At 70.7% G+C, this 56,800-nt stretch carries 52 protein-coding genes (2 of these 52 running past the window's edge); 26 read left to right on the forward strand and 26 right to left on the reverse strand.

The genetic code is table 11. From position 1 onward, the window contains the following. Together ACFQ2V_RS03725 and ACFQ2V_RS03730 are read right to left on the reverse strand one after the other, a co-directional pair. A protein-coding gene (locus ACFQ2V_RS03725) for a hypothetical protein (RefSeq protein WP_386050825.1) crosses the window boundary here: on the reverse strand, positions 1-168 show its 5' portion. It extends 54 nt beyond the left edge of the window; only the first 168 of its 222 coding nucleotides appear in the window; it begins with the start codon at positions 166-168; its stop codon lies off the left edge, out of view. Between the two features lie 227 nt (positions 169-395). Then, a complete protein-coding gene (locus ACFQ2V_RS03730) occupies positions 396-848 on the reverse strand; it encodes a hypothetical protein (protein ID WP_386050827.1) in 453 nt (150 codons plus the stop codon). A 158-nt stretch (positions 849-1,006) separates the two neighbouring features. Between ACFQ2V_RS03730 and ACFQ2V_RS03735 the strand changes: the two genes are divergently transcribed. The 4 genes from ACFQ2V_RS03735 (at position 1,007) to map (ending at position 6,252) form a co-directional block, all read left to right on the forward strand. Next, positions 1,007-1,582, forward strand: coding sequence for an NADPH-dependent F420 reductase (locus tag ACFQ2V_RS03735; protein WP_386050829.1), 576 nt, complete (start codon positions 1,007-1,009; stop codon positions 1,580-1,582). A 378-nt stretch (positions 1,583-1,960) separates the two neighbouring features. Continuing rightward, positions 1,961-3,901 carry a fibronectin type III domain-containing protein gene (locus ACFQ2V_RS03740; protein WP_386050831.1) on the forward strand — a complete coding sequence of 647 codons (1,941 nt, stop codon included), beginning with the start codon at positions 1,961-1,963 and terminating at the stop codon, positions 3,899-3,901. Positions 3,902-4,132: 231 nt separating this feature from the next. Continuing rightward, entirely contained in the window at positions 4,133-5,176 is a 1,044-nt protein-coding gene (locus tag ACFQ2V_RS03745) for an AfsR/SARP family transcriptional regulator (RefSeq protein ID WP_386050833.1), read from the forward strand. A gap of 302 nt (positions 5,177-5,478) precedes the next feature. Then, positions 5,479-6,252: a type I methionyl aminopeptidase gene (map, locus tag ACFQ2V_RS03750; protein ID WP_386050835.1), complete on the forward strand. Its 774-nt coding sequence runs from the start codon at positions 5,479-5,481 to the stop codon at positions 6,250-6,252. A 153-nt stretch (positions 6,253-6,405) separates the two neighbouring features. Here map and ACFQ2V_RS03755 read toward each other — a convergent pair whose 3' ends face one another. From ACFQ2V_RS03755 to ACFQ2V_RS03765, 3 genes are all read right to left on the reverse strand, one after another. After that, a complete protein-coding gene (locus tag ACFQ2V_RS03755) occupies positions 6,406-7,299 on the reverse strand; it encodes an NAD(P)H-hydrate dehydratase (RefSeq protein ID WP_386050837.1) in 894 nt (297 codons plus the stop codon). A 4-nt stretch (positions 7,300-7,303) separates the two neighbouring features. Further along, positions 7,304-8,062: a histidine phosphatase family protein gene (locus ACFQ2V_RS03760; protein ID WP_386050839.1), complete on the reverse strand. Its 759-nt coding sequence runs from the start codon at positions 8,060-8,062 to the stop codon at positions 7,304-7,306. A 72-nt stretch (positions 8,063-8,134) separates the two neighbouring features. Next, entirely contained in the window at positions 8,135-8,590 is a 456-nt protein-coding gene (locus ACFQ2V_RS03765; protein ID WP_386050841.1) for an ArsI/CadI family heavy metal resistance metalloenzyme, read from the reverse strand. A gap of 102 nt (positions 8,591-8,692) precedes the next feature. Here ACFQ2V_RS03765 and ACFQ2V_RS03770 point away from each other — a divergent pair, with 102 nt between their 5' ends. The 3 genes from ACFQ2V_RS03770 to ACFQ2V_RS03780 are packed head-to-tail and all read left to right on the forward strand — an operon-like array spanning position 8,693 to position 10,199. Then, complete coding sequence (locus ACFQ2V_RS03770; protein WP_386050843.1) at positions 8,693-9,040, forward strand: metalloregulator ArsR/SmtB family transcription factor; 348 nt, start codon at positions 8,693-8,695, stop codon at positions 9,038-9,040. Further along, complete coding sequence (locus ACFQ2V_RS03775; protein WP_386050844.1) at positions 9,037-9,726, forward strand: aquaporin; 690 nt, start codon at positions 9,037-9,039, stop codon at positions 9,724-9,726. The genes ACFQ2V_RS03770 and ACFQ2V_RS03775 overlap by 4 nt, the downstream gene beginning before the upstream one ends. Further along, the gene (locus ACFQ2V_RS03780) at positions 9,723-10,199 is read left to right on the forward strand and encodes an arsenate reductase ArsC (protein ID WP_386050846.1); all 477 of its coding nucleotides are present in this window, start codon (positions 9,723-9,725) and stop codon (positions 10,197-10,199) included. Before ACFQ2V_RS03775 ends, ACFQ2V_RS03780 begins: the two co-directional genes overlap by 4 nt. A 161-nt stretch (positions 10,200-10,360) precedes the next feature. Here ACFQ2V_RS03780 and catC read toward each other — a convergent pair whose 3' ends face one another. The 4 genes from catC to ACFQ2V_RS03800 form a co-directional block, all read right to left on the reverse strand. Continuing rightward, positions 10,361-10,636: a muconolactone Delta-isomerase gene (gene catC / locus ACFQ2V_RS03785; RefSeq protein ID WP_386050848.1), complete on the reverse strand. Its 276-nt coding sequence runs from the start codon at positions 10,634-10,636 to the stop codon at positions 10,361-10,363. Beyond that, positions 10,636-11,508, reverse strand: a complete 873-nt coding sequence (gene catA, locus ACFQ2V_RS03790) for a catechol 1,2-dioxygenase (protein WP_386050850.1) — start codon at positions 11,506-11,508, stop codon at positions 10,636-10,638. Before catA ends, catC begins: the two co-directional genes overlap by 1 nt. Positions 11,509-11,598: 90 nt before the next feature. Then, positions 11,599-12,651 (reverse strand): mandelate racemase/muconate lactonizing enzyme family protein, encoded by a 1,053-nt coding sequence (locus ACFQ2V_RS03795; RefSeq protein ID WP_386050852.1) that lies wholly within the window; start codon positions 12,649-12,651, stop codon positions 11,599-11,601. A gap of 50 nt (positions 12,652-12,701) precedes the next feature. Then, positions 12,702-13,631, reverse strand: a complete 930-nt coding sequence (locus ACFQ2V_RS03800) for a LysR family transcriptional regulator (protein WP_386050854.1) — start codon at positions 13,629-13,631, stop codon at positions 12,702-12,704. Positions 13,632-13,827: 196 nt separating this feature from the next. Between ACFQ2V_RS03800 and benA the strand changes: the two genes are divergently transcribed. From benA to ACFQ2V_RS03825, 5 genes are all read left to right on the forward strand, one after another. After that, positions 13,828-15,228, forward strand: coding sequence for a benzoate 1,2-dioxygenase large subunit (gene benA, locus ACFQ2V_RS03805; protein ID WP_386050856.1), 1,401 nt, complete (start codon positions 13,828-13,830; stop codon positions 15,226-15,228). After that, positions 15,225-15,749, forward strand: a complete 525-nt coding sequence (gene benB / locus ACFQ2V_RS03810; protein WP_386050858.1) for a benzoate 1,2-dioxygenase small subunit — start codon at positions 15,225-15,227, stop codon at positions 15,747-15,749. The genes benA and benB overlap by 4 nt, the downstream gene beginning before the upstream one ends. 10 nt (positions 15,750-15,759) lie before the next feature. Continuing rightward, positions 15,760-18,372, forward strand: a complete 2,613-nt coding sequence (benC, locus tag ACFQ2V_RS03815; protein ID WP_386050860.1) for a benzoate 1,2-dioxygenase electron transfer component BenC — start codon at positions 15,760-15,762, stop codon at positions 18,370-18,372. A gap of 69 nt (positions 18,373-18,441) precedes the next feature. Then, a complete protein-coding gene (locus ACFQ2V_RS03820; protein ID WP_386050862.1) occupies positions 18,442-21,246 on the forward strand; it encodes a helix-turn-helix transcriptional regulator in 2,805 nt (934 codons plus the stop codon). Beyond that, the gene (locus tag ACFQ2V_RS03825; RefSeq protein ID WP_386050864.1) at positions 21,243-22,451 is read left to right on the forward strand and encodes a 4-hydroxybenzoate 3-monooxygenase; all 1,209 of its coding nucleotides are present in this window, start codon (positions 21,243-21,245) and stop codon (positions 22,449-22,451) included. Before ACFQ2V_RS03820 ends, ACFQ2V_RS03825 begins: the two co-directional genes overlap by 4 nt. A 17-nt stretch (positions 22,452-22,468) precedes the next feature. Here ACFQ2V_RS03825 and ACFQ2V_RS03830 read toward each other — a convergent pair whose 3' ends face one another. Together ACFQ2V_RS03830 and ACFQ2V_RS03835 are read right to left on the reverse strand one after the other, a co-directional pair. Next, positions 22,469-23,692, reverse strand: coding sequence for an amidohydrolase (locus tag ACFQ2V_RS03830; protein ID WP_386050866.1), 1,224 nt, complete (start codon positions 23,690-23,692; stop codon positions 22,469-22,471). A gap of 137 nt (positions 23,693-23,829) precedes the next feature. Continuing rightward, positions 23,830-24,003 (reverse strand): hypothetical protein, encoded by a 174-nt coding sequence (locus ACFQ2V_RS03835; protein ID WP_386050868.1) that lies wholly within the window; start codon positions 24,001-24,003, stop codon positions 23,830-23,832. A gap of 193 nt (positions 24,004-24,196) precedes the next feature. Between ACFQ2V_RS03835 and ACFQ2V_RS03840 the strand changes: the two genes are divergently transcribed. From ACFQ2V_RS03840 to ACFQ2V_RS03865, 6 genes are all read left to right on the forward strand, one after another. Next, entirely contained in the window at positions 24,197-24,565 is a 369-nt protein-coding gene (locus ACFQ2V_RS03840) for a YciI family protein (protein WP_386050870.1), read from the forward strand. A 277-nt stretch (positions 24,566-24,842) separates the two neighbouring features. Further along, the gene (locus ACFQ2V_RS03845) at positions 24,843-25,850 is read left to right on the forward strand and encodes a sugar-binding transcriptional regulator (protein WP_386050872.1); all 1,008 of its coding nucleotides are present in this window, start codon (positions 24,843-24,845) and stop codon (positions 25,848-25,850) included. A gap of 307 nt (positions 25,851-26,157) precedes the next feature. Beyond that, the gene (locus ACFQ2V_RS03850) at positions 26,158-27,675 is read left to right on the forward strand and encodes an FGGY family carbohydrate kinase (RefSeq protein WP_386050873.1); all 1,518 of its coding nucleotides are present in this window, start codon (positions 26,158-26,160) and stop codon (positions 27,673-27,675) included. After that, complete coding sequence (locus ACFQ2V_RS03855; protein WP_386050874.1) at positions 27,672-28,664, forward strand: sugar phosphate isomerase/epimerase family protein; 993 nt, start codon at positions 27,672-27,674, stop codon at positions 28,662-28,664. The genes ACFQ2V_RS03850 and ACFQ2V_RS03855 overlap by 4 nt, the downstream gene beginning before the upstream one ends. Then, positions 28,661-29,578, forward strand: coding sequence for a transketolase (locus tag ACFQ2V_RS03860; protein WP_386050876.1), 918 nt, complete (start codon positions 28,661-28,663; stop codon positions 29,576-29,578). Before ACFQ2V_RS03855 ends, ACFQ2V_RS03860 begins: the two co-directional genes overlap by 4 nt. Then, on the forward strand, positions 29,575-30,537 hold the full coding sequence (locus ACFQ2V_RS03865) for a transketolase family protein (RefSeq protein ID WP_386050877.1): 963 nt from the start codon (positions 29,575-29,577) through the stop codon (positions 30,535-30,537). The genes ACFQ2V_RS03860 and ACFQ2V_RS03865 overlap by 4 nt, the downstream gene beginning before the upstream one ends. A gap of 436 nt (positions 30,538-30,973) precedes the next feature. Here the strand turns inward: ACFQ2V_RS03865 and ACFQ2V_RS03870 are convergent, their stop codons facing one another. The 8 genes from ACFQ2V_RS03870 to ACFQ2V_RS03905 form a co-directional block, all read right to left on the reverse strand. Then, positions 30,974-31,990 carry a D-ribose ABC transporter substrate-binding protein gene (locus tag ACFQ2V_RS03870; protein WP_386050879.1) on the reverse strand — a complete coding sequence of 339 codons (1,017 nt, stop codon included), beginning with the start codon at positions 31,988-31,990 and terminating at the stop codon, positions 30,974-30,976. Between the two features lie 121 nt (positions 31,991-32,111). Continuing rightward, on the reverse strand, positions 32,112-33,206 hold the full coding sequence (locus tag ACFQ2V_RS03875; protein ID WP_386050881.1) for an ABC transporter permease: 1,095 nt from the start codon (positions 33,204-33,206) through the stop codon (positions 32,112-32,114). Next, a complete protein-coding gene (locus tag ACFQ2V_RS03880; RefSeq protein WP_386050882.1) occupies positions 33,203-34,810 on the reverse strand; it encodes a sugar ABC transporter ATP-binding protein in 1,608 nt (535 codons plus the stop codon). Before ACFQ2V_RS03880 ends, ACFQ2V_RS03875 begins: the two co-directional genes overlap by 4 nt. Further along, the gene (locus tag ACFQ2V_RS03885) at positions 34,807-35,457 is read right to left on the reverse strand and encodes a DUF2291 family protein (RefSeq protein ID WP_386050884.1); all 651 of its coding nucleotides are present in this window, start codon (positions 35,455-35,457) and stop codon (positions 34,807-34,809) included. The genes ACFQ2V_RS03880 and ACFQ2V_RS03885 overlap by 4 nt, the downstream gene beginning before the upstream one ends. Before the next feature lie 291 nt (positions 35,458-35,748). Then, a complete protein-coding gene (locus ACFQ2V_RS03890) occupies positions 35,749-36,099 on the reverse strand; it encodes a hypothetical protein (RefSeq protein WP_386050886.1) in 351 nt (116 codons plus the stop codon). After that, on the reverse strand, positions 36,096-37,100 hold the full coding sequence (locus ACFQ2V_RS03895) for an SDR family oxidoreductase (protein WP_386050888.1): 1,005 nt from the start codon (positions 37,098-37,100) through the stop codon (positions 36,096-36,098). The genes ACFQ2V_RS03890 and ACFQ2V_RS03895 overlap by 4 nt, the downstream gene beginning before the upstream one ends. Positions 37,101-37,216: 116 nt before the next feature. Next, complete coding sequence (locus ACFQ2V_RS03900) at positions 37,217-37,402, reverse strand: hypothetical protein (protein ID WP_386050889.1); 186 nt, start codon at positions 37,400-37,402, stop codon at positions 37,217-37,219. A 6-nt stretch (positions 37,403-37,408) separates the two neighbouring features. Beyond that, complete coding sequence (locus ACFQ2V_RS03905; protein ID WP_386050891.1) at positions 37,409-38,647, reverse strand: glycoside hydrolase family 32 protein; 1,239 nt, start codon at positions 38,645-38,647, stop codon at positions 37,409-37,411. 93 nt (positions 38,648-38,740) lie between these two features. On the opposite strand from ACFQ2V_RS03905, the gene ACFQ2V_RS03910 reads away from it, so the two are divergent. The 6 genes from ACFQ2V_RS03910 (at position 38,741) to treS (ending at position 46,926) form a co-directional block, all read left to right on the forward strand. After that, positions 38,741-40,171, forward strand: coding sequence for a GH32 C-terminal domain-containing protein (locus tag ACFQ2V_RS03910; RefSeq protein ID WP_386050893.1), 1,431 nt, complete (start codon positions 38,741-38,743; stop codon positions 40,169-40,171). A gap of 93 nt (positions 40,172-40,264) precedes the next feature. Further along, the gene (locus ACFQ2V_RS03915; protein ID WP_386050895.1) at positions 40,265-41,602 is read left to right on the forward strand and encodes an ABC transporter substrate-binding protein; all 1,338 of its coding nucleotides are present in this window, start codon (positions 40,265-40,267) and stop codon (positions 41,600-41,602) included. 71 nt (positions 41,603-41,673) lie between these two features. After that, positions 41,674-42,555: a carbohydrate ABC transporter permease gene (locus ACFQ2V_RS03920; RefSeq protein WP_386050896.1), complete on the forward strand. Its 882-nt coding sequence runs from the start codon at positions 41,674-41,676 to the stop codon at positions 42,553-42,555. Continuing rightward, positions 42,552-43,457 carry a carbohydrate ABC transporter permease gene (locus ACFQ2V_RS03925; RefSeq protein WP_386050897.1) on the forward strand — a complete coding sequence of 302 codons (906 nt, stop codon included), beginning with the start codon at positions 42,552-42,554 and terminating at the stop codon, positions 43,455-43,457. Before ACFQ2V_RS03920 ends, ACFQ2V_RS03925 begins: the two co-directional genes overlap by 4 nt. Positions 43,458-43,459: 2 nt before the next feature. Then, positions 43,460-44,554, forward strand: a complete 1,095-nt coding sequence (locus tag ACFQ2V_RS03930) for a LacI family DNA-binding transcriptional regulator (protein ID WP_386050899.1) — start codon at positions 43,460-43,462, stop codon at positions 44,552-44,554. Positions 44,555-44,658: 104 nt separating this feature from the next. After that, a complete protein-coding gene (gene treS, locus ACFQ2V_RS03935; protein ID WP_386050900.1) occupies positions 44,659-46,926 on the forward strand; it encodes a maltose alpha-D-glucosyltransferase in 2,268 nt (755 codons plus the stop codon). Positions 46,927-47,028: 102 nt separating this feature from the next. On the opposite strand, the gene ACFQ2V_RS03940 is transcribed toward treS, so the two are convergent. From ACFQ2V_RS03940 to ACFQ2V_RS03970, 7 genes are all read right to left on the reverse strand, one after another. Beyond that, entirely contained in the window at positions 47,029-47,223 is a 195-nt protein-coding gene (locus ACFQ2V_RS03940; RefSeq protein ID WP_386050902.1) for a hypothetical protein, read from the reverse strand. A gap of 6 nt (positions 47,224-47,229) precedes the next feature. After that, positions 47,230-47,679: a hemerythrin domain-containing protein gene (locus ACFQ2V_RS03945; protein WP_386050903.1), complete on the reverse strand. Its 450-nt coding sequence runs from the start codon at positions 47,677-47,679 to the stop codon at positions 47,230-47,232. Between the two features lie 207 nt (positions 47,680-47,886). Further along, entirely contained in the window at positions 47,887-50,088 is a 2,202-nt protein-coding gene (locus tag ACFQ2V_RS03950) for a multicopper oxidase family protein (RefSeq protein ID WP_386050905.1), read from the reverse strand. Positions 50,089-50,297: 209 nt separating this feature from the next. Next, positions 50,298-51,269 carry a TerC/Alx family metal homeostasis membrane protein gene (locus ACFQ2V_RS03955; RefSeq protein ID WP_386050907.1) on the reverse strand — a complete coding sequence of 324 codons (972 nt, stop codon included), beginning with the start codon at positions 51,267-51,269 and terminating at the stop codon, positions 50,298-50,300. 294 nt (positions 51,270-51,563) lie between these two features. Further along, complete coding sequence (locus ACFQ2V_RS03960) at positions 51,564-53,021, reverse strand: alkaline phosphatase PhoX (RefSeq protein ID WP_386050909.1); 1,458 nt, start codon at positions 53,019-53,021, stop codon at positions 51,564-51,566. A gap of 127 nt (positions 53,022-53,148) precedes the next feature. Next, positions 53,149-54,084 (reverse strand): hypothetical protein, encoded by a 936-nt coding sequence (locus tag ACFQ2V_RS03965; RefSeq protein WP_386050911.1) that lies wholly within the window; start codon positions 54,082-54,084, stop codon positions 53,149-53,151. 190 nt (positions 54,085-54,274) lie between these two features. Next, a complete protein-coding gene (locus ACFQ2V_RS03970; protein ID WP_386050913.1) occupies positions 54,275-54,961 on the reverse strand; it encodes a haloacid dehalogenase type II in 687 nt (228 codons plus the stop codon). Between the two features lie 281 nt (positions 54,962-55,242). Between ACFQ2V_RS03970 and ACFQ2V_RS03975 the strand changes: the two genes are divergently transcribed. Beyond that, positions 55,243-56,010, forward strand: coding sequence for a hypothetical protein (locus ACFQ2V_RS03975; protein WP_386050914.1), 768 nt, complete (start codon positions 55,243-55,245; stop codon positions 56,008-56,010). Between the two features lie 30 nt (positions 56,011-56,040). Next, on the forward strand, positions 56,041-56,800 hold the 5' portion of the coding sequence (locus ACFQ2V_RS03980) for a sortase domain-containing protein (protein ID WP_386050916.1). The gene runs 17 nt beyond the window's last position; 760 of the gene's 777 nt are visible here — the first part of the coding sequence; the start codon lies at positions 56,041-56,043; its stop codon lies beyond the right edge, outside the window.

Genomic DNA, 56,800 nt, shown 5'->3' on the forward strand with positions numbered 1-56,800 from the left:
CGTGTGCGGGTGTCCCTCGAGGAAGCCGTCGAGCTGCTCCTTGGAGTCAGCGTCGATGACCGAGTAGCCGGACACCTGGACGTCGGCGTCGCCGTCGTTCTCGAGCGGCGAGCCCATGTCGACGAGACGGTCCCCGACCCGCTCGCCCCAGGCCATCCAGCCCTGCATGCCTTCCCCCGCCTGCTCGGGGGGGTCTGCGCCATCTGGTCCCTCATGGCGCTGGTGGTGTTGTAGAAAGCTATGTACTTCGACACGACCACTCCTTTGTCGGGGCGGACCGACAGCGAGTCGCCACCGGCCCACACCGATCCTCCTCCGCGAGTGCGGGATCCACTGCCGAATGGGGTTGATGAGCTGCGCGGCGCCACGCTCTCGGACGTGCGACCCCCGGCGACCTAGAGGCAGCTGCCCCCGGGCAGGTCGACGACGGTCGTTGCACCCGAGCTGACGGTGACGGCTGCGCTCGGCCACGAACCCGCCCGGACGGCATACGTGCCCGGCGGGAGGGCCAGGCGGTACGCATGTGCCGCCGACGTGGCGGGCACCCTGACCGTCGCCGCGGTGCGGCCATGCTGGCTCGCCACGACCACGAGGGTGGGCGTGAGGTTCGTGTCCGGGCCCGGGCCGTGGCAGAGCGGCACCAGACCGGTGACGACACCGGGAACCGCAGGGGTGGCGGGCGAGCGAGCGTCGGACACGCCATGGGTCAGGCCCCAGGCCGTCACCGCGCCCACGGCAAGTGCGACGGTCGCGAAGGCGGTCGGCCGGCGGCGGCGCCGACCAACCGGCCTCGTCTCCGACACCTCGGACGCGGCTGGCCGCTCCACCTGAAGGCGCACCTCCGACATGGGTTCAGCGTAGGCGGGCCGCGCCCAGGGGGTGCTCCTGTCAGCCACACGCGGCCCGGAGGGCGACCCCGTCGTCACACACTTGGTTGACACATCAACCACTGTCTGCAATATTCATTGAAGCATCAACTAACTATCTGCTTTCATGGGAGGACGACGTGGCACGCATCAGCATCATCGGCACCGGCAACATGGGTCAGGCCATCGCGGGAGTCTTCGGCAAGGGCGGGCACTCCGTGCAGCTGCTCGGCCAGAGTGACGCCGCGACCGCGGTCAACGGCGACATCGTCGTACTGGCGGTCCCCTACGCCGCCGTCGCCTCGATCGTCGCCGAGCGTCGCGACAGCCTCGCCGGCAAGACGGTCGTCGACATCACCAACCCGGTGAACTTCGAGACATTCGACTCGCTCGTCGTCCCCGCCGACGGCTCGGCCGCGGCGGAGATCAGCAAGCTGCTGCCCGAGTCCAAGGTCGTCAAGGCCTTCAACACGACCTTCGCCGGCACCCTGGCGTCGGGCGTGGCCGGCCCCAACACGACGACGGTGCTCCTCGCGGGGGATGACGCCGACGCGAAGGCGGAGCTCGCCGGCGCGATCGCAGCCGGCGGCCTCAAGGCCCTCGACGCCGGCTCGCTGGCCCGCGCCCGCGAGCTCGAGGCCCTCGGCTTCCTGCAGATCAGCCTCGCCGCCGGCGAGAAGATCTCGTGGACGGGCGGATTCGGCGTCGTCGCCTGATCACCACACCTGATCCCCCGCCTGACCCCTCGCTCGGCCTGACGGCCGGTCACCGGTTGCCTATCGGTGGCCGGCCGTGAACCGTCGCCACCACGCAAACCATGCGAATTCTCCTGTGCCTCAATGGGATTCAACCAGGACATTCATTCCATACCGAACGGACATTCCTGCGTCGAACCCTCTTTTGCGGCGAAGCGCTACGGATCGGTCGGAGCCCTGGGGTGTCCAAGGAATGCACAAGGTGGTCGGCCGATCTTGTAGATGCTCGAGAAGGAGGGCACCTGGCCCTTCCTCTATGGCTCGCAGGAGGGGATCACAGTGCGACCAACCCGATCAACGTCCAAGCCCACGGCAGCCCGGCGGGGGGTCCGTGCAACCGTGGGTGCAACCGCCGCGCTGGGACTGGCCTTCGGCCCGATCCTGGCCCTCGCCGGCTCGGCCTCTGCGGCCGTGCCGACGTTCCCGAACAACATCGCGGTCTTCCCCGACCGCGACTTCGTCTCGATCGAGGGTTACGCCGAGCACGCCGGCGAGACGGCGACCATCAAGGTCACCCGCCCCGGTGTGGGCGTCGTCGGCTCGGCGACCGGACTCGTCTCCGGCACCGATGTCGCCTTCGAGGTGAACCACCCGGGCGGCGTGTGCTGGGGCAACGGGACAGGCCTCAACGTCACGCCCGACATCATCGCGGGCGACAAGGTGTCGATCACCTTCCCTGACGGCTCCTCCGACGACACGACGACGTCGTCGTCGACCGTCACCCACGACATGGTGCAGAACGGCACCACGATCACAGTGGACGGGACCTTCAACGAGGACCCGACCAGTGCCCTGCCGGTCGTGAACCGCGACTTCCTCGAGCAGCGCATCATCCAGCCCGACCTCGTGCCCATCATCGGCAAGCGGGACATCCGAGCCGTGCCAGGGCCACTCACGCCGGCCCCCAAGGGTGGATACAGCTCGATGCTGCAGTTCCCCTCGACCGGTCATTTCAGGGCCACCTACGTCTTCGACACCCAGGAGGCCGCCGACGTCGCCGCCGCCGCCGACCTCGGCGAGCGCGCCATGAACTGGGAGGTCCAGGACGCTGACGGCAACCGCCAGGGCCTGACCATCGCCGAGTTCGGCGAGCCCGGGGGCCCAGGCATGGGCGGTTGCCCCGCCGGCCCGGCAGACCAGACCGCCCCGGCCGGGACGGCTTCGGTTGTGCGCACGGGCGCGACGGCGCTCGTCAAGTGGACCGCGGTCTCCGCCGTCCCGACGGCCGACCCGGTCACCGGGTACAGCGTCGAGGCGATCACCGCTCCCGACGTGACCACAGGCGCGCAGAGCACCTCTGGCGTGCGACTCGGCGTCAGCGCGACGCAGACGACGCTCACGGGTCTCGACACGACCAAGACGTACAGCTTCGAGGTGCGGTCGATGGCCGGCGCGAAGCTCAGCATCCCGTTCCGGATGGGCGCCACCGACACCGTCGCCCCGACCCTGTCGGTCACGCCCCAGGGTGGGATTCCGACCGCTCCCGTCCAGGCCAACTCGGTCTCCGTCTCCAGCAACGGTCAGGTCTTCTTCACCACCGACGGTTCGCCGGTCGTGTCGGCCGGGCTGCCCTCGGACAGCGCTCAGCTGCTCACGGGCACGTCCATCCCGGTGACGGCTCCGGTCACGCTCCACATCGTCGCGTTCGACCAGGTGGGCAACATCTCCTCGGTGTTCGAGGGCAGCTTCAGCCCGGTCACGGCCGTGGCACCCCCGGTTCCCACCGGTCTGGCCGGAACGCCCACTCAGAACTCGGTGGCCCTGACGTGGAACCCCGCACCCACGGGCGCCACGGTGACCGGGTGGCAGGTCAGCGTCTACAACGGCGCAGGTGCCAAACTGGCGACGCAGCCGCCGGTGACCACGGTTCCCCGCCAGACGATCACGGGTCTCACGGCCAACACGGCATACCAGTTCTCCGTCAAGGCGCTCAACGCCGGCGCGGTGAGCCTCGACACGACCCTCGTCTCGGTGAGGACCCAGGTCGCCACCGACCGCATCACGATCTCCACGGCGAAGTGGAAGGTGGGTGACTTCAAGGTCGTCGGCACCGGTGACCAGGTCGGCGCGACGGTCAGGCTGTACCGCGTGAACGCCGACAGCTCGATCGGCACGGAGATCAGCGGATCCGCGACTGCGGTCGTCGCCGCGGCCCCGCCCGGCATCGGCGACTGGACGGTCCGCATGCGGGCCAACGCGCCGGGAACCAACCCGGGCCGCGTCATCGCCAAGTCGGACCGGGGCGGCCAGACCGCACCGTTCACCGTCTCGAACGGCTGAGCCTCCCCCGGCCACGAGACAGCACGCCACGAGCCCCCGCGCCAGCGGGGGCTCGTGGCGTGTCCGGATCGCCCCGGTTCATACGCCTTTGAATCACGAAATCAGTTGGGCTAGCACGATATTCGCCACTACGTATGGAAAACAGGAGCCCAAAACTAGGGGTCCTCCTTCGCTCCCATTCCGCCTCGGGCCGGCGCGAGCTCCCGCAACATGTGTGCAAGGGGATCAGCAATGGGGGGGATCAGCATGAAGGATGTAGTCGGCGTACCGATGGTGCGGTTGTGTGGCGGGCTCGTGGTGGGACACGGGCCGGGCGCGTTGGGTCCGAGGGACCTGGGGGGTGCGAAGGCGCGGCACGTGTTGCTGGCGCTGCTGCTCGAGGGCGGCGACCCGGTCTCGAAGGGTCGCATCATCGAGTACCTGTGGGGCGACACGCCCCCGGCGGGGGCGCTGGGCACGCTGGAGGCGTACGTGAGCCTGCTGCGCAAGCGGCTCGCCGGAGCGCCGGGCACCGAGGGCGCGGCCGTGGGGGTGGCGCCGATCGTGACCGTTCCGGGCGGCTACCGGTGGGACATGTCGAGCCTGTCGGTCGACGTCATCGAGTTCGCGCGGCTGACGGCGCGGGCGCAGGAGCTGGCGGGTGAGCCGCAGGCTGCGGTCGCGGTGTACGCCCGGGCCTTGGCGTTGGTGGCGCGGCCGCTGGTGCCGGACGAGGCGGACCTTCCGTGGCTGCAGGAGGCGGTGCAGGCGCACGAGGCGCGGGTGCTGCGGGCGCTGGCGGATGGGGCGCGGGCAGCCTTGGAGGCCGGTGACCTGTCCCGGGCGCAGGGCTGGGCGCGGGACGCGATCGAGCGCGACCGGCTGCTGGAGTCGGCGTGGCTGGTGCTGCTGGAGACGTTGGAGCGCCGGGGTGAGCACGCGGATGCGGTGCGCGAATACGAGACGTGCCGCACGGTGTTCGCGGCTGAGCTGGGTTGCGACCCGGGTCCGCGGCTGCGGGCGGTGTTCCGTCGGCTGCTTGCGGCGACCTCGGAGCAGGACGACCGGCTGCGTGACCTGGTGGCCGCGGTCGTCCGCCTGCACCACGTGCTCGACACGTCGACGTCGCAACGGCAGACAGCGGCACAGTCTGACGAGCAGCGTTCTGCCCCAACAGAGCCCGGCGCGCTGCAGGAGGACTGCAGTCGTCTCATGGCCCTGATCAGGGCGGCCGACGCACGAGCACGCGCGTTGGCCGGTCAGGCGACGGCGATGGCCGCCACGGCGACCGGCTGACCGCATCGACGTCCGGAGGGGCCTGCCCGCGGCAGGCCCCTCCGGCGCGCAACGGCCGGAACGCGCGGCGCGCGCATGTCGCGGCGGCGACCGTCGACGGGCCTGGCTGTACGAGCTCACCTGGCCGGCGCCCCGGGACGGGCGGAGCCTTCGGCGCCTGCCACGGCCTCGACGTGCCGCCCGGCGCCCATCCCGAGCGCTGTCGCGGGAGGTCTGGGACCACCCACCCCGGCGTGCTAGACCTGAGCCCGTGAACGTCGGGTCTCCGACGTCGAGAGGCAGATGCCGAGAGAGGCCGCGTCATGATCGAGATCCTCCATCCCGGCACGCTGCCGCGCGCCCGGGCCACCGGCGCCCTGGTGGCCGACATCCTGCAGTCGATGCGCACGCGAGCGGTGCCGGGCACGAACCTGCTCGACATTGACCGGTGGACGAGGACGATGATCGACGAGGCCGGCGCCGAGTCCTGCTACGTCGACTACGCGCCGTCCTTCGGGCGAGGACCGTTCGGCCACCACATCTGCACGTCCGTCAACGACGCCGTGCTGCACGGGCTCCCCCACGACCGCGTCCTCGCCGACGGCGACCTGCTCTCGCTCGACCTCGCGGTGTCGCTCGACGGAGTCGTCGCCGACTCGGCCATCAGCTTCGTCGTGGGCGATGCCCGGCCACCGGAGAGCGTCGCGCTGGTCGAGGCCACCGAGCGTGCGCTGGCTGCGGCCATTGCCGTCGCGGGGCCCGGCACACGCATCGGAGACCTCTCCCACGCCATCGGCACGGTGCTCGAGGGCGCGGGATACGCCGTCAACACCCAGTTCGGAGGCCACGGCGTCGGCTCGACGATGCACCAGGACCCGCACGTGCCCAACAACGGTCGCCCGGGTCGCGGCTACACCCTGCGCCCGGGGCTCCTCCTCGCCCTCGAGCCCTGGGTGATGGCCGACACGGCCGAGCTCGTCAGCGACGCCGACGGTTGGACGCTGCGCAGCGCCACCGGCTGCCGCACGGCCCACAGCGAGCACACGATCGCCGTCACCGAGGAGGGGGTGGAGGTTCTCACCGCTCCCTCGACGTGACGCAGACCGGCACCGGACGAAGGAGTAGGGCGCCAGGGTGCCGTCCCGGGTCCTCTCGCGCTGAACGTCCCGTTCCGAGGATCGATGGCCCATGTCGCTGTGGCCGGCGGGATGCGCCTCGCACCTCGTGCCCAGGTCTCTCGGCCCGCGTGCTCAGGTGTCGGCCGACGACCGCTCCACCGCGGCCAGCTCCTTCGGGATGCGTTGCGAGAGGTCTCGTGCGAGGAATCCGGGCATCTCCTCGTCGAGCACCTCGCCCGCGCGCCCGTGTGTCCAGGTGCCCCAGACGGCGGCCTGCTCGGGTGGCGCGCCGCGGGCCATGAGGCCGGCGACGACGCCGGCCTTGACGTCGCCGGAACCAGCGGTGGCCAGACCCGGCGAGCCGCCCTCGTGGCGCCACGACCGGCCCAGCGGCGTGACGACGCACGACACCTCTGCCCCGCTGAGCACGACGGCACACGTCGCGTCGGCGAGCCTCCGGGCAGCGTCCCCGGGGTCCTCCGCGACCTCGGCCTCGGTCACCTGAAGCGTCTCGGCGAGCTCGGTCGCGTTGGGTGTCAAGAGGACTCGGCCCTCGAGGTGTCGCACGCCGTCGAGGTTGCCGGTGAGGTACGCAGTGCCCAGCGCGTCGATGACGACGGTGGTGTCGAGCCTCGGCACCACCCTCTCGAGGAGCAGCCTCGCGCACTCGGGGTCGCCGAGACCGGGTCCGAGCAGGACCACGTCGACGCCCTCGGCCAGCTGCAGGATGCGGTCGGCCGCAGCCACCGCGAGGTCGCCCGAGCCGAGCACGGGCAGCGCCTCGACGTACGCCTCGGGCACGGCCACCGACAACGCGGGGGCCGCGTCCGCTGCCGTCGCGACCTGCACCTTGCCTGCCCCGACCCGTAGGGCCGACTCGGCGGCGAGGACGACGGCCCCGGGGGTCTGGCGCGAGCCGCCGACGACGAGCACCGTTCCCCGGTCGGTCTTGTCACCGTCGGACGACGGCAGCGGCCACCCTCGCAGCAGGTCGATGTCGACGGCGTGTGGGGCGTCCTGAGACATCCCGTCACCCCGCCTCGGGTCGTGCCGACTCGTGCGTCTCGTCGGCCTCGGAGGCCGCGAGGTGCGAGGTGTCGGCGAAGGAGACGAGCTCGAGTGCGCCTCCGGCGTCGCGGCGGTAGCGCGTCAGGGAGCAGTTCCCCAACGGCTCGTCCCGGTCCAGCTCCAGCAGCCGCTTCTCGTCGAGGCCCTCGACCACGAGCCGGAAGCTCATGATCACGGCCTGGTGGGTGAAGACCCAGACGCGGCGACCGGCGTGCATCGACGCCAGGTCGACGAGGACGTGCCGCACCCTGAGGGCCACGTCGGTCCAGCTCTCCCCGCCCGGAGGGCGGTAGTAGAACTTGCCGAGCCGTGCGCGTCGCTCGGCCTCCTCGGGGTAGGCCTCGCGGATGCCCGCCCCGGTGAGCCCGTCGAACACCCCGAGGTCGCGTTCGCGCAGCCGTTCGTCGAGCGTGACGCCCAGCTCGAGCCGCTGCGTCACCACGTGCGCCGTCTCCGCGGCGCGGGCGTACGGCGAGCTGAGCACCACCTCCGGCTGCTCGTTCGGACCCAGTCCGGCGATGGTCCGGCCCAGCACGTCGGCCTGTTGTCTGCCCTGCTCCGACAGCGGCGTGTCCGGGTCACGGGTCTCGAGCTCGAGGCGACCCAGGCCCCGCCGTCGGGCCTCCGCGTCCGCCACGTTGCCCACGCTCTCGCCGTGTCGCACGAGCACGAGCTCCTCGACGTGGGTGGATGCTGGCTCGCGACTCGGTTCGATCGACACTGGGCCTCCTGCGTTCTCGTCCGTACCGACGCAGATACCCACGGTCGGGCCCGAGCGAACAGGGCTGCCTTGCTAGCAGCACGCGACCGCGGCCGGGAGGGCCTCGGCCGGGGTCGCGCTGCCGCAACAGGAGGGCGCGTCGGTAGAGGCCCTGGAGCTCGCGCTGTCGCCAAGCACCGTGTAGACCTCCCAGCGCTCGCCGTCGGGACTGCCCTCGACCCAGAACTTGTCCTGCTCGGCGTAGCAGCACGTCGTGCCGCGCTCGTCGATCGTTGCCAGACCCCGCTGCGCGAGGCGCGTCTGCTCTGCATCGACCGTGTCGACGTCGCCGACCTCGACACCCAGGTGGTTGAGACTGCCGCCCCGCCCGGGCTGCTCGATGAGGACGAGCTTGAGCGGTGGCTCGGTGACGGCGAAGTTGGCGTAGCCGGGGCGCACCTTCGCGGGTTCGGTGTCGAACACTGCCGAGTAGAAGGCGATCGAGGCCTGCAGGTCGTCGACGTTGAGGGCGAGCTGGATGCGGTTCATGGTGGGTCCTCTCGCAAATATCGATGATGGTCGATGTATGGTGAGGCGAGGTTGCACCCGAACATCGACATCTGTCAATATCGATACGTGTCGAACCCTTCGATGTTGACCCTCACCCCCGTCGAGGCGGTGGCCTGCTGCTCACCCCTGAGCCGCGAGCCGCTGAGCCGGGCGGCAGCAGAGCGGATCGCGCCACTGCTCAAGGCGCTCGCCGACCCCGTACGCCTGCGCCTCCTGTCGCTCGTTGCCTCGCACGAGGGTGGCGAGGCCTGCGTCTGTGACCTCAACGACGCGTTCGAGCTGTCGCAACCGACGATCAGCCACCACCTCAAGGTCCTGCACGAGGCCGGCCTGCTCGAGCGCGAGAAGCGGGGCGTGTGGGTCTACTACCGGTCCAGCCCGGCAGCGATGTCCTCCCTGGCGACGCTCATCTCCGGCACCGCCTCGTGAGGCTGCGCCAGAAGGCCGCAGCCGAGCTCGTCGGGACCGCCTTCCTCGTCGCCACCGTCATCGGCTCCGGCATCGCGGCGAGCCGGCTCTCCGCCGGCAACGTCGGCCTGCAGCTGCTCGAGAGCTCCGTCGCCACCGGCGCCGTCCTGGTGGCGCTCATCCTGGCGCTGCATCCGGTCTCGGCGTCGTTCAACCCGGTCGTCACGGTGCTCGAACGGGTGCTGGGCACGATCAGCACCCGGACGGCTGCCTGGCTCGTCGTGGCCCAGGTCGCCGGCGGCCTGCTGGGCGCAGTGGTCGCCAACCTCATGTTCGACCTGCCGGCCGTCACGGTGTCCCAGCACACCCGCTCCGGCTCCGGACTCTGGCTCGGCGAGGTCGTCGCGACGCTGGGTCTCGTCGTGGTCGTGTTCGGCACGCTGCGCGGTGCCGACGACAGCCGCGTCGCGTACGCCGTCGGTGGCTACATCGCCGCCGCCTACTGGTTCACCAGCTCCACGTCGTTCGCGAACCCGGCCGTCACCGTGGCCCGCACCGTCACCGACACCTTCGCCGGCATCGCGCCCTCCAGCGTCCCGGGTTTCGTGCTCGCCCAGCTGCTCGGTGGCGCGCTCGGACTCGGCGCGGTCGCCCTGCTCCACCCCGTACGCCGCATCGCCCCTCCAGCCCGAAAGGCGCCGTCGTGACCGCCACCGATCCCACCGATGCCACCGATGCCACCGGTCCCACCGCTGCCGCTGGCGAGGACGAGCAGCCGACCGGCCGCCCCACCGTCCTCTTCGTCTGCGTGCACAATGCGGGCCGCTCGCAGATGGCCGCCGGCTACCTCCAGCACCTCGCGGGCGACCGCATCCAGGTGCTCTCCGCCGGCTCCGCCCCAGCCGACCAGGTCAACCCCGTGGCGGTGCAGGCCATGGCCGAGGAGGGCATCGACATCACCGCCGAGGCACCCAAGCAGCTGACCGACGCGGCCGTGCGCGAGGCCGACGTCGTCGTGACGATGGGCTGCGGTGACGCCTGCCCCTTCTACCCCGGAAAGCGTTACGAGGACTGGGTGCTCGACGACCCGGCAGGCCAGGGGCTGGAGCAGGTCCGGCCGATCCGCAACGAGATCCGCGGACGCGTGCAAGCGCTCATCGGCGAGCTCTCGGACCGCTGACCCGGTCGGGCGTGACCGCGCGGGGTCACGTCCACCGCACCTGAGTCGATGACGTCGAGGGCCACCCCGTGCAGCTTCCGGATGGTGCTCTGGCTGGCGATACGCAGCACAGCTCGCCGAGCCGGCGGTCGCCTGGTGCCGGGTGGTCGTCCGGCGGCTGCTCAGGCCTGGGACGGATGCGCCGCGAGCGGCGTCACCTCGATGGTCATGTACGGGAAGAGCGGCAGGCCCCAGAGGATGTCGTGAAGACGCTCGTTCGACGACACGTCGAAGACGCTGATGTTGGAGTACCGGCCGACGACGCGCCAGATGTGTCGCCACTCGCCTGCGCGCTGCAGCTGCTGGGAGTAGGCCTTCTCCCGCGCGACCGTCTCCTCCCGCACGGCGGGGTCGAGGTCGCGCGGGATGTCCACGTCCATGCGGACTGCGAAGAGCATCAGCCGCGCGCCGGGTCCAGCACGAAGCCGTAGTCCACGGCGACCGCACCGTCGCCCTGCGGGCGGGGGTCGAGCACCAGCTCGGGCTTGACCGCCGAGGCGATGTCGTCGTCGTTGTGCTCGTCGCCGGGGAAGTAGAGCTGGGCCGTGAGCTGCTCGTGCCCCGGAGCCGAGACCTTGACGTGCAGGTGGGCGGGACGCCAGGCGTGCCAGCCCGCCGCCGCGATGAGCTTGCCGCACGCCCCGTCGGTCGGGATCTGGTAGGGCGCGGGCTGGATGGTCCGGATCTCGAAGACGCCGTCGGGACCGACCGTGAACGAGCCGCGGAGGTTCCACTCGGGGATGCCCGGGGCGAACTGCGAGTAGAAGCCGTCGTTGTCGGCGTGCCACAGCTCGATGGTGGCTCCGTCGAGCGGGGTCCCGTCGGTGGAGGTGACGGTGCCGGTCCAGGTGAGGGCAGTGCCCTCCTCGCCCTCGCGGGTCGGCACGGAACCGCGGGCCCCCTGCTCGGGTGCCCCGGGCACGTAGTAGGGGCCCTCGATGGTGCCCTTGCTGCCCTCGCGGTGGTCGGTGGCGACCTCCTCCACGACGTGCTCGACCCAGACGTCGAGGAAGAGCGGCCACTCGCCGTCCTTGCCGACCTGGATGAGCCACGCCTTGAGCGCGTTGTACTCGTCGTAGGTCACCTTCTCGCGCCGGATGGTCTCGTGGATCGCGTCGAGAACGGACCGCGCGAGCAGGTCGACCCGCTCCGGAGGCGTGTCCTTGACGGCGGCGTAGGCGGACTTGTCGTTGGCGAAGCGCTCCGTGGCGGCGTTGCCAGAGGCCGCGGCGGTCGCGACCTCGCCGTTGAGGTGCAGATCGGTGGTCATGGTCGGTCCTTCTTCGTGGTGGGTCTCCGGTGATGCTCCGGACTGGTGGTGGCGACGTCGGTCGCGTCGCCTCGCGTCATGACAGTGGTGTCACGACGCGTCGACGCGGTAGCGCCGAAGCTTCTCCTCGTCGATCTCGACGCCGAGACCGGCGCCGGGGCGCACGGCGAGCTCGCCGCCCACGATGCACAGGGGCTCGGTCAGCAGGTCGTCGCTCAGGTCAAGGAAGTTGGACAGCTCGCCCGCCTGCATCGTGGTGCGGCGGTGCGCGGCACCGAACGCCACGGTGCACACCGACCCCAGCTGTCCGTCGATCTGGTTGCCCATGACGACCTCGAGCCCGAGTCCCTCGGCCAGGTGCAGCACCCGCTGCGAGCCGGTGAACCCGGTGCGAGCGGTCTTGATGGAAAGGGCGTTCGCCGATCCACCCAGAACCTCGCGGGTCACCTCGGCGGGAGTCGTGGCCGACTCGTCGGCGATGAACGGGACGTCGAGCTGACCGACGAGCCAGCGGCGGCCGACGACGTCGTCGGCGGGGTTGAGCTCCTCGGCGAAGGCGAGGTCGAGATCCGACATCTGCCGCATGGCTCGCGCCGACTCGGAGGCCGACCAGCCACGGTTGCCATCGACGTAGAGCACGACGTCAGGCCCCATCGCCTCGCGCAGGGCCCGCACGACGTCGACGTCGAGAGAGACCGGCCGGCGGCCCACCTTCACCTTGAAGGTGGTTATGCCGTGCTGGGCGCGCACGCGCTGGGCCTCGTCGACCATCGCCGAGGGTTGGTCGAAGCCGAGCATGTGCGAGACGCGCATGCGGTTGCCGTAGCCGCCGAGCAGCTCGGTCACCGAGAGCCCGACCGTCCTGCCCAGGGCGTCCCAGACGGCCATGTCGAGGGCCGCCTTCGCGGTCGGGTTGCCGACGGTGCGGTCGAGACGGGCCCACATCCGCTCTCGCTCGGTGAGCGAGAGGCCGACGACCTGCGGGGCGAAGATCGTCTCGATCACGGCCACGATCCCGCGCTGGGTCTCCCCGTAGGTGAACGGGCGCGGCGGTGCCTCCGCGATTCCGACGAGGCCGTCGTCCGTGCGGACACGCACGAGCACGTGCTCGGCGTGGTGCACCTCGCCGCTGGCGAACTTCAAGGGCTTGACGTATGGGATCCGAAACGGGATCGCTTCTACGGCAACGATCTTCACGGTGCGTCCTTTGCTGCGGGGGGTGCGGTGGGGAGCGACGCATCGTCGAAGAAGCCATGGGTGCGCAGGACGTCGAGGGCGCTGTCGACGAGCGGGGACGGGTCGAGGGCGAGCCAGGCGAGCGACAGGTCGATGCTGGGTGCGTCGTGCACCTCGCGGAAGACGACACCGGCGAGCTGCATGCTGCGCACCGACTCGGGCACCAGCGCGACACCCAGCCCGGCGGCCACGAGCGCGAGCAGGGCGGCGGTCCCGGGCGCGCGGTGGGCCACGACCGGGGCGAAGCCCGCACGCCGGCAGCTGGCCATCGCCGCCTCGTTGACTGCCGACCCGGCGTCGGCGTAGACGACGAACTCGTCCACCGCGACGTCGGCGACCTCCAGCCCCGGCTCGGGCACGAGCCGGTGGTCGGCCGGCAGCGCCAGCACGAGCTGCTCCTGGAGGAGGTGACGTGTCTCGATGCCGGGTGCGGCGACCGGGCCGCGCAGCACCCCGAGGTCGAGCCGCCCGTCGAGCAGCCGCTCCACCTGGGCCGGCGTCAGCAGGTCGGCCTGGACCTCGAGCGCGACGTCGGGCAGCTCGGTGCGCAGCAGCCTCGACAGCCCGGCCAGCTGGGTGAAGGCGCTGGTGCCGGTGAAGCCGACGCGCAGCAGGCCGCGACGGCCGCCGGCGATGCCCCGCACGGCGGAGACCGCGGAGTCGAGCTCGTGGAGCACGCGGCGTACCTCCTGGTGGAAGAACTCGCCTGCAGCGGTGAGACGGACCTGGCGCGTCGTGCGCTCGAGCAGCACGACCCCGAGCTCTGTCTCGAGGCGGCGCACGGCCTGGGACACGGCCGGCTGGGCGATGTGCAGGCGCTCGGCAGCCTGCCCGAAGTGGCACGTCTGCGCCACGACGTCGAAGTAGCGGAGCTGTCTCAGGTCCATGGTTCACCTCCGTCCGGGGATGCCGTTCACGCTAGAACGACTGGATCCAGAAACACAAAGACCAAGATCTGCCGTACTGATAACGCTCATTGATCAATCATGCCCTCACCCAGCACTAGGCATTTGCCTCGTGCACCCTCCGACGGGGCCGTGGTGGAGTTCCGGGAACCCCAACGCAAGGACGCCTGGAGGAGTCATGACCGAGACGCTCGACCGGGTCGGCGCGAAGCTGGCCGACGCCGTGGTGGAGGAGCCGGACACCGGCACCTACCGCGCCAACCGCCGCATCTTCACCGACGAGGAGCTCTTCGAGCTCGAGATGACGCACATCTTCGAGGGCAACTGGGTCTACCTCGCCCACGAGAGCCAGGTCGCCTCCCCCGGTGACTACCTCACGACGCACATGGGCCGCCAGCCGGTCGTCATCACCCGCGACAAGGACGGCGAGCTGCACCTGCTCGTCAACGCCTGTGCGCACCGCGGGGCGATGATCTGCCGCCGCAAGACCGACAACCGCACGACGCTGACCTGCCCCTTCCACGGCTGGACGTTCCGCAACGACGGCACACTGCTCAAGGTCAAGGACCCCGAGGGGGCCGGCTACCCGGACTCCTTCGGCACCAACGGCTCCCACGACATGACGAAGGTGGCCCGCTTCGACAGCTACCGCGGGTTCCTCTTCGGCAGCCTCAACCCCGACGTCGTGCCCCTGCGCGACCACCTCGGCGACACGACGACCGTCATCGACATGCTCGTCGACCAGTCCCCGGAAGGCCTCGAGGTGCTGCGCGGGTCGTCGACCTACACCTACGACGGCAACTGGAAGGTGCAGGCCGAGAACGGCGCCGACGGCTACCACGTGACGGCCACCCACTGGAACTACGCCGCCACGACGTCGCGACGAGACACCGGTGAGTCGGCGAACAGCACCAAGACGCTTGACGCGGGCAGCTGGGGCAAGTCCGGCGGCGGCTACTGGTCCTACCCCAACGGCCACCTGTGCCTCTGGACCTGGGCCGGCAACCCGCAGGACCGGCCGTTGTGGGATCGCCTCGACGACCTCAAGGAGCGCTTCGGCGACGCCAAGGGCGAGTTCATGGTCAAGGGGTCACGCAACCTCTGCCTCTACCCGAACGTCTACCTGATGGACCAGTTCTCGACGCAGATCCGGCACTTCCGGCCGATCGCGCCCGACCAGACCGAGGTCACCATCTACTGCATCGCGCCCAAGGGTGAGAGCCCCGAGTCGAGGGCGTGGCGGATACGGCAGTACGAGGACTTCTTCAACGCCTCGGGCATGGCCACCCCCGACGACCTCGAGGAGTTCCGCTCCTGCCAGCTGACGTTCCGGGCCACCGCGGCCCCGTGGAACGACATGAGCCGCGGCGCCCAGCACTGGCTCGACGGCCCCGACGAGGTGGCACTGTCGCTGGGCATGACCGACGTCGTCTCCGCCGGCGTCAAGAACGAGGACGAGGGCCTCTACCCGGTGCAGCACCGCTACTGGCGCGACACGATGCGGGCCGCGATGGACAAGGAGCAGACCCGGGCCGAGCAGGACGCGGCCGCCGAGGCGTCGCGGAGGAAGCACTCATGACCGTCACCGAACAGCAAGGCACACGCGAGAAGCTGGTCACGCAGAACCACATCGAACAGTTCCTCTACCGCGAGGCCCGCCACCTCGACGACCGCGAGTTCGAGAAGTGGCTCGGCTGCTACGCCGACGACTGCGTCTACTGGATGCCGGCCTGGACCGACGACGACGACCTCGTCGAGGACCCGCAGCGCGACATCTCGCTCATCTACTACGCCAACAAGGGCGGCCTCGAGGACCGGGTGTTCCGCATCCGCACCGAGCGCAGCTCGGCGACCTCGCTCCCCGAGCCGCGCACCAGCCACAACATCAGCAACGTCGAGGTCATCGAGCGACGTGGCGACCTCGTCGACGTGCGCTTCAACTGGCACACGATGTACTTCCGCTACAAGACGGTCGACCCGTACTACGGCACGTCGTTCTACACGATCGACTTCTCGGGCGACACGCCCCTCATCCGCCGCAAGACCGTGGTGCTGAAGAACGACTACATCCACCACGTGGTCGACATCTACCACTTCTGAGCGGGGAACCATGACTGTCAACGACATCGACGTCGCGAAGCACCAGGTCGCCCTGTCCTTCGAGGACGGCGTGACGCGGTTCGTCACCTGCCGCGAGGACCAGACCGTCGCCGACGCCTCGTACCGCCAGCGCATCAACATCCCGCTCGACTGCCGCGACGGTGCCTGCGGCACCTGCAAGGCCTTCTGCGAGTCGGGACAGTACGACGGCGGGACGTACATCGACGACGCCCTCAGCCAGGACGAGGCCGACCGCGGGTTCGTGCTGCCGTGCAGCATGCGGCCGCGCTCGGACCTCGTGCTGCAGGTGGCGAGCACCTCGGAGGTCGCCAGGACCAGGGCGACGACGTATGCCGGCACCCTCGTCGGTCTCGAACGCCTGTCGCGCACGACGGTGGAGGTCGCCGTCGAGATCGCGAACCGGGGCGAGCTCGCCTTCCTGCCGGGGCAGTACGTCAACATCGCCGTTCCCGGCACCGACGTCAGCCGCTCGTACTCTTTCAGCAACGCCCCGCACGAGGAGCGCCTCACCTTCCTCGTGAAGCTGACGCCGGGCGGCGCGATGTCGACATACCTCGACGAGCGCGCCGCTGTCGGTGACGCGGTCAGCTTCACCGGGCCGCACGGGTCGTTCTTCCTGCGCGAGACCGAGCGGCCGGTGCTGCTGCTCGCAGGCGGCACCGGGCTCGCTCCGGTCCTGTCGATGCTGCGCACCCTGAGCGCGGCCTCGAGCGAACGGCACGCCCACCTCGTCTACGGCGTCAGCACCGACGAGGACCTCGTGGCCCTCGACCAGGTCGAGCGCGCCGCCGAGGGACTGCCCAACCTCACCTGGGACCACTGCGTCTCCGACCCCGACAGCTCGGCGGCGAACAAGGGCTACGTCACGAGCCTCATCGGCCCGGAGCACCTCCACGACGGCGACGTCGCCATCTACCTCTGCGGGCCGCCACCGATGGTCGAGGCGGTGCGCACCCACGTGTTCGAGGGGGGCACCGAGCCGACCGGCTTCTACTACGAGAAGTTCGCCCTCGCCTCCGCGTCCACCCCGGCCCGGGCCGAGCCGTCCGGGGCGCCCGGAAAGAGCCACGCGCAGCCGGGAGAGCAGGAGCCGCACCGCGATCCGGAGGAGCTGCTGCCGACGCGCGAGGCACGAGCCATCGCCGGCCAGGGCGTCCTCCCCGCGGCGGACATCGCCCCGTGGACGGGCCCCTTCCCGACACCGGACGATGGCGCCTCCGTGCGCCGCATCGCCAAGCAGGTCCTCTTCTCGGCAGCGGGCGCCACCGACGCGGTGCCCGACACGTCGTCCGACGCGGCGTCCGACGCGGGGTCCGACACGGCGTCCGACGGCTACCAGATCGGCGAGGAGCACCCGGACGTGCAGTCCTCGGACGCCGTGTTCGAGGCCCGACAGGCGCTCGAGCTCGGCGCGCTGGAGCTGACGATCGGACGGCTCGGCTCGCAGCAGCTCGCCGGCTACCGGCTGCTCGCCGAGTCGACGCTGCCCTACGTGCAGGGCGACCGCTTCGTCGACGCCCACGCGTACACCGAGGCGAACGCCGCCTTCCACGACTACCTCTTCGCGCAGACCCGCAACGCCCACCTGCTGCAGGCGTACCAGGCGCTGGGCGTCAAGGGTCGGATGGAGGAGGCCCTGCGCACCGCCACCTGGTGCCACCCGCGCTGCGCGACCGACCACGTCGAGATCGTCGAAGCCTTCGAGGCCGCCGACCGCGAGCGCGCCCGAGGACTCATCGCGGCGCACGCGGAGCGCTCCAAGCTCACGATGCGTCGCGCGATGGCCGGACCCACCCGCACCACCCGACCGGCACACATCTCCCCCGGACGCTTCGACGACACCGTCGTCGTCGTCACCGGCGCTGCCCAGGGGATCGGCGCGCAGGTGGCCCGTCGCATCGGCGCCGAAGGTGGGCTGCTCGTCCTCGCGGACCGGTCGGAGCTGGTCGCCGAGGTGGCGGACGAGCTGCGGGCCGACGGACACGACGCCCTGGCGGTCACCTGCGACCTCGAGACCTGGGAGGGCAGTGAGGAGCTGACGCGCCGCGCCATCGACCGCTTCGGCCGGGTCGACGTGCTCGTCAACAACGTCGGCGGTGCGATCAACTTCAAGCCGTTCACCGAGTTCACCGAGACCGAGATCCGCGCCGAGCTCGAGCGCTCGCTCGTGACGACGCTCTTCACGACACGGGCCGTCCTGCCGTGGATGGTGGCCGCCCAGCGAGGCGTCATCGTCAACGTCTCGTCGGCGGCGACGCGCGGGATCCACCGCATTCCCTACTCCGCGGCCAAGGGCGCGGTCAACGCCGTGACCGCGTCGCTCGCGATGGAGTACGCCGAGCACGGAATCAGGGTGGTCGCGACGGCGCCCGGTGGCACCGAGGCCCCGCCGCGCCGCATCCTGCGGGGCACTCCCGCGGCCCGCAACGAGCAGGAGCGGGGGTGGTTCGACGCCCACATCGAGCAGACGCTCGGCTCGTCGCTCATGGGTCGCTACGGGACCCTGGACGAGCAGGCCGCGGCGATCACGTTCCTCGCCTCCGACGAGGCGTCCTACATCACCGGGACGGTGCTCCCCGTGGCGGGCGGCGACATGGGCTGAGCGGTGACGCGTCCCGCTCGGCGCTCGCCCACGCCGCCGGGAGCGGCGGACCGGGCCTACCGTGGCCGTGTGACGCCCACAAAGCTGCTGCCGACGCGCCGACGGGAGGTCGATGCGCTCGTCGAACGTGTCGGCGCACCGGCGCCTGCCACTTCGACGCTCGTCGTCGTGACCGCCCCGGCGGGTGGAGGCCTCACCACCTTCCTGCGCGCCTTCACGGACGAGTGCGGAGAGGACAGCCGCGTGCCCGCGTCCAGGGTGCAGCGACTCCTCGGGCTTCCTTGGGAGAGAGCGCAACCGGGTGCAGCATTGCGTTCCCTGCTGCCTGCGCGCGACCGGAGCGAGTCCGTCTTCTCACCGCTCTCTGCAGCAGAGGACATGCTGGCTGAGGTCACGGTCGGGGCCGAAGGCTGGGACCTCGTCGTCGTCCTCGAGGACGCGCACCACACCGACACCTCCTCCGTCCAGTCGCTCGTCAGCCTCACCCGTCGGCCGGGGGCCGCGCGGGTGCTCGTCGTGCTCGGGTGGTGCGACGAGAACGTCGGGGTGCCCGCCCGCGGAGACGACACGGCATACGGCCTCGGCGACGGGCTGCTGCACGACATGGTCCTCGCTGCCGCCGACCACGTCGTCCGGCTCGCTCCACTGGCCTTCGACGACGTCACGCCACTCGCGGAGCGGCGAGGGCTGAACCTGCCTGCGCTGCAGGTGGAGCGGCTGCTGCGCCACTGCGGCGGCCGAGTCCGCAATGTCGTCGAGATGCTCGACGTGGTGGCCCCGAGGGACTGGGAGGCGCCCTTGCTCGTGCTCCCGGCTCCGCCGACGGCGGCCCGGGCGGTCCGGGCCGCCGTGACGTCTCTGGGCGACGACGCACGCCGTCTGGTCCAGTCGGTCGCGGTGCTCGAGCTCGGCGACCGTCAGGCCCACGGCGTGGAGGTGAGCCAGGCCGCCGAGGTGGCAGCCGTGGGCGCGGCCACGCTCGCCGTCCGTGAGTGCGTGCGCGAGGGTCTGCTCCGCCAGCTCGACGAGCTCGGCTGCTCGGTGCGGTTGGAGGACCCGGTCTCGCGCCGCGCCGTCCTCGATGCGATCGAGCCCGGCGACCGCGCCGCGTTGCACCTGCGTGCGGCCGCTGTGGTCCCGGACCCGGCGGTCGCGCTTCGACACACGTGGTTCGCCGACCCCCGGCCCGACGCGGCGTTGGCCACGCGGCTGGAGGTCGAGGCCACGCGCAAGGCGACGGACGGCGCCTGGGCGGCCGCCGCGGACCTGTTGCTCGTCGCGGCTCGCGCGAGCGCCGACCGCGACCTGTCGGGGGCGCGTCTCGTCGCGGCCGTCGACGCCCTCGTCGGGGCCGGCGACGTGCCCCGGGCCGCGCGCTTCCTCGCCGAGGTCGAGACGCTGCGCGAGACCCCGCAGCGCGACGCGGCCCTCGGCTACCTCGCAGTCGTGCGAGGCCGACCGGCGGAGGCGGAGCACAAGCTCCGTCGCGCCTGGGACCTCGTCAACGAGCGGCGCGACCCCACAACGGCGGCCGTCGTGGCCCAGCGCCACGTGCTGCACGCCCTGGCTCGCTGTCGTGCCCTCGACGTCGTCGAGTGGGCTGACCGCGCCGCGGCGGTGGCGCCCGGAACGCCGGCTGCCATGGAGGCGGCGGCGATCCGCGGACTGGGCGTCGCTGCGGGTGGTGACGTGGCCACCGCCCTGGCGGAGTACGAGTACCTGCTCGCTCGCCTGCCCGAGGGGCTGGTGGCACAACGCGTCGTGATGGCCTCGGGGTGGCTCCACCTCGTTGCCGACGACCCCGACTCGGCCGTCGAGGAGCTCGAGAGGGCCGCAGCGAGCGACCCCGGCGGGGGGTCGCTGCGGATCTCGCTGTGGGCCTGGGCCTGGCTCGCCCGGGCCCAGTTCGCCACCGGTGACTGGACGGCCGCCGTAGCCACTGCGTCGAACGGCGCCGACCTGGCCCGTCGCTCCGGCACCCAGCTGCTCGTCCCGCTCATGGAGTGGACCCGCACGCAGGTGTACGCCCTGCGCGGTGACTGGGCTGCTGCCGAGCACAGCGCCTGCGCCGGAGAGGCGGGCACGCGCGGCTACGCGGTCATGCGCGTCCCCGCCGCCCTGGGCTGCGCCGCGCTGAGCGAGGCCCGTGCCGACTACGCGGGCGTCGTACGCGCCCTGACGCCCCTGACCCAGCCGTGGGCCCGGGGCTGGATCGACGCCCCCGGGTTCTGGCCGTGGGCCGACGTCCACGCCAACGCCCTCGTGCTGGTCGGACGGTCCGAGGACGCGGACGCCTTCCTGCGCCTGCACGAGGAACGAGCCGCGGCCGCCGCCCACGACTCGGCCTCGGCACGGCTTGCCTGCGCCCGTGGACGCTGGCACGGCAGCCGGGGCGACCTCGATGCCGCGCGAGAGTGCTTCGAGCGCGCGCTTGCCCTCCTGGCCCCCCTGCCGCTGGCGTACGACCGCGCCCGTGTCCACTTCTCCTACGGGCAGACCCTGCGCCGAGCGGGTCGACGTGCCGAGGCCGACGTGGTTCTCGCGACCGCACGCGAGGAGTACCTCGCCCTCGGCGCCGCGACCTACGTGGCCCGCTGCGACCGCGAGCTCGCTGCCGGCGGCGTCCACGTCGTGCGGCAGCACCGCGAGCACGACGAGCTGACGACGCAGGAGGAGGTCGTCGCATCGCTCGTGGCGAGCGGGCGCACCAACAAGGAGGTGGCCGCCGAGCTGTTCCTGTCGGCCAAGACGGTGCAGTACCACCTGACACGGATCTACGCGAAGCTCGGCGTGCGGTCGCGGTCGGAGCTCGCCGCGCTCCGGTCGCAGCCTGCCCCGCAGACCGAGGCGCGGGAACCAGGACCCTCCACATGAACCGGACCTCGAGGACGCGGTCGACCGTCGGCATCGTCGGCGGCGGCCCCGCCGGTCTGATGCTGTCGCACCTGCTGCACCGGGCCGGGATCGACTCGGTCACCGTCGACAACCGCACGCGCGCCGAGATCGAGCAGACGGTGCGTGCCGGCATCCTCGAGTCGGACAGCGTGCGCCTTCTCGTCGACACGGGTGTGTCCGACCGCGTCCTGCGTGAGGGCCACCCACACGACGGGATCGAGCTGCGCTTCGGGGGCGTCGGTCACCGGATCGACTTCAAGGGGCTCGTCGGCGAGTCGACCTGGCTCTACCCACAGACCGACGTCTTCATCGACCTGGCGGCCGCACGGCAACGCGCCGGCGCGGACGTGCGGTTCGGCGTCAGGGGGACCCGCGTCGAGGACCTCCTCGGCGAGCGGCCCCGCATCTGCTTCACCGACTCCTCCGGTGCGGAGCAGGTCGTCGAGTGCGACTACCTCGTGGGCGCGGACGGCTCGCGCAGCACGTGCCGCCACGAGATCCCGGAGGCCCAACGGCGGCAGTTCTCGCGCGAGTACCCCTTCGCCTGGTTCGGCATCCTCTGCGAGGCGCCGCACAGCGCCCCCGAGCTCGTCTACGCGCACTCCGACCGTGGCTTCGCCCTCATCAGCCAGCGCTCGGAGACCGTGCAGCGGATGTACTTCCAGTGCGACCCCGACGAGGACGTCGATGCGTGGAGCGACGACCGCATCTGGCAGGAGCTGCAGGCCCGGGTGAGCGGGCCCGACGGCTTCAGCCTGAAGGAAGGGGCGATCACCGACAGGACGGTGCTGCGCTTCCGCAGCTTCGTGTGCGAGCCGATGCGCCACGGCAACATGCTGCTCGCCGGCGACGCAGCGCACACGGTGCCGCCCACCGGGGCCAAGGGACTCAACCTCGCTCTCGCCGACGCCACGGTGCTCGCCGAGGTGCTCGAGCGGGCCGTGCGGACGGGCGACAAGGACGTGCTCGACACCTACAGCCCCCGGGCCCAGTCACGGGTCTGGAAGGCCCAGCACTTCTCCTACTGGATGACGAGCATGCTGCACACCATCCCGGGGGCCACGGACTTCGACCGCCGCCGACAGCTCGGCGAGCTGTCCATGGTCACCGGTTCGGAGGCCGGCTCGCGTTTCCTGGCCGAGGCCTACACGGGGTGGCCGCAGACTGCGTCCCGTCGCGGCTGAGGGACATCACCGCGGTCTCACAGAGCCGGCTCTCCCAGTCGGCTCAGGGCGGCGACGACCAGGGCCGAGGTGCCGGTGTCGAGAGTGGGCTGGATGAGCGGCGCGAAGAACGGCGAGTGGTTCGGCGGCGCCTCGACGCCGGGCGCGAATCCGCCGATGCCCCAGTAGCAGTACGGGATCCCGAACGCCTCGGGCACCCGGCTGAAGTCCTCGCTCGCCGTCACCCTCCCGAGGTCGACGACGCGCTCGTCGCCGAAGTGGTCGCGGAACGCTCGGGTGACCGCCTCAGCGACGTCGGCATCGTTGTCGGTCAGCGGGTACTCGTCGTAGTGGTCGAACGTCGGCGGCTGGGGCGAGCCGGCGGCCTCGCACTCGGCCCTGACGATGCGCTCGATCGCAGCCAGCACCTGGCTCCTCACGGCGTCGTCGTAGGTGCGGACGTTGACGAGCAGCACGGCGCGGTCGGCGATGACGTTGCTCTTCGTGCCCGCGACACTGCTGCCCACCGTCACCACGGCGAACTCCCCGGGCTTCGTCTCGCGGGCCACGATCGTCTGCAGCCGCAGCACGACCGACGCTGCCAGCACGACCGGGTCGACGCTGAGGTGCGGCATGGAACCGTGAGATCCCTTGCCGAACAACGTGATCCGGATGCTGTCTCCGGCCGAGAGAACGGGGCCGACCTGGGTGCCGACCGCGCCCGACCGGAGTCCCAGCACGTGCTGCGCGAAGGCGACCTCGGGTCGTGGGATCGCATCGACCAAACCCGCGTCGAGCATCGACTGCGCGCCTGCGGCCGTCTCCTCCGCCGGCTGGAAGACGGCGACGAACGTCCCGCCCCATTCCGACACACCCCGTGCGAGCAGCTCGGCGGCGCCGAGCAGGCACGTGACGTGGACGTCGTGGCCGCAGGCGTGCGAGATGCCCACGACGGCACCGGTCTCGTCGGTGGAGGTCTCGCCGGACGCGTACGGCAGGTCGGTGAGCTCCGTGACGGGAAGGGCGTCCATGTCGGCTCGGGCCAGGACGACGGGTCCGGGACCGTTGTCGAGGACCCCCACGACCGCCCCACCGAGGTGCTGGACGGCATACCCCATCTGGCCGAGGCGCTCGGCGACGTTCGCGGCCGTGCGGACCTCCTGCCCGCTCAGCTCGGGGTGCGCGTGCAGGTCGCGGTAGAAGTCCTCCTGCCACTCCCGCGTCTGCGACAGGCCTTGCAGCACGGTCTCGTCTCGACTCATCGGACCTCCCGGGTCGCTCGGCCCTGCCGTCAGGTGACCTGACTCAGGCTACGCACCGTTGCCGACCGTCGGGGGGCGTGCCGCAGCAGCTCGCCGAGGAGGCTCCGAAGGCGAGCACGGCGAACGGTCGGCTGCGGTCAGCCGCGGCCGAGGAGGCGGGAGAAGAAGGACCGGGCGGCGGGCGCGCGAGTGTCGGCGTGGCCGGGGCAACGGTCGCCGGGCGCGACGCGGGCCATGACCTGGTCGACGTGCTGGCCGCAGCCGGCCCACGTCGTCTTGCCGCAGGTGGAACAGGTGGCGGGACGGCACATGGAGCTCTCCTGAGGGTTGGATACCCCTGCGGGTATCACTGTCGGAGTCGAGGGTACCGGTCGGGGTCACGTCCCGCCGACTCGTCATACGCTCGCCCGGACGACCCTGTCGATCTCGCCTGCCCCCGTTCGTGTAGGAGGTGTCGACGCGGCCGTGGACCAGCCCGGACCGCCAGCAACCGAAGGAGCAGACATGGCCGAGTACCTCCTGTACTTCAACCAGCAGTGGGTGGGCGACCACTCGGAGGAGTGGTTCCGCGGACGAGGGCCCCTGGCCATGGGAGTCGTGAACGACATGAGGGCGGCCGGGGTGTACGTCTTCGCCGGAGGTCTCGAGGAGGAGGACGGCCCGGTCTACGCCGCGGACCCGAACGGCAGCTCCGACGCAGGCGTGATGGTCACCGACGGTCCGTACGTCGAGACCAAGGAGTGGCTGGGCGGGTTCGCCGTCGTGGACGTGCCCGACGACGAGACGGCCAAGATGTGGGCCGCCAGGATCGCCGAGGCCTGCGGCTGGCCACACGAGGTCCGGCGTTTCAAGCCGCAGCCCAGGGTCGGCTAGACCCGCTGCCCGCTCGGGGCAGGCGGGCACGGCGCAGGTGCGTCCCACGGGACGGCGTCGACGGCATGCAGCGGCATACCGCTGAGCGCTACTTCCACGAGCGCGACGAATGTACATTCGTTACTGAATTCCCAAGGCCCAGAGGGACGGTTGGAGGTCGCGCCGTGGCACGAGGCCGTCCCACCCCACTCCGGGCGCCGGCGAACCGCGCGAGCCGTGGGCGAACGCGCCCCACCGTGCGAGAATCTGCCGCGACCCGTCCCGCGACTCCGGAGGCATGATGGTCAACCCGCTGGAGGCCGGCGACGCGGCTGCGACCGCCTTCGCCACGTCCGAGGACACCCGGCTCATGACGAAGATCGCCCGGATGTACCACGAGCAGGGCGTCCGACAGCCGGAGATCGCCAAGCGGCTCAACATCTCGCAGCCGCGGGTCTCCCGCCTGCTCAAGAAGGCCGTCGCCACCGGCATCGTGCGCACGACGGTCGTGGCCCCACGCGGCGTCTTCGCCGAGGTGGAGGACGAGATCGAGCAGCAGTACGGCCTGCTCGAGGTGGTCGTCGCCGACACCGGCGAGGAGGACGACGAGTTCGTCATCGCCCCGGCGCTCGGGGCCGCCGCCGCGTTCTACCTCGAGACGACGCTGGCCGGTGGCGACCGCATCGGCGTCTCCTCGTGGAGCTCCACCCTCCTGGCGACGGTCGACTCCATGCGGCCGCGCACGAGCCACGAGTGCGAGTCGGTGGTGCAGGTGCTCGGCGGCCTCGGCCAGCCCTCCGCCCAGGCCAGGGCGACCCACCTGGTGGGTCGGCTCGTGCAGGTCACGGGCGCCCAGGCGACGTACCTGCCCGCACCCGGGCTCGTCACCTCGGACGCGACCCGTCGCGCCCTGCTCGAGGAGGCCAGCATCGCGCAGGCGATCGAGGCCTTCCCGAACCTCACGGTCCTGCTGGCCGGTATCGGCAGCCTCCTGCCCTCGGCCCTGCTCCGTGCCAGCGGCAACGCAGTCAGCTCGGAGGACGAGGACCTCCTGCGCCGCGCCGGCGCGGTGGGCGACGTCTGCATGCGCTACTTCGACGGCGAGGGCGCCCCGGTGCAGAGCCACCTCGACGACCGCATCCTCGGCATCGACAGTGCGGCCCTGCTGCGGATCCCCCGCCGCATCGGCGTGGCCGGCGGCCGCCGCAAGCACGAGGCGATCCGGGCGGCCCTGCTCGGCGGATGGATCAACACGCTCGTGACCGACAGCGCGACGGCGGACTACCTCCGCAGCGCGTCGCGCTGACCCTGATGGCGTACGCGCGTACGCCCTCGCGCACGACCGAAGCATCAGCCGGTGGCCGGCTCGCACCCCGCGAGCCGGCCACCTGCGTCCTGGCTCCCGCCCGCCGCCGCCCGCCGTCGCCCGCCCCCGCCGCCGCCCGCCCGTCGTACGTCCGGCGCGGCGGCGGACCGTTGACACCCGGCACGCGCGCCCCCTAATCTGAGGACTTCTTCATTCACTAGCGAATGGATATTCGATGACGAGCTCGGAGGCCCCGCGTCCCGTGCGAGGCGGGGCAACGCGAGGCGGGGCAACGCGAGGCGGGGCGGTGCTTGCCATCGACCAGGGCACGACGAACACCAAGGCCATGCTGGTCGACGCGGCGTCCGGCCTGGTCGTCGCGCAGGCCTCGGCACCGACGAGCATCGGCTTCCCCGCACCCGGGTGGGTCGAGCAGGACGCCGAGTGCCTCTGGACCGCGAGTCTCGCCGCCATCGACGCGTGCCTCGCCCAGCAGCCCGACGCGGAGGTGCTCGGCATCGGCGTCTCGAACCAGCGCGAGACCGTCGTGTGCTGGAGTCGCAGCGAGGGCCGCCCATTGGGCCCGGCCCTCGGCTGGCAGGACGCCCGCACCGCGGCCTGGTGCGCCGACCTCGCGCAACGCCAGCCCACAGCGGCCCGGACCGTGCGGGACCGCACCGGCCTGTCGCTCGACCCCATGTTCTCCGCCCCGAAGTTCCGCAACCTCATCGACGCCGCCGTGGCAGGGGGCGCCGACCCGAGCGACGTCGCGGTCGGCACCGTCGACTCGTGGCTGGTCTGGCGTCTGACCGGTCAGCACGTCACCGAGCCGGGCAACGCCTCTCGCACCCTGCTGCTCGACCTCGCCAGCCTGACGTGGCACGACGAGCTGCTCACGCTCTTCGGCATCGACGCCTCCCACCTGCCCGAGCTGCGGCCGTCCGACGCGACCTTCGGTGTCACCTCGACGCTGCACGGACGGCTGGCCGGCGGCGTCCCCGTTCTCGCGGTGCTCGCCGACTCGCACGCCGCCCTCTACCACCACGGATGCACGACCCCCGGCACCGGAAAGGCCACGTACGGCACCGGAACGTCGGTCATGAGCCCGACCAGCGACCCCGAGCCGGGGCCGCACGGCATCGCCACCACGGTCGCCTGGCACGTCGGTGGCCGGGCAACCTACGCCCGGGAGGGCAACATCGTCGCGTCAGGATCTGCGCTCGACTGGATGGCCGCGACGCTCGGCGTCCCCGAGGGCACCGCCGGCGGCGCGCACCTGACAGCCCTCGCTGCCGAGGTCCCCGACAGCGGTGGGGTCAGCTTCGTGCCCGCGTTCTCCGGGCTCGGGGCACCGTACTGGGACCGTTCGGCGGTCGGTGTCCTCGTCGGCGTCTCGGGCGGAACGACCCGCGGCCACCTCGCCCGCGCCGCTCTCGACGCGGTGGCACACCAGGTCGCCGACGTCGTCGAGGCCATGGAGTCCGACGGCTCGGCGCGCATCGAGACCCTGCACGCCGACGGCGGCGCGACGGCGTCGCAGCTGCTGATGCAGGTCCAGGCGGACCTGCTCGCCCGACCGCTCGAGGTGGCGAGCAGCCCCGCAGCATCGGCCCTCGGCGCCGCCCGCCTGGCCGCGGAGCAGCTGGGCGTCGCAACGCCGCCGGCCGAGCCCGGGCGTCGTGTCACCCCGCACTGCACCGACTCCCCCCAATCGCGCGCCGCCCGGCTCGCCTGGGGCCAAGCCATCGCCCGCTCACGCGGAATGACTGTGTCGCAAACGGATTCGACTTCGAGCGACGAGACCATCGAGAGGAACGACCCATGACCGACTACCCACCCTTCGGAGCGGGCCTGTGGCACTTCGCGTCGTACGTCGACCGGTACGCCACCGACGGCTACGCCCCCGAGGTGAGCACCCTGGAGCAGATCGCACGCGCCGGCTCCGTCGGTGACCTGTCCTACGTCGACGTGCCCTACCCCTTCACCGAGGGCGTCACCGTCGACGACGTCAAGCAGGCCCTGGCCGACAACGGGCTGCAGGCCATCGGTGTCACTCCCGAGATCTACATGCGTCGATTCAGCAAGGGCGCCTTCACCAACCCCGACCCCGAGGTGCGCGCGGCGGCGCTCGCCGCCCTCAACGAGGCCGCCGACGTCGTCCGCACGCTCGAGGCCAAGTACCTCAAGGTGTGGCCGGGCCAGGACGGCTGGGACTACCCGCTGCAGGTCAACCACCACGACCAGTGGGAGCTGGCGGTCTCCGGCATGCGCGAGCTCGCCCAGGCCAACCCCGACATCAAGATCGTCATCGAGTACAAGCCGCGCGAGCCCCGCAACAAGATGTTCTGGGACTCCGCGGCCAAGACCGCCCTCGGCATCAAGGCGATGGGTGTCGACAACGTCGGCGTGCTCCTCGACTTCGGGCACGCCCTCTTCGGCGGCGAGTCCCCCGCTGCCGCAGCGCAGCTCCTCATCGACCACGGACTGCTCTGGGCCATGGACGTCAACGACAACCTGCGCAGCTGGGACGACGACATGGTCGTCGGCACGGTGCATCCGATCGAGCTGTTCGAGTACTTCTACACGCTCAAGGTCAACGGGTGGGAGGGCGTCTGGCAGCTCGACCAGTTCCCCTTCCGCGAGGACACCGTCGAGGCGGCGAAGCTCTCCATCCGCTTCCTCAAGGCGATCTACCGCTCCCTCGAGCAGCTCGACATCGAGGCGCTGCGCGAGGCGCAGTCGCGCCAGGACGCCCTCGGCGCCCAGAGGCTCGTCCAGGACGTGCTCTTCGCGAACATCAGGGGCGAGGAATGACGACGACCGAGGACCTCGTCCCCCACGTCGACGCGCAGGCCGTGCCGCACGACACGCTGACCGTTCTCGGGCGTGTGCCCGCCGACGCGACGCGCGAGCAGGCGGTCGCCCACCTCGTCGAGGCCGCCCGCCTCGTCCGGCGGCGCGACATCGAGATGGTGCGCGCCGCAGGGCTCGGACACATCGGCGGCGAGTTCTCGGTCATAGACGTCCTGGTGACCCTCTACCTGCAGGCCATGAACGTCTCACCCGGCCAGCTCGACGACCCCGAGCGCGACCGCTTCATCCTCTCGAAGGGACATGCGGCCGCAGCGCTCTACACGACCCTCGCCATGGCCGGGTTCCTCGAGCCGTCGCAGCTCGAGACCTTCATGCAACCGCAGTCGCAGCTCAACGGGCACCCAGCCCGCACGAAGATCGCGGCTGTGGAGGCGAGCACCGGCCCGCTCGGGCACGGGCTGCCCATCGCGGTCGGCACGGCGTTCGCCGGCAAGCTCGACGGGTCGGCGCGGCGTACGTTCGTCGTCGTCGGCGACGGTGAGCTGCAGGAGGGCTCGAACTGGGAGGCCCTCATGACGGCGGGCAACCACCGCCTGTCGCACCTGTGCGTCGTCGTCGACCGGAACCGCCTGCAGCAGGGCGCGCGGGTCGCCGACACCAACGACCTCGAGCCGCTCGCCGACAAGCTCGCCGCGTTCGGCCTGGAGGTCGTCGAGGTCGACGGTCACGACCACGGGGCGCTGCTCGACGTCTTCGCCAACGTGCCTGCGGCGTCAGGCAAGCCGACGGCAGTCATCGCGCACACCATGAAGGGCCACCCGATCTCGTTCATGTCCGACAACGTCGCCTGGCACCACAAGGTCCCCTCGGCCGACCAGGTGGCCCAGGCCCTCTCCGAGCTGGAGCAGTCATGACCGCCACCACCGCGCCCGCCACCCCCGTCTCTCTGCACGACTGCCGCGACGCGTGGGTCACCGCCCTCATCGAGCTCGCCGAGGCCGACGACCGCATCGTGGCCGTCGTCAACGACTCGGTCGGCTCGAGCAAGCTCGCCCCGTTCCAGGAGCGGTTCCCCGAGCGGCTCGTCAACGTCGGCATCGCCGAGCAGGACATGGTGGGGGTCGGCGCCGGGCTCGCCAACGGCGGCAAGGTGCCGTTCGTCTCGGCCGCGGCCTGCTTCCTCACGGCCCGGGCGATGGAGCAGATCAAGGTCGACGCGGCGTACTCGCAGCACCACATGGTCCTCATCGGACAGAGCCCGGGCATGGCCTACGGCGAGCTCGGCCCGACCCACCACTCGATCGAGGACCTCGCCTGGCTCCGGTCGATCCCCGGTCTCACGGTCATCGTGCCGACCGACCCGACCGAGACGGCCCAGGCCGTCCGCTGGGCCGCCGGCGCGGGCTCCCCCGTCTTCATCCGGGTCAGCCGGATGGGCGTGCCGGACGTCATGCCCGAGGGCTACCGGTTCGAGCCCGGCCGCGCGGTTCAGCTCCGCGAGGGCAACGACGTCACGGTCGTCGCCACTGGCACGGCCGTCGCTCGCGCGCTTGCCGCCGCGAATCTCCTCGAGGCGCAAGGCGCGAGCGCGCGCGTGCTGGCGATGCCGACGATCAAGCCCCTCGACGGCGAATCTCTGCTGGCAGCCGCCGAGGAGACGGCCGGCATCGTGACCGTCGAGGAGGCCCTCACCTCCGGGCTCGGCGGCGCCGTCGCCGAGTACCTCTCGACACGGCGCCCGACGCTGCTCCGCTTCGTCGGTGTGCCGGACACGTTCGCACCGACGGGCCCGGTCGAGTGGCTGCTCGACCACTTCAGCATCAGCGCCGAGGGCATCACCTCTGCGGCCCGGGAGATCCTCGACCGCCGCTGAGCGCATCGGGGTGCACGTGCGCCCCGAGGAGCCGGGCCGGTGTCCTTCGTCGTGGGGGGCGGGACACCGGTCCGGCTTTCGTATGCCGCCGGGTCGGCCGCCGCCTCGAGGCGTGCGCGGCTGCAGCTCAGCCGCGGCCGACACCCGGCGTCCCGTGAAGACCTGCTCGCGTTCGGTCGCCTCGCCGGGCACGGGGCCGTGCACGACCGTTGCGACACAGACAGATTCCCGACCTCGTCGACGCCCCGCACCCCCGGGCCGAGCCGGTCGCGGGTGACCTGCTGCAGCGCCGCCACAGCGGTGGCCGGGGCCGCCGGGTGCGTCTCGCATTCGACACGTCATCGCAGCCGACGAGGACAGGCTCCGGAGGGTCGCAGACAGAAGCAGGGGCCGTCGCGACGTGCGCGACCGCCCCTGCTCCGGGTGAGTGTTGTCGTCAGCTGGCGACAGCGAAGTTGTTCACCTTGTCGGCGTTGTCCTTGTTGACGAGGACGCAGTCGACCGACTGCTTCTCGGGCTGGGAGGCCTTGCCGCCGCCCTTGATGTACTCGTCGGCCTGCTGGACGGCCATCTCGGCGATCTGGCTGGCCGGCTGGAGCACGGTCGCCTTGATCTTGTTGCCGGTGATCGAGCTGACGACGTCGGGGCTGCCGTCGAACCCGACGACGACGACGTCCTTCTTGCCGGCCGCGTCGAGCGCCGCCTGGGCACCGAGGGCCATCGTGTCGTTGCCGGCGATGATGCCCTTGATGTCGGGGTGCGCCTGCAGGATCGTCTGCGTCTTGGCGAGGGCCTCGGCCTGGTCCCAGTTGGCCGTCTGCTGGGCGACCATCTTCAGGCCGGGGATCTGGTCGAGGATGTCGTGGTAGCCCTTGGAACGGACACCGGCGTTGGTGTCGGTCTCCTTGCCGAGCAGCTCTGCGTAGTTGCCGGTGTTCTTCATCAGCTTGGCGAACTCCTGGCCACCGAGCGAGGCGCCCTGGGCGTTGTTGGAGACGATCTGCGCGACGGCCACACCGGTCTGGTTGATCTCGCGGTCGATGAGGAACGACGGGATGCCTGCGTCCTTGGCCTTCTTGACGGCGGTGACGGTGACGTCGGCGCCGGCGTTGTCGAGGATGATCGCGGCCGCCTTGCGGGAGATCGCGGTGTCGAAGGCCTGGCTCTGCTTGGTCGGGTCGTCGTCGTGGCTGATGACGAGCGTCTCGTAGCCGAGCTCCTTGGCCTTGGCCGCGGCGGCGTCCTGCTCCGCCTTGAAGAAGACGTTGTCGGGCGAGGGCGTGATGACGACGACGAGCTTGGAGCCCGAGCCACCCGCAGCGGCCGCAGCCGAGGAGGTGCTGCCGCTGGTCGAGCCACCGGAGCTGCTTCCGCAGGCGGCGGTGCCGAGGACGAGGGCCGCAGCGGCGACGGGCAGCAGCGCCCGGCTCATGCGTGAGGTGTGACGGAACATGAAGGTCCTTTCGGTGTTGCTGAACTGGTTCACTGCTGGATCGGTGGGCGGTGCGAGATCGTCTGGCGGTCAGCGCCTTCCGAGCCGCACCGGTGCGTGGACGCCGAGCGCGCCCACGCGGTCAGGCCGCTCGCTGTGACAGCGCCGTCTGCAGCCGCTGCTGGGCCTGCTCGAGGACGATGGCGAGGATGATGACGGCGCCCTTGACGACGGACTGCCAGAAGGTGGAGACGCCGACCAGGACGAGGCCGTCGGCGAGGAAGCCGATGACGAAGGCGCCCATGACGGTGCCGACGATGGTGCCGCGTCCGCCGCTGAGGGCGGTGCCGCCGAGGACGGCGGCCGCGATGGCGTTGAGCTCGTAGGTCGTCGCGGTGTCGGGGTAGGCCGCCCCGAGCTCGGACGTGAGCAGCATGCCGGCCAGGGCGGCGCAGGCACCGCTGATGACGTAGACGGCGATGGTGATGCGGGGGACCCGGATACCGGCGAGCACGGCCGCGCGGTCGTTGCCGCCGACGGCGTAAATGCGCCGGCCGAACGGCGTCTTCGTCGTGACGATGACGGCGATGACCGCGACCCCGACCATGATCCAGACCGCGACCGGGATGCCGAGCCAGCTGTCGACGCCGATGACGTGGAATCCCTCGTTGCCGTGCGCCTCGCTGCCGGCGAGGTTGGGGAACGTGCCGCCGTTGCTGCGCAGCTGGGCCGCGCCGCGGGCCACGTAGAGCATCCCGAGGGTGGCGATGAACGGTGCCACCCGGAACTTCGTGATGAGGATGCCGTTGACCCACCCGACGAGGCAGCCGACGAGGATGCCGACGAGGATGACCGCGCCGACCGACAGGTAGAGCACTCCCCCGCCGGGCATCGCGAGGCCCGCGAAGAGCAGGCCCCCGACGATCATGCTCGACAGGCCGGCGATCGAGCCGACGGACAGGTCGATGCCGCCGGTGAGGATGACGAAGGTGACCCCGATGGCGAGGATCGCGTTGATGGCCACGTGCTTGGTCATCACGATGAGGTTGCTCGAGGTGAGGTAGTCCTGCGACATCGTGCCGAAGAGGACGATGAGCAGCACGAGGACCACGAGAGTGCGGCCGCGCAGCAGCAGCAGGCCGACTCGCGCCAACGTGTCACCACGGTGCGCGGGCTCGCTCGGCGGCGTCGGGGGCGACTGGGTCGAGGTGGTGGGCGCAACGTCCGTGTCGCTCATGCGGGGTCCTCCGTGGATGGGGTGGAGAGCAGGTCGGCTCCGGCGGCCGCGGCGGCCAGCACGGCGTCGGAGGCGGAGGCGGAGACGAGCGCCTCCTCGGTGAGGGCGTCGCCGGACAGCTCGGCGGTGATGCGTCCCCGTGCCATGACGAGCACCCGGTCGGCCATCGCCATGACCTCGGCGAGCTCGGACGAGATGAACAGGACGCCGTAGCCGGCCTCGGCGAGCTCGCTCATGATCTCGGCGATCTGGCTCTTGGCACCGACGTCCACACCGCGGGTCGGCTCGTCGAGCAGCATCACGACGGGCTCGGTGAGCAGGGCGCGCGCCAGCACGACCTTCTGCTGGTTGCCGCCGCTCAGCGACGTGACGGGCGCCGCGAGCGCGGAGATCTTGATCGAGAGCTCGCGCACCTTCTCGCCCGCGACGCTGCGCTCGGTCTTCTGGGGCACGAGGCCGCGACGAGCCAGCTTGCCGATCGTCGAGAGCAGCACGTTGTCACCGACGCTCATCGTCTGGACGAGGCCGTCGCGCTGGCGGTCCTCAGGCACGAGGGCGAGGCCGGCTGCCTGACGGGCGAGCACGCTGCTCTCCTTCACGGGCTTGCCCCGGACGGCCACGTGACCGGTCGAGGCGCGGGTACCCATCAGGGCCTCGAACAGCTCGGTCCGTCCGGCCCCCATGAGGCCGTAGATGCCGACGACCTCGCCGGCCCGGACCTGGAGCGAGACGTCCGAGACGAGCTCGCGGGGCGATCCTGGCACCGTCAGCCCGGTGACCTCCAGGAGCACGTCACCGATGTCCCCGGCGGACCGCGAGAAGAGCGCCTCGGGATCCTGGCCCACCATCTGCCGCACGATCCAGGCCGTGTCGGTGCCGGTCATCGGCTCATGGGCCACGAGGGACCCGTCGCGCAGCACCGTGACGTAGTCGCCGATGCGGCGGAACTCGTCGAGCTTGTGCGAGATGTAGATGATCGTCACGTCGTCGCGACGCAGGTCGTCCATGACCTTGAAGAGCACGTCGACCTCGTGGTTGGACAGCGCCGACGTCGGCTCGTCCATGATGAGGATGCGGACGTCCTCCAGCAGCACCCGGGCGATCTCGATGAGCTGCTGCTTGCCGATCGGCAGGTCGCCGACGAGCGTGTCGGGGTCGAGCTCCTGCCCCAGGCGCTGCAGGGCCTCGGTGGCGCGGCGGCGCTGCGCCGCGTGGTCGACGAACCGGCCGCCCCGCCGCAGCTCGCGCCCGGCGAAGAGGTTCTCGGCGATCGACATGTTCGGGAAGAGGCTCAGCTCCTGGTGGATGATGCCGATGCCGTTGGCAATCGCGTCGCGCGGGCTGCCGATGCCGACCGGCTCGTCGTCGAGCAGGATGGTGCCCGAGCTGGGCTGTTCCGCGCCCGCGAGGATCTTCATGAGCGTCGACTTGCCGGCGCCGTTCTCACCCACGAGGACGTTGACCTTGCCGCGGTAGGCCTCGAAGGTGACGCCCTTGAGGGCCCGCACCCCGCCGTACGTCTTCGTGATGTCGAGGGCCCGAAGGACGACCTCGTCGCTGCCGGCCGGCGTCGGCCGCGATGGGGCTTCGGACGCGGTCGTCATGAGCCGACCGCCAGCTGCGTCGGGACGACCAGGACGACGCCGGGGGCCACGAGCGAGAAGGCCCCCGCGAAGGTCACCTTCTTGCCGACGAGGTCCTTGGCCTTGACCTTGGCGAGGACGTCGGCCTTGACCTTGTTGTTGAGCTCGGTCGCGGCGTCCGCGTAGTCGAGCTGGTTGGTGAAGTCACCGAACTTGATGAACTTGACGGCGTCGCGCAGGCCGGTGCCTGCGATGACCGGGCCCGTGACCACCTGGATCTCGGCGGTCTTGCCCGAGATGCCGTCGACCTTGACCGTCACCGGGTGCGTCGGCGAGTCGGCGTCGGCCGCCGTCACGGTGCCGGCTCCCTTGACGAGGAACGCGTACGGGCTCCCGGCGCCGGCCTGGTTGCCGTACTTCTTGCTCGCGGCGCCCTGGTCGGCGTCGAGCGCTGGGATCAGCTCGGCGGCCGGGACGGCGTCCTTCTCGACGGTGGGCAGCACCTTCGAGGTCCAGATGCCGTTGACGTAGGCCTTGGCGTCGAAGGCGACGGACCCACCCGCGCCGGCCGACTTCTCCTGGCCGGCCGGGACGTAGGTGTACACGCCGGGCACGCGCGAGCAGGCACCGACGGAACCGCCGACGACGAGGGCGGTCGCGAGGGCCAACGCAGCACGGGCTTTGCTGCCAGATTGAATAGCCATTCGCCATTGAACGAACATACGATGATGATGCCCAGCCGTCGCCGCCGTGTCAACGACTTGGCGAATACCCGGCCCCCATGTCGCAAGCCGTCGGCGCCGACGTGCGCACCTCCGGCCGGCTCATGGCGGCAGGCCTCAGCGGGTCACCGGGTGGGCGGCCGGTCTCTGAAGCGCTCATCCCGGACCGGCGGCACACGTCTTGGCGAGGTACTCGTCGCCGCCCTCGAGCCCACGGCCGCCGCGAGGCGCTGGCGCTCAGCGCCCGCCTCTGCCTCCGCTCGACAGCGCCGCGCCTCCGAGGGCGACAGCCGCGGACGCGAGGGCGGGCGGCGCATACTCCCGTCTCCAGGCCGCAAGGGCGAGCATCGACAGGGCGTGGGCGGCGTCGACGGCGGCGGCCGGGCGCCGCACCGCCCGAGGTGCCACGAGCTCGGCGAGACCCTGTGCCAGGTGACGCAGCCCGAGCACCTGCGTGACGAGCTGCTCGTCCTGGGTGCAGCCGCGGCCTGCAACCCGCTGCCACACGTCGTCGGGGTAGGCGAAGAGCACTGCACCCCAAGCGATCCCGATGGTCCCCGCGAACCGCGCTCGCGCGTGGCCCTTCACCGCCGACGCCTCACGGCCGCAAGGGCCAGTCCGGCGACCGCGACTCCGGCGGCACCGGCGACCTGCGGGTAGCGGTGCGCCAGCCACTGCTGTCGGCTCGTCGGCTTCGAGCGGCTGCCGAAGACCCCGTGGGCCCCGAAGTCACGGCCGTCCGCGCCGTCGGCCGGCTCCCAGAGGTTCACCGGCTGGTCGTCGGGACGCGGCTCGCTCGTCTGCTGGGCGTCGAAGCCGGTTCGCGCCAGGTAGCGGTCGAGCAGCCCGGGCACGACGGCATTGGCCATGAGCGTGGCGACGGTCGTCCCGCCGACCCAGTACTCCCGCCTGCGCGGGTGCTCGGCGGCGAAGACGACGGCCCGGGCCGCGACCTCCGGCTGGTAGATGGGTGGGACCGGCTGCGCGTGACGGGGCAGGCGCGAGAGCACCCAGGAGAACTGCGGCGTGTTGAGCGCCGGCATCTGCACCATGGTGACGTGCACGTTGCTGCGCTCGTGCAGCAGCTCCACCCGCAGCGCCTCGTGGAAGCCCTGGATGGCGTGCTTGGCACCGCAGTAGGCCGTCTGCAGCGGTATGCCGCGGTAGGCGAGCGCGGAGCCGACCTGCACGATCGTCCCGGAGTCCCGCTTCCGCATCTTCTGCAGCACGGCCCGGGTCGCGTAGACGTAACCGAGGTAGCTCACCTCCGTGACGCGGCGGAACTCCTCGGGCGCGATGTCGTCGAACCGGGCGAAGACGGAGGTGAAGGCGTTGTTGACCCACACCTCGATCGGTCCCAGCTGCGACTCGATGCGCTCGACCGCCGACTCGACCGCGCCGGCGTCGGCGACGTCGACCGGCACCACGAGGGCCCGGCGGCCCTCGGCACGCACCTCGGCCGCGGCTGCCTCGAGGCCCTGCTCACCCCGGGCGAGCAGAGCGACGTCGCTCCCGCGTCGCGCGAACTCGCGAGCGACGGCCCGGCCGATGCCTCCGCTCGCCCCGGTGACGGCGACGACCTTCGTCATGTGTCCTCCTCGGCGCCCTGTCCGTGACATCCGCACGAGGCCAGGCGCACTGAGGCACCCGCGGGGTGTTGGTCCGTCGGCGACAAGGGCCCCATACCCCGTTTCCCTCGTCAGGTTCAGCGGTGGCTGAACCTGCCGGTCGCGCTCGACACACACCCGCACGCGGCTGCTGCGCGCCTGGCGGTGTCGGCGGCGAGGTCCTCGACCTGGGTCTGCGACTCCCGCTCGGCCAGCACCCTGTCGCCGTACGCCTGCACCTCCGCGGCGATGGGGGCGTCGTCCCAGCCCAGCAGGGATGCCACGATCGTTCAGCGAGCGAGCGGGTGCACGGTCACGTCGTCGGCCCGGATGTGCAGCCACTCTCCGCTCGGCCGGGACACCAGGCCGAGCAGGCCACTGCTGCAGGAGATCTCGACGGTCTGGGCGTCCAGGATCACGCGGACCTGGCCGCCGTCGAACGGCATCTCGTGGACCTGCCCGGCAGCGCGCGCCCGGAGCACCTCACCACCGGCGCTGACCTCGAGCACCAGCTCGCCCGCGCTCGTCACCATCAGGGTCGCACCCTCGCGCGGTGACCACTCGATGTCTGCCGCCGAGCCCGGCACGACACCATCTGCGACGGCGGGCGCCCGGTAGCGCTCCAGGTCCGGGTGCGGCGCGGCGACGAGCCGGTCACGCTCGACACCCAGGACGTACGGCACGCTGTGCGCACCGGCCCATCCCGCCTCGAGGTCCTCGACGCCGCGCATCCAGAACAACAGACAGGGGCGGCCCTGCCCGTCCCGGAAGAACGAGGGCGCGTAGTAGCTCGGTCCGTAGCTGAGCCGCCCCCACGCCGTGGCGTCGAACCGGCCGCTCGCGTAGCCGCCCAGGGCGTACGCGGCGTAGTGCAGCACGTCCTGGTCCCACACCGAGGACACCATCGCGTGGACGCCGTCGACCTCGATCACCTGCGGGCACTCCCACAGCGACCCGAGCCACACCGGGTCCCGCTCGGCGGTCGACCGCGCCAGGGCGACCCCGTCGTAGGTCCACGTGTCGAGGTCTGCCGAGCGGTAGCCCAGCGCCATCGCCGTGCCGTCCGCGCCGGCCGCCCCGACGAACATCCGCCAGCCCTCGCCCTCGCGCACCACGAACGGGTCGCGGTACGCGAGGAGCTCCAGACCCGCAGGCGCCTCCACGACCACCGGCCCCTTGCGCCACGACACCCACCCGGGGTCCGAGGGCGTCGCGACCCGCACGCGACCGATCGCGAAGTCGGCCGCCGTGGTGGCCGTGTAGAAGGCCCGCGCCTGCCCGTCGTCGCCCTGCACGAGCGAACCCGTCCAGATGCCGTCGTCGCCCTCACCCGGCGCGATCGCCACCGGCAGCTCCGCCAAGGACACCAGGTCCGGACCGGTCGCGTGACCCCAGCGACACCCCGGCGCCCACACCGTGCTGTCGGGCACGAACTGGAAGAACACGTCATAGCCGCCGTCGCGGGCCGTGATGCCGTGCGGGTCGTTGATCCAGCCCTGCCGGGCGGTGAAGTGGAACGCCGGCCTCATCGCTGCTCCTTCTGAGAAATTCTGCTAAACCGCTTGATCAAGCCTAACCGGCTGTGTACCTTCTGCTTAAGCGTTTGAGCAGAGAGGCTCCCCGTGTCGTACTCCGCATTCTTCCAACCGTCGCCCGCCGCCGTCGGCGACGTCATCCCCGTCGAGCTGGACGGCGTGTTCTGGCTCTTCTACCTCCTCGAGCGTCGGGAGGACCCCAAGCCGGGGACGCCGTGGGCGCTCGTGCGCACCAAGGACTTCGTCCGCTTCGACGACGTCGGCGTCGCCTTCGACCATGGCGACGACTCAGCACCGGACTTCAACGTCTACACCGGCAGCGTCGTGCGCGACGACAGCGGCGCCGTCCACCTCTACTACACCGGGCAGAACCCGAACCGGCTCGGCGTCGACGGCCAGCCGCTGCAGGTCGTCCGTCGGGCCTCCAGCGGTGACGGCATGGCCACCTGGGTCCGCGACCAGGAGTGGAAGCTGCCCGCCCCACAGGGGCACGTTCCCGGCGACTGGCGCGACCCCTTCGTCCTGCGCGACCCACGCGACGGCCGGTGGCGGATGCTCGTCGCAGGCCGTCGCGACGACGCCCCCGAGCGCCGCAGCGGCGTGATCGCGCAGCTGACGTCCACCGACCTCGACACCTGGACGCACGCCGAGCCGTTCTGGGCTCCCGAGCGCTACCTCATGATGGAGTGCCCCGACGTCTTCGCGTGGGGCGACTGGTGGTACCTCGTCTACTCCGAGTTCACCGACTCCTTCACGACGCGCTACCGCATGTCCCGCAGCCTCGACGGCCCGTGGCTCGTCCCCGACCACGACACCATCGACGGGCGCGCCTTCTACGCGGCCAAGTCGGCGGACCGCGACGGCCGGCGGTTCTTCTTCGGCTGGATCGCCAGCAAGGAGGATGCCCGGGACGACGGGGCCTGGCTCTGGGCCGGCACCCTGTCGACGCTCGAGGCCCGGCAGCACGACGACGGCACCCTCGCCTTCGGCCTGCCGCGCGAGCTCCTGACGAGCTTCGACCAGGTCGTCGACGCCGGCCTTGACGTCTCGCCCGGCACCCGCCTGCACGCCCCGGACGGGCGTCAGGCCATCGCCTCAGGCGGACACCTGCCGCAGTGCGTCCTCGTGACCGCCGTGTTCGACGTGTCACCGGGAACGACCGAGGTCGGCCTCGTGCTTCGCGCGAGCGACGACGGCGAGGAGGGCTACGTCGTGCGCCTCGAGCCCCGTCGCCACCGCATGGTCCTCGACCGCTGGCCTCGCGCCGTGACCGGCCCTGCCCAGTGGCAGGTCTCCGGCGACGTGCCCTTCGAGCTCGAACGACCGGCTGACCTGCCGCCCGGCGAGCACACCCTCGAGGTCCTGCTCGACGGCGACGCCATGGTGGCCGTCCTCGACGGCGAGGTCGCCCTCAGCGCACGCTGCTACGACCGCCCCTCCGGTGGCCTCGCCGTCTTCGTCGGCGAGGGCAGCACCGAGATCCGTTCCCTGACCGTCCGCGAACGCTCCGACACCTGAGCGTCCGTCGGCCCGCACCATTTCCCCCCTCCACCCAACCCCTCGCCACATCCCTCCGACCCATCCGCTCCGACACCCGAGGAGAGCAGTTCAATGAGGAACTCCATCAAGGCGCTGACGGTGGCCGCCGCCGGCCTCGCCCTCGCGACCGCCGGCTGCGGCGGCGGCTCCGCCGGCAACCCGACGAACGTCAACCCCACCGGTGCGATCAAGCCGCACCCCATCTCGTGGCTGCTGTCGCGACCGGCCAACGGCTCGGTCATCACCACGATGAAGAAGCTGGCCGACGAGTACGCCGCGTCGCACCCCGGCTTCTCGCTCAACCTCATCACGACGCCCGACCGGCCGTCGTACATCCAGAAGTACGAGACGCTCGCGGCGGCGAACAAGCTGCCCGAGCTGTTCGACACCGACGCGACGCCGTTCGCCCAGAAGCTGGCCAAGCAGGGCAAGCTGCTCGACGCCGACAAGCTGCTCAAGGACATCGGGCTCTACGACTCGTTCCGCCCCAACGCCCTGAACTACCAGCGTTTCGACGACGGCTCCCTCTACATGGTGCCGCTGCAGTTCGAGCTCGAGTTCCTCTGGTACAACAAGGCGCTCTTCGACAAGGCGGGAGTCAGCGCCCCCACCTCCCTGGACGACCTTCCCGCCATGTGCACGAAGCTGCGGGCGGCCGGCGTCACGCCCATCGCCCTCAACGGCCAGGACCAGTGGCCGCTCGAGCGGTACGTCTCCTACCAGCCGTTCCGCGTCGCGGGCCCGGACTACGTCAAGAAGCTCAAGGCGGGTGGGGCGAAGTTCTCGGACGCGCCCGGCACCAAGGCAGCCCAGTGGCTCGCCGCTCTCGGCAGCAGCAAGTGCTTCCCCGAGGGCTTCGCGAGCCAGGGCTACGCCGACGCGCAGAACCTCTTCACGTCGGGCAAGGCGGCGATGTACAACATCGGCACCTGGGAGCTCGGCAGCCTCGCGACCGACAAGCTCGATCCCGCGGTCAAGGGCAAGATCGACTTCATGCGCATCCCGGCGGGCAATGGCTCCGCCACCGCGGAGAACGAGTACGTCGCGACGTCCGGCATCGGGATGGCCGTGAGCAGCAAGGGTTTCGACCCGCTCGTCAAGGACTTCCTCAAGTTCGCGCTGACGAAGTACCCGGCGGCATACGCCGCCTCGGGGGCGCTCTCGCCGACGAAGGACGCCACGACGACAGTCCCGGCCGGCGCGACGCCGCTCTACAAGAAGGCGCTCGACGAGGCGTCCGACCTCGGTTCGGCGATCTGCTTCCCCTGGGACACCCAGCTCGACCCGACGACGAACACGAGGCTCCAGCAGGAGCAGACCCTTCTCGTCCAGGGCGACATCACGCCTGACGCGTTCATCAAGACCATGGACGACACCCTCACCAAGAACGCACCGAAGTTCTTCGGCTGACCCACCCGCACCGACCGGGGCGGGGCCCGACACGGACAGTTGTCGCAGCCCCGCCCGAGAGGCGAAAAGCCATGCTTCCCAACCGATCCCGGCTCTCGGTGGCCGTCTTCCTCGTGCCGCCGCTGCTCGTCTACGGCATGGCGGTCCTCTTCCCGATCCTGCAGTCGCTGTTCCTCAGCTTCTTCTCCTGGGACGGCATCTCCGACCTCCAGTTCGTCGGCCTCGACAACTACGCCCACATGTTCACCGGTGACGACGTCTTCTGGAGGGCGCTGACCAACGCGCTCGGCTACCTCGCGATCTGCCTGGTGCTCCAGCTCGGCGGCGCCCTCTTCGTGGCGAGCCTCCTGACGACCCTGACCCGCGGCCGCGAGGTCTTCAAGACCCTCTACCTGCTCCCCGCGGTGATCTCGACGGTGGCCATCGCCTACCTCTTCGCCCGGATCTACTCCGTCGAGCCGGTGGGCCTGCTCAACCAGGTGCTCGACGCCGTCGGTCTCGACTCCTGGGCGCGGTCCTGGACCTCCGACGTGCACACCGTCCTCGCGGCCGTCTCGGTTCCCGAGGGCTGGCGCTTCATGGGCCTCTACACGCTGATCATCTACGCGGCACTGCTGGCCGTGCCCCGCGAGCTCGAGGAGGCGGCCCGCATCGACGGCGCCTCCGCGTGGCGCGTCTTCACCCAGATCCGATTCCCCTACATCCGTCCCGTGTGGACGACGACGACGATCATGGCCACGACCTACGGCCTCCGTGGCTTCGACATCCCGTACATCATGACCAACGGCGGCCCCGGCCAGTCCTCCGAGCTGCTGACCACCTACATGTACAAGACCGCCTTCACGAGCACCGACTACGGCTACGCGAGCGCGATCTCCGTGTTCATCGTGGCGGAGTGCCTGCTGGCCGTCGGTGCCATCGCCCTGCTCTACCGCCGGAGGCTCGACTCATGACGCTGCTGACCCGACCCACCACCCCGGCGCCCGCGTCGCCGCCAGACGCCCCGCCGGCGCGTCGCCGCCCCAGAGGTCCGTTGGCCGCCCGCCGGCTCTCGGTCGCCCTCGCCGTCGCCATCGCCGTCGTGCAGGTCTACCCGCTCGTCTGGGTGTTCCTGACGAGCCTGCGACCCGAGGCGGACTTCGCCTCGGGGAACCCCTTCTCCCTGCCCTCCTCCCTCACCTTCGACAACTTCGCCCGCGCGTTCGAGATGGGAGCGCTGGGCACCTACCTGCGCAACAGCCTCGTCGTCACCGCCTGCGCGGACGTCGCGATCGTGGTCCTCGGGATGATGGCGGCATACGCCTTGCAGGTCCTGGGTTTCCGCGGCTCGCGGGTCGTGCGGGCGCTGTTCCTGCTGGGCATCATCGTGCCGGTGCAGATCGCGCTGGTCCCGTTGTTCATCGACTACTCGCGCGTCGGCCTGCTCGACACCTATCAGTCGATGATCATCCCGCTCGCCGGCTTCTCGCTGCCGATGTCGGTCTACCTCTTCTCCTCGTTCTTCGAGTACATCCCGCGCGAGAACTACGAGGCGGCCTCGCTCGACGGCGCCGGGCCGTACCGGGTGTTCTGGTCGATCACCGCGCCGCTGTCGGTCAACACCATCGTCACGGTCGTGCTCGTCAACAGCATCTTCATCTGGAACGACTTCATCTTCGCCAACACCTTCGTGCTGTCCGAGGACCTCAAGACGGTGCCCCTCGGCCTGCAGAACTACATCGGGTCCATGGGCAAGGTCGACTGGACTGCCACCTTCGCCGCCGTGTGTGTCACGATCACCCCGCTCCTGCTCGTGTTCCTCGTCCTCAACAAGGCGATCATCTACGGGCTGGAGAGCGGCGCGACGAAGGGCTGAGCATGGAAACCGGCAAGGGCAAGGACGCAGGGCGGGACACGGGCGGAGTCGGCCGTCGGCTCGTCACCCTGCGCGACGTCGCCAAGGCGGCAGGCGTCTCGACGGCGACCGTCTCCCTGGTCATCAACGACAAGAAGGGCGCCCGCATCGGCGAGGACACCCGCGAGCGCGTGCGGGCGGCGATCCGCCGGCTGGGCTACCGACCCAACGCCCTGGCCAAGACCCTCTCCAGCGGCACGTCCACGTTCATCGGGCTGGTCGCCGACGGGGTCGCCACGACGCCCTTCGCGGGGCAGATCGTGCACGGCGCGCAGGACGAGGCGTGGAAGCAGGGCTACGTCCTGCTCGTCGCCAACACCGAGGGCGACGAGGGGGTCGAGAAGGACGCGATCGCGATGATGCTCGAGCACCAGGTGCGCGGCATCCTCTACTCGACCTGGTACCACCGCCCCGTCGAGGTGCCGCCCTCGCTCGACGAGACCGACTTCGTGCTGGTCAACTGCTTCGGGAGCGACCGCACGGCGACCGCGGTCGTGCCGGACGAGGTGCAGGGCGCGTTCACCGCCACCGAGATGCTGCTGCGCCGGGGGCACGAACGCATCGCGTTCATCAACACGACCACGCCGTCGCCGGCCCGCACCGGCCGGCTCCGCGGCTACCAGGAGGCGCTGAGCGCCCACGCGGTGGTGGCCGACGAGGCCCTCCTCCTCGACGCCCAGCCCGACCAGGAGGGCGGGTATGCCGTCGCCGAGCAGGTGCTGCACACGGGTGCCACCGGCGTGTTCTGCCACAACGACCGGGTCGCCATGGGTCTGCTCGACGCGTTGCGGGAGCGCGGCGTCACGGTCCCCGGCGACATCTCCATCGTCGGCTTCGACAACCAGGAGGTGATCTCGGCCCACACGCGCCCCGCGCTGTCGACCGTCGGACTCCCCCACTACGAGCTGGGGGCCGTGGGCGTCAGGCTGCTGCTCGGCCTCGAGGACACCCCCCGTGACGCGGTCGTACGCGTGAGCTGCCCTGCGGTGGAACGCGACTCGACCGCCGAGCTGCCCCAGCCGAGGATCCCGCAGACCACCCACCCGCGCGGCCGGTAGACCGCCCGGCGGGCGGCGTCCTGCGCCGCCACCGTCGGCGACGACGCGGCGCTGCGCTCCTCCCGGGGCACCCTTCGCGCCGATGCGGTGCTTGGATGGCCACCATGGAGCACGTGGATGCCAGGACCGTGACCGACCCGTCCGAGGCCGGTGCAGCCGTGACCGACCCTCCGGAGCCGGTGGAGCACGAGCCGGCGGAGATCAGCTACTCCGAGCACTTCTTCGCCGCTCGCCCACAGCTGCTGCGGCCACGAGCGCGCCTGCGTGGCCAGGGCGCCCCGGAGCCCGGCGAACGCGTCGGTGAACCCGTCGGCAGCAACCCTGCCTACGTCGCGTGGCTCCGGCGCGAGTCGATGCTTGCCGACGCCAACGCGATCGCCACCCAGTTCTCCGGCCAGGGCTCCATGTGGCAGAACCCCTTCGCCCGGCCCAACCCCGTCGCAGCCGTGGAGGCCGCGCCCGTGTGGTTCACGGCATACCCGATCTCCATGGTGACCAAGGCCGATGCGTCGTTCCTCGGGACCCTGGCCGACCCGGACCTCTGGGCAGCGTTCGCCCGGATCGGCATCCGTGCCGTCCACACCGGCCCCGTCAAGCGGGCCGGAGGGCTGTCGGGGTGGGACCCGACGCCCAGCGTGGACGGGCACTTCGACCGCATCTCGACCCAGATCGACGCCGCGTTCGGCACCGAGGACGAGTACCGCACCATGTGCGACGTGGCCGCGGCGCACGGCGGCACGATCATCGACGACATCGTCCCCGGCCACACCGGCAAGGGCCCCGACTTCCGCCTCGCCGAGATGAACGTCGGCGACTACCCGGGCATCTTCCACATGGTCCAGATCGACCCCACCGACTGGCACCTGCTGCCCGAGGTGCGCCCCGGCCACGACTCCGCCAACCTCGACGTCGCGGCGGAGGCCGCCCTCGAGAAGGCCGGCTACATCATCGGTCGGCTGCAGCGCGTGATCTTCCACGCCCCCGGCGTCAAGGAGACCAACTGGTCCGCGACCGGCGAGGTCGTCGGCGAGGACGGCGTCGTCCGCCGCTGGGTGTACCTGCACTACTTCAAGGAGGGCCAGCCGTCGATCAACTGGCTCGACCCGACCTTCGCCGGGATGCGCCTGGTGATCGGCGACGCGCTGCACTCCATGGGCGACCTCGGCTCCGGAGGACTGCGGCTCGACGCCAACGGCTTCCTCGGCGTCGAGAAGTCCAGCGAGGGCGAGGCCGCGTGGTCCGAGGGCCACCCGCTGTCCGAGGCCGCCAACCAGCTCATCGGCTCGATGGTCCGGAAGGTGGGCGGCTTCAGCTTCCAGGAGCTGAACCTGACCGTCGACGACATCCGCATCACCGCCGAAGCCGGTGCCGACCTGTCCTACGACTTCGTCAACCGGCCCGCCTACCACCACGCGCTCGCCACGGCCGACACCGAGTTCCTGCGGCTGACCCTCAACATCTCGCTCGAGTCCGGCGTGCATCCGATCTCCCTCGTCCACGCCCTGCAGAACCACGACGAGCTCACCTACGAGCTCGTCCACTTCGAGACCCTGCACCGGGACGACCTGTTCACCTTCCACGGCGTCGAGGTCACGGGGGCGGCCCTGGCTGCACACGTGCGGAGCCAGCTGGTCGACCACCTCACCGGCGAGGCGGGGCCGTACAACGCGATCTTCACCACCAACGGGATCGCCTCGACCACGGCGACCGTCATCGCCGCGGCGCTCGGCTACCGGGAGCTCGACGCCGTCGACGGACTCGACATCGACAACATCCGTCAGGCACACCTGCTGCTGGCGATGTTCAACGCGCTGCAGCCGGGCGTGTTCGCCCTGTCCGGGTGGGACCTCGTCGGCCTCACCACGGTCGACCGCGAGGAGATCGGTCACCTCCTCGCCACGGGTGACACCCGGTGGCTGCACCGCGGCGCCTACGACCTCATGGACTACCGTCCGGACCTGTCACACTCCGCGTCGGGCATGCCGCGAGGCCGGTCGCTCTACGGACCGCTGACGGCGCAGCTGGACGACCCGGACTCGTTCGCGTCGCGACTCACCCACATCCTTCGGGTGCGTGAGGCCTCGGGGATCGCCACCGCCACGCAGGTCGAGGTGCCCGCGTGCAGCCACCCGGGCGTGCTCGTCATGGTTCACGACGACCTGCCTGAGGTGCTGCGACAGGCCACGGTGCTCAACTTCAGCGCCGACCCGGTCGACGTCCGCGTCTCCAGCACGCACTTCACGCCCGGCTGGTCGGTCGTCGACCAGCTCACCGGCGACGCCGTCGGCGCGGTCGACGAGCTCCACGGCGTCGACCTGACGCTCGAGGCGCACCAGGGCCGCTTCCTCACGTTCGGCGACCCCGGGGACTGAGCGCTCGGCAGGGAGCCGGCTCGAAGGCAGGCTCGCCGGTGCAGCCGGAGCCGAGCCCTGACCGGCAGCCGGTCAGGGCTCGGGCTCTCGGCACACATCGCTTCAGCCTGCCTGGAGCTCGTCCTTCACCGGCTGGCGCAGCTCCGCAGGCGGCTTGCAGCCTCGAGAGCAGGACACCTGCGGCGCGCCGTCGACCTCGAGGATCTCCCACTCGGTGCCGTTGACGATCGGCTGTGCCTGCACCTGCACGACGCCACCGCACCCCGGTGTCGGGCAGGGGATCTCGATCGTGTCCATGTCCCGTCAGCCGCGGAGCTGTGCCAGAGCGCGTTCCTTGGCAGCGGTGAACTGCTCGCCGAGCTCGCCGAGCTGCTGGTTGCTCGCTGCCTCGGAGAAGGCCGGGAGGATCTCCTGCTCCTCTTCCTCGACGTGGTGACGCACCTCGCCGATCATGGCCGCGATGAGGCCGTCGACGCCTGGGGCCTCGGGGTCCGAGCCCAACAGCTTCTCGAGGGTGGCCGCGACGTGCTGGTGCTCCGCGAGACCGTCGTCGACGTCCTCCTTCTCGTCGGGGACCGTGGACTTGATCGCCGGGTAGACCACCTGCTCCTCTGCCTCGGAGTGCGGGACGAGCAGCTCCTGGACCTGTTGCAACAGGCCTCGGATCTCGCTCGGTTCGGCGCCTTCGAGCTTCTTGAAGACGGACTCGAGCTTGGCGTGGTCGTCCTTGATCAGAGTGATGACACCAGACACGGGAAGCCTTTCGACGAGGTCAGTCCCCGGATGCGAGGACCTTCTGGGCGGCCCGTCTGCTCAGGGCCACCGATCTCGACGTACCCAACGGGGTCGTTGCCTCCATCACCGGCCCGACGGGTCGGCAGCACGGAGCGTGGTGGTGCACTCTCCACGCGCACCACCACGGGCCGCCCGCAGATCGAGGACCTCGTGGTCCGGGCGGCCCTACACGATCTCCCAGCCGAACATCATGGCGTGGTCCTCGTGCGCCAGGTTGTGGCAGTGCGCCACGTAGGGTCCGTGGAAGTCGCGGAACCCGCGGTAGACCACGACCGACTCGTCCGGATCCAGCGCCACGAGGTCCTCACGCGAGACGTCGTCAGGATGCCCGTTCTCTGCGGTCAGCGACACGTCCTTCCCGTTGCGGATCAGGGTGCGGTGCTCCTCCATGTGCAGGTGGAAGGGATGGACCCAACCACCTCCGCCGTTGCGGATCTCCCACAGGTTGAAGGAGTTCATCGGGGGCTGCGCCTTCGGCGTCTTGCCTGCGGGGTTCCTCAGGCCGGTCGCGACGGTGGCGGGCTCGAACGGCTTGCCGTTGATGAGCCACTCGACGTCGGCGCCGGCACTGCCGCGCTTGACCTCGAAGATGAGCCGGTTGTCCATCAGCGTGCGCCAGTTGCTCGGCAGCGGTGGCAGGGCCCGCATGAGCCGGTTCGGCGGTGGGATGACGCTGTAGTCCGGCGCGGCGTCGCCGATGACGAACTTCAGCATCGGCACCTTGTAGTTCGGGTCGGGTGAGAAGCGCGAGGAGTCCGCCCACTTGCGCCCGTTCGGCATCTTCATCACGTCCGTCAGGTAGACGACGTCGCCCTTGGTCGTCGGCGTGCCGTCGGCGTACTTCGTGAAGTCGATGATGACCTCGCGCCGCTTCGCCGGCCACAGCTCGAACGAGCGGCGCGTGATCGGGAACGGAAGCAGCCCGCCGTCAGAGGCGATCTGCACGAACTTCATGCACTCCTGGCCGTCCGGGATGCGGTACTGACCGTCCAGCTCGTCACCCGAGTAACCCAGCGACACAGCGGACTTCGGCCCCTTGGTCGAGCTCATCAGCTTGAACTCGTAGATGCGCGAGACCGACGCGTCCAGGAACCGGAACCGGTACTTGCGGCGCTTGACGTAGAGCACCGGGTACGCCGTGCCGTTGATCGTGAAGATGTCACCGACGAAGCCGTGCGACGGGAAGTGCTTGAAGAACGTCTTGCCCCACCACTCCGGGTGTGTGGCCGGGTTGTGGGCCAGCGGGAACTCCCCGAGACCGTCGTGCACGTCCTCGTGGGTCGTCACGCCGTCGTCGAGGCGGGTGTCGTAGAACGCCAGCGGGATGTCGTAGTCGACGTCGAAGGACCCGTCCGGGTGGTTGCGCCGGACCCCGGGCAGGCGCAGGCCGTAGCGCTCGTCGCCCATGTCCATGTTGTTCTTCGGGTCGTAGATCGGGTAGAGCCCGACCATGCCCTTGTAGACGTTGGCGCCGGTGTGGTCCATGCGGTGGTCGTGGAACCAGAAGAAGCTCTGCTTCTCGCGGTCGTCGTTACCGGCCGGCCAGTTGAGGTACAGGTTGTCGACCGACATCTGCGGCAGGTAGCCGTGGTGCTGGGGCCCGTACCTCATGGAGTAGTGCGGGTTGCCGTCGCTCTCCGGCGCGGTGTGCCCGTTGTGCAGGTGCGTCAGGAACGACCAGTCGGGACTGCCGAAGTCCTGGCGGTCCAGACCCAGCTCGTTCTCGTCGAGCCGGTTGACGAAACGGACGAGCGCGGGCTTGCCATACTCCGCGTTGATCATCGGGCCCGGGAACGTGCCGTTGAAGCCGTAGATCGTGCTCGGCGGCAGGTCGCGGACCGTGCCGGCGGCGTACGTCTTGCCGGTCGAGTCGAACGAGACGGTCGGCTTCCCGGCGGCGTCGATCGGCAGCACCTTGGAGCTCGTGAACGAGTGCGGGCGCACCATCAGCTCGATCTTGTACACGATCGGGTCCGGGGCGTTGATCGTCTTCGTCCAGATCTGGTGCTGTTCGTTTCCGAGCGAGTTCTGTTGTCCCACACCGGGTCCCGGTGTCTGCGGCCAGATGCTGAACTCCGACAGCGGGATCGGCCGCAGCGCTTGGAGCACGGCCAGCGGATCCTTGAACGGAGACATGATGAGCGGGCTCGTCGGGTACGTCTCGATGTAGAAGAGCAGGTCGCTCAGGGCCGTCGAGGTGCCGGCGAAGGCACCGTCGGCCGTCAGCGGGCCACCCTGTTCCAGTCTCGGAACGGCGAAGACCCTCGTGCCGACCACTGCCGCGCTGAGCCCTCCTGCTGCCCCCAGCCTCAGCAGCGTGCGCCGCTCGACCCCCGGTGGTTCTACGGATGCTTGTCGTGTGTCCATCGCACACATCCCCTCTTGCAACAACCGTGCTTTGAACCTCCCCCACGAACCACGATGAACCCGTGATCGACGGTCTTCGGCGGTTCCGCGAAACTGCTCGTGCGGGACGTCACCATTGCCGGGAGCGCGCGGAATGTCGTCCGAAATGCCCCCGGCCGGCCGAGGGGTATTTCGCACCGAAGGCGCCCGGAGGCGTCCGATCGGGGTGTTCAGGTGGTGGCGCGCTGGTCGAGCCAGTTCTTGCCCAGGCTCGCCATGGCGGAGGCGAACAGGACCGTGAGGATGAAGCCGAGCGAGGTGACGATGCCGATCTCAGGCAGCGGCACGGACCCGATGTGGTCGATGTGCGACCCGTGCAGCGCCTCGATGACGAGCTTGATGCCGATGAACGCGAGGATCGCCGAGAGGCCGATGTTGAGGTAGATGAGGCGCTCGAGCAGTCCACCGACGAGGAAGTAGAGCTGCCGCAGCCCCATCAGCGCGAAGGCGTTGGCCGTGAAGATGACGAACGCGTCCTGCGTGAGGCCGAAGATGGCCGGGATCGAGTCGAGGGCGAAGACGACGTTCGCCAGCGCGATGGCGGAGACGGCGATGACCAGCGGCGTCCAGCGGCGGCGCCCGTCCTCGCGGACCGAGAGCCTGTCGCCGTGGTAGTCCCGGGTCATCGGGAGGAGACGTCGCATCGCCTGCAGGGCCCGGTACTCGCCGAACTCCGGCTCGTCCTGCTCGCGCAGCAGCGTGATGGCCGTGTAGATGAGCAGCATGCCGAAGAGGTAGAAGGTCCACGAGGCGGCCGCGATCAGTGCTGCGCCCGCGAAGATGAACACAGCGCGCAGCACCATCGAGATCACGATGCCCAGGTAGAGGACCTTGTCCTGCGCGAAGGAGGGGACCGCGAACTTCGTCATGATGATGACGAAGACGAAGAGGTTGTCGACCGACAGGCTGTACTCCGTGATGTAGCCGGAGAAGAACTCTGCCCCCGTGCGGCCGCCCACCGTCAGGCTCAGGACGAGACCGAAGGCGATGGCCAGCGACACGTAGAAGGCGACCCACCGCGTCGACTGCCCGAGCGTCACCTCGCCACCTCGACCGGAGATGACACGCAGGTCGACGTAGACGATGACGGCAAGGAGCGCGAGCGTTGCGACCCACGCGAGCACGGGAACGGCACTGATCATCGAAACCTCCGGAGGTAGCTGACAGCTCCGGAGGTCTCCTCCGCCGACCGCGTCGGCCCCGGACACCGGAACAGCAGGGCTGTTCGTGATGACGACGTCCGGATTAGGGAGTACTCCCCTCCACGGGCGCGCACGTTAGCCCTCGCCCGCGTACGCGTGAGCGGCTGTCCACCATGTGGCGTTCGGTCACGAGGCGGCCCCCGGGGGGCAACGGCCGCCGCCCTCCCGTGGGGTGGGCGGCGGCCGCCGCACCCGGCTACACGCGTACGTGCCGGGTCCTCGTCTCCTGGTCGGTCAGGCTCGTGCGTTGCTGGGCCGGGTCCACGGCCCCGTGATCGCGAAGACGTGCCCGGGCGACTGGATGTTGGCGAACAGCACCCGGCCGTCGGCGCTGAAGGCAGGTCCGGTGAACTCGCTGCCGTTGAGGTCGTTGCGTGCGAGCGGGTAGGACTTGCCCTCGTCGGTGACGCCGACGAGGTGCTGCACGCCTTCACCGTCCTCGGCGAGGATGATGCCGCCGTAGGGCGAGAGCGTCATGTTGTCGGGCCCGTCGTAGTTGTCGGTGTCGACGTCGGGATCGGGGTTGACGGCGAAGATCGTCTTGAGCGTGACGGTCTCGGTCTTCGGGTCGTAGAACCACACCTGACCGTCGTGCTCGTTGGTGCTGCCGTCGCTGTTCCTGGCGAAGCTGGCGACGAAGTACGCGCCGCCGTCGCCCCACCAGGCACCCTCGAGCTTGCGGCTGCGGGTGACCTCGTCGTTCGCGAACTGCTTGCGCACGGAGGTGGTTCGCGCGTCGCGGTCGGGCACGGGCTTCCACTCCACCTTGTAGCGGGTGCCGGCCTGGGTCGCGAGGGACAGGTCGGGGATGTGCTGGTCACCGCGGTAGCAGCTCATGGCCTCCAGGCGTCCGGCGGTGTCACCGCCGTCGCCGAGGGCCAGCTGGCGCAGCTCGTCCTTGCCGCCGCTGAAACCGGCCGGCGGCGTCCACCGGTAGTACAGGCCGTTGGGGCCGCCCGCGTCCTCCGTCTCGTAGATGGTGCTGGTGTCGGGGTCGACGGCGACGGCCTCGTGGGAGAAGCGGCCCAGGAACTTCAGCGGCACCGGGCTCTTGCCGACGTTCGCCTCCTGGCTGCTCGGGTCCACCTCGAAGACGTAGCCGTGGTCCTTCAGGTAGCGGCCGCCGGCACGCTGCTCGGTCTCCTCACAGGTCAGCCAGGTGCCCCACGGGGTCTCGCCGCCGGCACAGTTGTTGTGGGTGCCCGCGACGCTCGTGTACTCGCGGACGCGGATTCCTTCCGCATCGACGTCGATGCTGGAGGTGCCGCCGCGGGCGCCCTCGTCGTAGGTGAGTCCAGCCAACGGCGGGACCGGGAAGGGCTCACTGCCGCCGATCTCGTGGTTGTTGACGAGCGTCGATCCGCCCTCGCGGGCGAAGACGCCCGTGCCGTCGGGGTCGCTCGCCGTGGGGATCCCGTCGGCGGTGGGAGTGACGCCGCTCTGCGTGACGATCCGGTAGGAGAAGCCTGCCGGCAGGGAGAGCAGACCCTTGGGGTCAGGGACGAGGGGCCCGTAGCCGACCGACGAGCGCGGCGCAGCGAGGGCGCTTCCGCCTCCGGCGAGGACGTCGATGCTGCCGCTGATCGCGATGCCGAGGCCGGTGGCGGCCGCACCGCCCAGGAAGCCGCGGCGGTTGAGGGAGGAGGTCATGAGGCGCCTTTCAACGGGGTCGATGGTCGGCTCCCAGTTCATGCGGCAACTCCTCACGCCGCGCCAACTCCAGATGGCGGCCGGGTGAACGGTACGGCAGCGCCAGGGTTCCGGCTGTGCTGCTCGGCAGCGACTCAGACCACCTGGAGGACCTTCGCGACACCCCGCCTCACTTGGGCAGGAAGCCCACCTGACACGCGTGGTTGGTTCCCCGGGCGACCGTGATCCTCGACGCGTCGATGCAGCCGGGCTTCGGGGCGAAACCCACGAACTTCGAGCCGGCAGCGGCGGTGGCCGTCAGGCGCACGACAGTGCCGACGGCGAAGAACGCGTTGCACGTGCCCGAACCGCTGCCGTTCGCGATGAGGCAGTCGACACCCGCGGGCTGGGAGACGACACGGCCGGCGCCGGTGCCACCGGGGAACACCGAGACGCTGCCGTTCGCGAAGTGGAAGGCGTCCCAGACGGTGATGATCCCGTGCCGCTCGGTGCTGAAGACGCCTCCGACGGTGCCGATCATGACGGCCGACTGTGCGTTGGTCAGCTGCTGCGTGGTCACCGGGAACGTCGCCCGTGAGGCGCCCGCCGGCACGGTGACCGATGGCGGCACGGTTGCGGCCGCCGGGTTGTCACTGGTCAGGTCGACGACGAACCCACCGGCGGGTGCCGCCGCGGAGAGCGTGACGGTCCCCGTGGCCGGGTCGGGCCCGACGACGTCCGTCGGGCTGACCGTCAGGGCCGACAACGTCGGAGCCGATGACGGAGGAGGCGGGGGTGGGGGTGGCGGCGTCTGGGTCGTGCATCCGGACAGCGTCCTGGTCGCCGACGTCGATCCGTCGCTGACGGTGACGGCGCAGTCGGCCGGCTTCGCGAACGACGAGCTCTCGATCCGGAAGGCACCGGCGGCGTCGGCCCGCCCCGTGAGGGCTCCACCGTTCACCGTCAGCGACGCGTTGGGCAGCGACCCCGAGCCCTCGATGCGGACCTGGGACCCCTGGAGGTCGGCTCTCGTGATGGTGGTCGCGGCGTAGGCCGGCTGGGCGACAGTCACGGTCACGGCGACGACCAGGGCGGCCAGGGCTCCTGCACTACGCGAAGCGCTCATGCTCCGCCTCCTCTGCGGGGGCCGGGGGGCGGGCACGATACCTGCGCGACCCCCACCTCCGATTCTGCGTCTGTCGGTCATACCGGTCAATGTCGTGACGAGTCGCCGAACGTCTCGCTGCGAGTCACGCGCGGCTGCAAGGGGTTCGCGCGGCCGTGTCGTCGTCGGCGCGTCGGTTGCCGTCGGCGGGTCATCCCACGACGCGCGCGAGCTCGACCAGGTCAGCCGCCTCGACGTCAGGCGGCGTGAAGTAGCGCGGGTACCGGGCCCCGTCGCGGTTCAGCCACCCGGTCCGGAGCCCGGCACGAGCAGCCCCGTCGATGTCCCAGGGGTGGACGGCGACGAGCATCGCCTCTGCTGCCGAGACGCCGCAGGCCTCGAGCGCGTACGCGTACGACGCCGGGTGGGGCTTCCACGCCTCGGCGTCCTCCACGCTCAGCAAGGCCTCGAACGAGTCCGTGAGGCCGGCCCTCTCCAGCAAACCCTGCGCAACCGACGTGGACCCGTTGCTGAGCGTGACCAGACGCGCCCCGCCCTCGCTGAGCTGCCGTATGCCGTCGACGACGTCAGGATGCACGCTCAGCGTGCCGAACGTGCCCATCACCTCGGCAACCGCCGCTTCGAGGTCAGGACCGCCGCCCGGCGCGTCGGCTCCGGTCCCGCGCACCTGAGCCAGGCGAACCCTCAGCGCCTCCGAGGCGAGGTCCGCGAACCCGGGGTTGACCCCGGTGGAGGTCAGCGCGAACCCGTCACGCAGGACGGATGCGAACCACGGCTCGACCGCGCTCGAGCCGAGGCCCACCCGGTCGAACGAGTCGGCGAGGGGTGCCATGTCGGACAACGTCTCGTTGACGTCGAAGACCACCACCGTCGGCATGCCTCTCACAGCGCCTTCGACACGTGTCGGTGCAGGCATGTGCTCGTCCCTTCGTCGGATCCGTCCCAGTGGCGACCGGTCGTGACGGCACCGGCCGTGCCAGGTCCATACCCGTCTGCATCGCGGGTGGTCGAAAGTCCTCCCGAGAAAGCAATGGTGCAGAACCCAATCCGCCCGAGGGGGTCACGGCGAACCCCCGCCCGGAGACGGTCGACGACGACCCCCGTCTGAAACAGAGCACGCTGGACGGCTGTGTCTCCTCGTCAAGGAGGAAGAAGCACATGCGCACCACCACTCGAATTGCCGGCGCGAGCATCGCCGCCGCTGCCGCCCTGGCCCTCACGGTCGGACCCGCGTACGCGGCCGACGGCTGGGTCAGCGCCAACCTCAAGCCGGTCCCCGGCAGTGAGGTCGCCGGCTCCGGCACCGCACAGGTGACCGTCACCGGCAACACCATCAAGGTCGAGATGGCCGCGAGCGGACTGCTCCCCGACCAACCCCACGCCGCGCACATCCACTTCGCCGCAGCGGCCCGTCACGAGTGCCCGACGATCAAGGACGACACGAGCGGCGACGGCACCCTCAACACGACCGAGGGCGGCCCGGCATACGGCGACATCGTCGTCTCCCTGACCAAGACCGGAGACACGAGCCCCAAGAGCGGCCTCGCGATCGACCGCTTCAGCACGGCTCCCGGCGGCACGATCAGCTACGAGCGCGGCAGCATCAAGGTCTCCGACGGTGTGGCCGAGGCCATCTCGAGGGGCCAGTCCGTCGTCGTCGTCCACGGCGTCGACCACAACCACGACGGCAAGTACTCCGGTGAGACGAAGAGCGACCTCGACCCGAAGCTTCCGACCGAGGCGACCGACCCGGCGCTCTGCGGCGCGTTGCACGTCGCCCCCGCCGGCGGCATGCACACCGGAGGCGGCCTGAGCGGCACCACGAACACGAACGGCATGCTCCTCGCCGTCGGCGGTGTCGCCCTGGCGGCGGCGGCCGGCTCCGGCGCGTTCGCCGCCCGTCGCTCCACCCGCTCGCGCGGCTGACCGGCCGGTCGGTCCGAGGACGAGCGTCCCATGGGCGAACAGACCAACGACCCCGACCGTATGCCGGCTGCGTCGGGTCGCCGTGTCACCTCCGGTGTCGCGGCGGCCCTGGCGACGACGGTGGTCCTGCTCGTCGTCGGGGTCGTCGCGCTCGTCCTCGGCCTGCGCGGCAGCCCGTACGTGCCGGGTCCGTCGGGGCCGCCGCGGCCGGCGGCGGCTCCGGCCACCCGGACCATCGGCGCGGGTTCACCGACGCCACCCGTCATCTCCACACCGGGAGCCCCGGGAGCTCGGGCGACGTCTGCGGCGCCAGGACCCGGCGGAGCCCCGGTCCTGGCGGCCTCTGCCCCGACGCTGCTCGAGATCCCCTCTGTCGGCGTGCGATCGCGCACGTTCGTCTCCCTGAGCGTCCAGGGTGACGGGACCATCTCGGTGCCCGGGACCGCGCAGGTGGTGGGCCTGTACGACGGTGGCCCGACGCCAGGCCAACTCGGCCCCTCCGTCATCGCCGCGCACGTCGACACCCCGTCGGGCGTGCCCGGGATCTTCTACCGGCTGGGCGCGGTCAGGGCGGGCGACGTCGTCAGGATCTCGCGCCGCGACGGCACACGGCTCGCCTTCACCGTCGACAAGGTGGCCGCCTACGAGAAGTCCCGCTTCCCGACCGACCTCGTCTACAAGAGCGACTTCCGCCGTGCCGAGGTCCGACTCGTGACCTGCGGTGGCCCCACGGACGGCAGGAACGAGTACCGCGACAACGTCATCGTCTTCGGCCACCTCACCAGCGTCG

Source organism: Terrabacter terrigena, from assembly GCF_042676085.1.
GTDB classification, from domain to species: domain Bacteria; phylum Actinomycetota; class Actinomycetes; order Actinomycetales; family Dermatophilaceae; genus Terrabacter; species Terrabacter terrigena.

Coding starts and splice junctions, on each gene's coding strand:
- ACFQ2V_RS03730 (WP_386050827.1), bottom strand. CDS start 848: ATGTCGGAGGTGCGCCTTCAGGTGGAGCGGCCAGCCGCGTCCGAGGTG.
- ACFQ2V_RS03745 (WP_386050833.1), top strand. CDS start 4,133: ATGGGGGGGATCAGCATGAAGGATGTAGTCGGCGTACCGATGGTGCGG.
- map (WP_386050835.1), top strand. CDS start 5,479: ATGATCGAGATCCTCCATCCCGGCACGCTGCCGCGCGCCCGGGCCACC.
- ACFQ2V_RS03755 (WP_386050837.1), bottom strand. CDS start 7,299: ATGTCTCAGGACGCCCCACACGCCGTCGACATCGACCTGCTGCGAGGG.
- ACFQ2V_RS03765 (WP_386050841.1), bottom strand. CDS start 8,590: ATGAACCGCATCCAGCTCGCCCTCAACGTCGACGACCTGCAGGCCTCG.
- ACFQ2V_RS03770 (WP_386050843.1), top strand. CDS start 8,693: ATGTTGACCCTCACCCCCGTCGAGGCGGTGGCCTGCTGCTCACCCCTG.
- catC (WP_386050848.1), bottom strand. CDS start 10,636: ATGCTCTTCGCAGTCCGCATGGACGTGGACATCCCGCGCGACCTCGAC.
- catA (WP_386050850.1), bottom strand. CDS start 11,508: ATGACCACCGATCTGCACCTCAACGGCGAGGTCGCGACCGCCGCGGCC.
- ACFQ2V_RS03800 (WP_386050854.1), bottom strand. CDS start 13,631: ATGGACCTGAGACAGCTCCGCTACTTCGACGTCGTGGCGCAGACGTGC.
- benA (WP_386050856.1), top strand. CDS start 13,828: ATGACCGAGACGCTCGACCGGGTCGGCGCGAAGCTGGCCGACGCCGTG.
- benB (WP_386050858.1), top strand. CDS start 15,225: ATGACCGTCACCGAACAGCAAGGCACACGCGAGAAGCTGGTCACGCAG.
- benC (WP_386050860.1), top strand. CDS start 15,760: ATGACTGTCAACGACATCGACGTCGCGAAGCACCAGGTCGCCCTGTCC.
- ACFQ2V_RS03825 (WP_386050864.1), top strand. CDS start 21,243: ATGAACCGGACCTCGAGGACGCGGTCGACCGTCGGCATCGTCGGCGGC.
- ACFQ2V_RS03830 (WP_386050866.1), bottom strand. CDS start 23,692: ATGAGTCGAGACGAGACCGTGCTGCAAGGCCTGTCGCAGACGCGGGAG.
- ACFQ2V_RS03835 (WP_386050868.1), bottom strand. CDS start 24,003: ATGTGCCGTCCCGCCACCTGTTCCACCTGCGGCAAGACGACGTGGGCC.
- ACFQ2V_RS03840 (WP_386050870.1), top strand. CDS start 24,197: ATGGCCGAGTACCTCCTGTACTTCAACCAGCAGTGGGTGGGCGACCAC.
- ACFQ2V_RS03845 (WP_386050872.1), top strand. CDS start 24,843: ATGATGGTCAACCCGCTGGAGGCCGGCGACGCGGCTGCGACCGCCTTC.
- ACFQ2V_RS03855 (WP_386050874.1), top strand. CDS start 27,672: ATGACCGACTACCCACCCTTCGGAGCGGGCCTGTGGCACTTCGCGTCG.
- ACFQ2V_RS03860 (WP_386050876.1), top strand. CDS start 28,661: ATGACGACGACCGAGGACCTCGTCCCCCACGTCGACGCGCAGGCCGTG.
- ACFQ2V_RS03865 (WP_386050877.1), top strand. CDS start 29,575: ATGACCGCCACCACCGCGCCCGCCACCCCCGTCTCTCTGCACGACTGC.
- ACFQ2V_RS03870 (WP_386050879.1), bottom strand. CDS start 31,990: ATGTTCCGTCACACCTCACGCATGAGCCGGGCGCTGCTGCCCGTCGCC.
- ACFQ2V_RS03875 (WP_386050881.1), bottom strand. CDS start 33,206: ATGAGCGACACGGACGTTGCGCCCACCACCTCGACCCAGTCGCCCCCG.
- ACFQ2V_RS03880 (WP_386050882.1), bottom strand. CDS start 34,810: ATGACGACCGCGTCCGAAGCCCCATCGCGGCCGACGCCGGCCGGCAGC.
- ACFQ2V_RS03895 (WP_386050888.1), bottom strand. CDS start 37,100: ATGACGAAGGTCGTCGCCGTCACCGGGGCGAGCGGAGGCATCGGCCGG.
- ACFQ2V_RS03905 (WP_386050891.1), bottom strand. CDS start 38,647: ATGAGGCCGGCGTTCCACTTCACCGCCCGGCAGGGCTGGATCAACGAC.
- ACFQ2V_RS03915 (WP_386050895.1), top strand. CDS start 40,265: ATGAGGAACTCCATCAAGGCGCTGACGGTGGCCGCCGCCGGCCTCGCC.
- ACFQ2V_RS03920 (WP_386050896.1), top strand. CDS start 41,674: ATGCTTCCCAACCGATCCCGGCTCTCGGTGGCCGTCTTCCTCGTGCCG.
- ACFQ2V_RS03925 (WP_386050897.1), top strand. CDS start 42,552: ATGACGCTGCTGACCCGACCCACCACCCCGGCGCCCGCGTCGCCGCCA.
- ACFQ2V_RS03930 (WP_386050899.1), top strand. CDS start 43,460: ATGGAAACCGGCAAGGGCAAGGACGCAGGGCGGGACACGGGCGGAGTC.
- treS (WP_386050900.1), top strand. CDS start 44,659: ATGGAGCACGTGGATGCCAGGACCGTGACCGACCCGTCCGAGGCCGGT.
- ACFQ2V_RS03940 (WP_386050902.1), bottom strand. CDS start 47,223: ATGGACACGATCGAGATCCCCTGCCCGACACCGGGGTGCGGTGGCGTC.
- ACFQ2V_RS03950 (WP_386050905.1), bottom strand. CDS start 50,088: ATGGACACACGACAAGCATCCGTAGAACCACCGGGGGTCGAGCGGCGC.
- ACFQ2V_RS03955 (WP_386050907.1), bottom strand. CDS start 51,269: ATGATCAGTGCCGTTCCCGTGCTCGCGTGGGTCGCAACGCTCGCGCTC.
- ACFQ2V_RS03960 (WP_386050909.1), bottom strand. CDS start 53,021: ATGAACTGGGAGCCGACCATCGACCCCGTTGAAAGGCGCCTCATGACC.
- ACFQ2V_RS03965 (WP_386050911.1), bottom strand. CDS start 54,084: ATGAGCGCTTCGCGTAGTGCAGGAGCCCTGGCCGCCCTGGTCGTCGCC.
- ACFQ2V_RS03970 (WP_386050913.1), bottom strand. CDS start 54,961: ATGCCGACGGTGGTGGTCTTCGACGTCAACGAGACGTTGTCCGACATG.
- ACFQ2V_RS03975 (WP_386050914.1), top strand. CDS start 55,243: ATGCGCACCACCACTCGAATTGCCGGCGCGAGCATCGCCGCCGCTGCC.